Annotated in this window: 35 protein-coding genes and 2 pseudogenes (1 of these 37 only partly in view); 16 read left to right on the top strand and 21 right to left on the bottom strand. The window is 71.6% G+C overall.

The features are described 5' to 3' along the window. Positions 1-150 precede the first annotated feature (150 nt). The gene (locus tag BLR33_RS02245; RefSeq protein WP_093782495.1) at positions 151-1917 is read left to right on the top strand and encodes an ABC transporter ATP-binding protein; all 1767 of its coding nucleotides are present in this window, start codon (positions 151-153) and stop codon (positions 1915-1917) included. Positions 1918-2011: 94 nt separating this feature from the next. Here BLR33_RS02245 and pgm read toward each other — a convergent pair whose 3' ends face one another. After that, positions 2012-3652 carry a phosphoglucomutase (alpha-D-glucose-1,6-bisphosphate-dependent) gene (gene pgm, locus BLR33_RS02250; RefSeq protein WP_093782496.1) on the bottom strand — a complete coding sequence of 547 codons (1641 nt, stop codon included), beginning with the start codon at positions 3650-3652 and terminating at the stop codon, positions 2012-2014. A 156-nt stretch (positions 3653-3808) separates the two neighbouring features. Here pgm and BLR33_RS02255 point away from each other — a divergent pair, with 156 nt between their 5' ends. Further along, complete coding sequence (locus BLR33_RS02255) at positions 3809-5311, top strand: MFS transporter (protein ID WP_093782497.1); 1503 nt, start codon at positions 3809-3811, stop codon at positions 5309-5311. Positions 5312-5452: 141 nt separating this feature from the next. Here the strand turns inward: BLR33_RS02255 and BLR33_RS02260 are convergent, their stop codons facing one another. From BLR33_RS02260 to BLR33_RS02270, 3 genes and pseudogenes are all read right to left on the bottom strand, one after another. Further along, positions 5453-5905, bottom strand: coding sequence for a MarR family winged helix-turn-helix transcriptional regulator (locus tag BLR33_RS02260; protein WP_093782498.1), 453 nt, complete (start codon positions 5903-5905; stop codon positions 5453-5455). Between the two features lie 46 nt (positions 5906-5951). Continuing rightward, positions 5952-7652: pseudogene (locus tag BLR33_RS02265) on the bottom strand (MFS transporter); the annotation flags it as partial. 140 nt (positions 7653-7792) lie between these two features. Then, on the bottom strand, positions 7793-8518 hold the full coding sequence (locus tag BLR33_RS02270) for an SDR family oxidoreductase (RefSeq protein ID WP_093782500.1): 726 nt from the start codon (positions 8516-8518) through the stop codon (positions 7793-7795). Positions 8519-8600: 82 nt separating this feature from the next. On the opposite strand from BLR33_RS02270, the gene BLR33_RS02275 reads away from it, so the two are divergent. Further along, positions 8601-9476: a LysR family transcriptional regulator gene (locus BLR33_RS02275; protein ID WP_093782501.1), complete on the top strand. Its 876-nt coding sequence runs from the start codon at positions 8601-8603 to the stop codon at positions 9474-9476. 94 nt (positions 9477-9570) lie between these two features. Here the strand turns inward: BLR33_RS02275 and BLR33_RS02280 are convergent, their stop codons facing one another. The 4 genes from BLR33_RS02280 to BLR33_RS02295 all read right to left on the bottom strand — a co-directional run bounded on the left by BLR33_RS02280 (position 9571) and on the right by BLR33_RS02295 (position 17874). Then, complete coding sequence (locus BLR33_RS02280; protein ID WP_093782502.1) at positions 9571-10086, bottom strand: mycothiol transferase; 516 nt, start codon at positions 10084-10086, stop codon at positions 9571-9573. Positions 10087-10285: 199 nt separating this feature from the next. Then, entirely contained in the window at positions 10286-11725 is a 1440-nt protein-coding gene (locus BLR33_RS02285) for a chitinase (protein WP_093782503.1), read from the bottom strand. A 231-nt stretch (positions 11726-11956) separates the two neighbouring features. Continuing rightward, positions 11957-16228, bottom strand: coding sequence for a discoidin domain-containing protein (locus tag BLR33_RS02290; protein ID WP_093782504.1), 4272 nt, complete (start codon positions 16226-16228; stop codon positions 11957-11959). Positions 16229-16608: 380 nt separating this feature from the next. After that, entirely contained in the window at positions 16609-17874 is a 1266-nt protein-coding gene (locus BLR33_RS02295; RefSeq protein WP_093782505.1) for an FUSC family protein, read from the bottom strand. 461 nt (positions 17875-18335) lie between these two features. On the opposite strand from BLR33_RS02295, the gene BLR33_RS02300 reads away from it, so the two are divergent. From BLR33_RS02300 to BLR33_RS02315, 4 genes are all read left to right on the top strand, one after another. After that, positions 18336-20444, top strand: coding sequence for a discoidin domain-containing protein (locus tag BLR33_RS02300; RefSeq protein ID WP_456049195.1), 2109 nt, complete (start codon positions 18336-18338; stop codon positions 20442-20444). Between the two features lie 156 nt (positions 20445-20600). After that, positions 20601-23888: a glycoside hydrolase family 3 C-terminal domain-containing protein gene (locus BLR33_RS02305; RefSeq protein WP_093782506.1), complete on the top strand. Its 3288-nt coding sequence runs from the start codon at positions 20601-20603 to the stop codon at positions 23886-23888. A gap of 382 nt (positions 23889-24270) precedes the next feature. Beyond that, on the top strand, positions 24271-24588 hold the full coding sequence (locus tag BLR33_RS02310) for a hypothetical protein (protein ID WP_093782507.1): 318 nt from the start codon (positions 24271-24273) through the stop codon (positions 24586-24588). 53 nt (positions 24589-24641) lie between these two features. Beyond that, positions 24642-24935, top strand: a complete 294-nt coding sequence (locus tag BLR33_RS02315) for a hypothetical protein (protein WP_093782508.1) — start codon at positions 24642-24644, stop codon at positions 24933-24935. A gap of 96 nt (positions 24936-25031) precedes the next feature. On the opposite strand, the gene BLR33_RS02320 is transcribed toward BLR33_RS02315, so the two are convergent. The 3 genes from BLR33_RS02320 to BLR33_RS34100 form a co-directional block, all read right to left on the bottom strand. Continuing rightward, complete coding sequence (locus BLR33_RS02320) at positions 25032-26717, bottom strand: SpoIIE family protein phosphatase (protein ID WP_245771122.1); 1686 nt, start codon at positions 26715-26717, stop codon at positions 25032-25034. A 185-nt stretch (positions 26718-26902) separates the two neighbouring features. Then, positions 26903-27712: an MOSC domain-containing protein gene (locus tag BLR33_RS02325; RefSeq protein WP_093782509.1), complete on the bottom strand. Its 810-nt coding sequence runs from the start codon at positions 27710-27712 to the stop codon at positions 26903-26905. 312 nt (positions 27713-28024) lie between these two features. After that, entirely contained in the window at positions 28025-31870 is a 3846-nt protein-coding gene (locus BLR33_RS34100; RefSeq protein WP_107408827.1) for an nSTAND1 domain-containing NTPase, read from the bottom strand. Between the two features lie 183 nt (positions 31871-32053). Between BLR33_RS34100 and BLR33_RS02355 the strand changes: the two genes are divergently transcribed. Beyond that, on the top strand, positions 32054-38329 hold the full coding sequence (locus BLR33_RS02355; protein ID WP_093782510.1) for an RHS repeat domain-containing protein: 6276 nt from the start codon (positions 32054-32056) through the stop codon (positions 38327-38329). A gap of 45 nt (positions 38330-38374) precedes the next feature. Continuing rightward, positions 38375-40042, top strand: coding sequence for an FG-GAP repeat protein (locus BLR33_RS02360; protein WP_093782511.1), 1668 nt, complete (start codon positions 38375-38377; stop codon positions 40040-40042). A gap of 211 nt (positions 40043-40253) precedes the next feature. On the opposite strand, the gene BLR33_RS02365 is transcribed toward BLR33_RS02360, so the two are convergent. Then, on the bottom strand, positions 40254-41267 hold the full coding sequence (locus tag BLR33_RS02365) for an NADP-dependent oxidoreductase (protein WP_093782512.1): 1014 nt from the start codon (positions 41265-41267) through the stop codon (positions 40254-40256). Between the two features lie 82 nt (positions 41268-41349). On the opposite strand from BLR33_RS02365, the gene BLR33_RS02370 reads away from it, so the two are divergent. The 3 genes from BLR33_RS02370 to BLR33_RS34630 all read left to right on the top strand — a co-directional run bounded on the left by BLR33_RS02370 (position 41350) and on the right by BLR33_RS34630 (position 43411). Continuing rightward, positions 41350-41904 carry a TetR/AcrR family transcriptional regulator gene (locus tag BLR33_RS02370; protein WP_093782735.1) on the top strand — a complete coding sequence of 185 codons (555 nt, stop codon included), beginning with the start codon at positions 41350-41352 and terminating at the stop codon, positions 41902-41904. 100 nt (positions 41905-42004) lie between these two features. Continuing rightward, entirely contained in the window at positions 42005-42649 is a 645-nt protein-coding gene (locus BLR33_RS02375) for a dihydrofolate reductase family protein (protein WP_093782513.1), read from the top strand. A gap of 558 nt (positions 42650-43207) precedes the next feature. After that, the gene (locus tag BLR33_RS34630) at positions 43208-43411 is read left to right on the top strand and encodes a hypothetical protein (protein WP_143031608.1); all 204 of its coding nucleotides are present in this window, start codon (positions 43208-43210) and stop codon (positions 43409-43411) included. Positions 43412-44153: 742 nt separating this feature from the next. On the opposite strand, the gene BLR33_RS02380 is transcribed toward BLR33_RS34630, so the two are convergent. From BLR33_RS02380 to BLR33_RS34960, 6 genes are all read right to left on the bottom strand, one after another. Continuing rightward, on the bottom strand, positions 44154-44903 hold the full coding sequence (locus BLR33_RS02380; protein WP_245771095.1) for a type I-E CRISPR-associated protein Cas6/Cse3/CasE: 750 nt from the start codon (positions 44901-44903) through the stop codon (positions 44154-44156). Then, on the bottom strand, positions 44900-45820 hold the full coding sequence (gene cas5e / locus BLR33_RS02385) for a type I-E CRISPR-associated protein Cas5/CasD (RefSeq protein WP_093782515.1): 921 nt from the start codon (positions 45818-45820) through the stop codon (positions 44900-44902). Before cas5e ends, BLR33_RS02380 begins: the two co-directional genes overlap by 4 nt. Then, a complete protein-coding gene (locus BLR33_RS02390; RefSeq protein ID WP_093782516.1) occupies positions 45817-47169 on the bottom strand; it encodes a type I-E CRISPR-associated protein Cas7/Cse4/CasC in 1353 nt (450 codons plus the stop codon). The genes cas5e and BLR33_RS02390 overlap by 4 nt, the downstream gene beginning before the upstream one ends. Next, the gene (casB, locus tag BLR33_RS02395) at positions 47166-47750 is read right to left on the bottom strand and encodes a type I-E CRISPR-associated protein Cse2/CasB (protein WP_093782517.1); all 585 of its coding nucleotides are present in this window, start codon (positions 47748-47750) and stop codon (positions 47166-47168) included. Before casB ends, BLR33_RS02390 begins: the two co-directional genes overlap by 4 nt. Then, entirely contained in the window at positions 47743-49368 is a 1626-nt protein-coding gene (gene casA / locus BLR33_RS02400) for a type I-E CRISPR-associated protein Cse1/CasA (protein ID WP_245771096.1), read from the bottom strand. The genes casB and casA overlap by 8 nt, the downstream gene beginning before the upstream one ends. Positions 49369-49556: 188 nt before the next feature. Then, entirely contained in the window at positions 49557-49733 is a 177-nt protein-coding gene (locus BLR33_RS34960) for a hypothetical protein (RefSeq protein WP_176930078.1), read from the bottom strand. 182 nt (positions 49734-49915) lie between these two features. On the opposite strand from BLR33_RS34960, the gene BLR33_RS02405 reads away from it, so the two are divergent. Together BLR33_RS02405 and BLR33_RS02410 are read left to right on the top strand one after the other, a co-directional pair. After that, positions 49916-52792, top strand: a complete 2877-nt coding sequence (locus BLR33_RS02405; RefSeq protein ID WP_093782518.1) for a helix-turn-helix domain-containing protein — start codon at positions 49916-49918, stop codon at positions 52790-52792. Positions 52793-52808: 16 nt separating this feature from the next. Continuing rightward, entirely contained in the window at positions 52809-53822 is a 1014-nt protein-coding gene (locus tag BLR33_RS02410; RefSeq protein WP_093782519.1) for a hypothetical protein, read from the top strand. A 576-nt stretch (positions 53823-54398) separates the two neighbouring features. Here BLR33_RS02410 and BLR33_RS02420 read toward each other — a convergent pair. After that, positions 54399-54598, bottom strand: a pseudogene (locus BLR33_RS02420) (transposase); the annotation flags it as partial. 106 nt (positions 54599-54704) lie between these two features. Here BLR33_RS02420 and BLR33_RS35555 point away from each other — a divergent pair. Beyond that, positions 54705-54962: a TetR family transcriptional regulator C-terminal domain-containing protein gene (locus tag BLR33_RS35555; RefSeq protein ID WP_218136589.1), complete on the top strand. Its 258-nt coding sequence runs from the start codon at positions 54705-54707 to the stop codon at positions 54960-54962. 75 nt (positions 54963-55037) lie between these two features. Here the strand turns inward: BLR33_RS35555 and BLR33_RS02430 are convergent, their stop codons facing one another. Beyond that, positions 55038-56201, bottom strand: coding sequence for an epoxide hydrolase family protein (locus tag BLR33_RS02430; protein WP_245771097.1), 1164 nt, complete (start codon positions 56199-56201; stop codon positions 55038-55040). Positions 56202-57174: 973 nt separating this feature from the next. On the opposite strand from BLR33_RS02430, the gene BLR33_RS02440 reads away from it, so the two are divergent. Beyond that, the gene (locus BLR33_RS02440; RefSeq protein ID WP_093782523.1) at positions 57175-57384 is read left to right on the top strand and encodes a hypothetical protein; all 210 of its coding nucleotides are present in this window, start codon (positions 57175-57177) and stop codon (positions 57382-57384) included. Here the strand turns inward: BLR33_RS02440 and BLR33_RS02445 are convergent. After that, positions 57341-57671 carry the 3' portion of a hypothetical protein gene (locus BLR33_RS02445; protein WP_093782524.1) on the bottom strand. 329 nt of this gene lie beyond the right edge of the window, so only the last 331 of its 660 coding nucleotides appear in the window; its start codon lies beyond the right edge, outside the window; its stop codon occupies positions 57341-57343. The two genes, BLR33_RS02440 and BLR33_RS02445, sit on opposite strands and share 44 nt — an antisense overlap.

Raw genomic sequence — 57671 nt, forward strand, 5'->3', positions numbered from 1 at the left:
GGGCCGGGTAGCGCGGGGCACCCGGCCTCTAAGGTGTATGCGCGCACATGAAGGCGCGGGTGCTTCAGCGCCGAAGCACACCGCCCGTGCCGCGCCGCCGGCCCGACCATCGCCGGCCCGCCGCGACAACGCGATACGAGGAGCCCCGCAATGGCGCTGCCGCAAGGCACGCTCAGCCACCGCTACCGTGGCGAGCACCCCCTCCGTACCCTCCTCTACCTCTTCCACCCCGACCGGCGCCGGGTCGCCCTGGCCGTCGTCGCCTTCCTCGGCAAGCACGCCCCGGTGTGGCTGCTCCCGCTGATCACCGCGAACGTGGTGGACGTCGTCGTCCAGCACAAGCCGATCTCCGTCCTGTGGTGGAACTCCGCGGTGCTGCTGGTCATCCTGGTGCTCAACCTGCCGCTGCACGTGCTGTACGTGCGCTGCATGCAGGGCTCGATACGCCGCACGGGGACCCGGCTGCGCACCGCGCTGTGCCACCGCATGCAGCAGCTGTCCATCGGCTACCACTCCCGGGTCAGCGCCGGTGTGCTGCAGGCCAAGGTGATCCGGGACGTGGAGTCCATCGAGACCGCCGCCCAGCAGACCGCCGACAACGGGCTGGCCGCCATCGCCACCCTCTCCGGCGGCCTGGTCGTCATCGGCGTCCAGGCGCCGGCCTTCCTGCCGGTCTACCTCGTCGTCGTCCCCGCCTCCGCCCTCCTGGTGGTGCGGCTGCGCCGCCGGCTGCGCGACCGCAACGAGCTGTTCCGCCAGCAGGTGGAGCAACTCTCCTCGCGGGTCACCGAGATGACGACGCTGATTCCCATCACCCGCGCGCACGGTCTGGAGAACGCCGCCCTGCATCGCATGGACCGCACCCTCGGCGAGGTGCTGGCCGCGGCCCTGCGGCTGGACCGGCTCAACGGCTGGTTCGGCTCCCTCGCCTGGGTGCTGCTCAACGCGATCGGCGTGGCGTGCCTGTCCGGCTCGGCGCTGATCGCCTACTACGGCTGGCTGAGCGTCACCCCCGGCACCGTCGTCATGCTCAGCGCCTACTTCTCCAGCCTCACCAGCTCGGTGACCACCCTGCTGACCCTCACCCCGCAGATCGGCAAGGGACTCGAGTCCGTGCGCTCCATCGGTGAGGTGCTCCAGGCGCCCGACCTGGAGCAGAACGACGGCAAGGCGCACGTCGAAGGGGTCACCGGCCGCTTCGAGTTCCGCGGCGTCGGCCACACCTACCCCGACAACGACCGCCCCTCGCTGACCGGCTTCGACCTCGACGTGCGGCCGGGCGAGACCATCGCGCTGGTCGGCGGCTCCGGCGCCGGCAAGTCCACCGTGCTCAACCTGGTGATCGGCTTCCTGCGGCCCACCGAGGGCAGCATCCTGCTGGACGGGGTGGACATGGAGAGCCTCGACCTGCGGGACTACCGCAGCTGGCTGTCGGTGGTGCCGCAGGAGTCGATCCTCTTCGAGGGCAGCGTGCGCGAGAACGTCACCTACGGCATGACCGATGTGCCCGAGGAGCGGGTGCGGGCGGCGCTGCGCGACGCCAACGCGATGGAGTTCATCGAGCGGATGCCGCAGGGGCTGGACACGGTCGTCGGCGAGCGCGGGGCGCGGCTGTCGGGCGGCCAGAAGCAGCGGCTGGCCATCGCCCGCGCGCTGATCCGCGACCCGCGGGTGCTGGTGCTCGACGAGGCGACCTCCGCGCTGGACTCGCGATCCGAGGCGCTGGTGCAGCAGGCGCTGTCCCGCCTGGTGCGCGGCCGTACCGTCTTCGTCGTCGCGCACCGGCTGTCCACGATCAGGAACGCCGACCGCATCGTCGTCCTGGACGAGGGCCGCATCATGGAGATCGGCTCCCACGCCGAACTGCTGCGCCGCGGCGGCGCGTACGCGGGCCTGCAGGCCGCCCAGCTCGCCTGAGCCACGGGCCAAGGTCAAGGTGGCCAGATGGCCGAGGGAGGGGCCCGGTGGGGGCGGCGCGCCGGAGCCGGGGCGCCCCCACCGGGCCCGCGCCTCACCCGCCGAGGGCCTGCCCCACGATCGCCTGCGCCTCCTGCTGCACCTGCGCCAGGTGCTCCTCGCCCTTGAAGGACTCGGCGTACACCTTGTAGACGTCCTCGGTGCCCGAGGGGCGGGCGGCGAACCAGGCGTTCTCGGTGGTCACCTTGATGCCGCCGATCGCGGCCCCGTTGCCGGGCGCCTCGGTGAGCACGCCGGTGACCGGCTCGCCGGCCAGCTCGCGGGCCGGTACCTGCTCCGGCGACAGGCGCGCGAGGACGGCCTTCTGCTCGCGGTCGGCGGGCGCGTCGATGCGGGCGTAGGCGGGGGCGCCGAAGCGCTCGGTGAGCTCGGCGTAGTGCTGCGAGGGGGTGCGGCCGGTGACCGCGGTGATCTCCGAGGCGAGCAGCGCCAGCAGGATGCCGTCCTTGTCGGTGGTCCACACGCTGCCGTCGCGGCGCAGGAAGGACGCGCCGGCCGACTCCTCGCCGCCGAAGGCCAGCGTGCCGCCGATCAGGCCGTCCACGAACCACTTGAAGCCGACCGGGACCTCGGTCAGGGTGCGGCCCAGGTCGGCGGCGACCTTGTCGATCATCGAGGAGGACACCAGGGTCTTGCCGATGGCCAGGGAGTCGCTCCACTGCTCGCGGTGCCGCACCAGGTAGGCGATGGCGGCGGCCAGGTAGTGGTTGGGGTTCATCAGCCCGCCGTCGGGGGTGACGATGCCGTGCCGGTCGGCGTCCGCGTCGTTGCCGGTGGCGATCGCGTACTCGTCCTTGCGGTCGATCAGCGAGGCCATCGCGTAGGGCGACGAACAGTCCATGCGGATCTTGCCGTCCCAGTCCAGCGTCATGAACCGCCAGGTGGGGTCGGCGAGCGGGTTGACGACGGTGAGGTCCAGGCCGTGGGTCTCGGCGATGCGGCCCCAGTAGCCGACCGAGGCGCCGCCGAGCGGGTCGGCGCCGATCCGCACCCCGGCCGAACGGACGGCCGCCAGGTCCAGCACGGAGGGCAGGTCGTCCACGTAGGCGCCGAGGAAGTCGTAGCGGCCGGTGGTGTCGGCGGCCAGCGCGCGGCTGTACGGGATGCGGCGCACGCCCTTCAGGCCGTCGGCGATCAGGGCGTTGGCGCGGTCCTGGATCCAGCCGGTGGCGTCGGAGGCCGCGGGGCCGCCGGAGGGCGGGTTGTACTTGAACCCGCCGTCGGCCGGCGGGTTGTGCGAGGGGGTGACGACGACGCCGTCGGCCAGGGCGCCGGTGCGGCCCCGGTTGTGGGTGAGGATCGCGTGCGAGACCGCCGGGGTGGGGGTGAAGCCGTCGCCCTGGTCGATCAGGACGGTCACGCCGTTGGCGGCGAAGACCTCCAGCGCGGTGACCCGGGCGGGCTCGGACAGGGCGTGCGTGTCGGCGCCCAGGAACAGCGGTCCGTCGGTGCCCTGCTCGGCCCGGTACTCGCAGATGGCCTGGCTGGTGGCGGCGATGTGGTCCTCGTTGAAAGCGGTCCGCAGCGCCGAGCCGCGGTGCCCGGAGGTGCCGAACGCGACCCGCTGGCCGGGCTCGGCCGGATCGGGGTGCAGCGCGTAGTAGGCGGTGACCAGGCGGGGTACGTCGACGAGGTCCTCCGGCCGTGCGGGGGTTCCGGCGCGCTCGTGCGGCATCCTCGGCTCCTTCTTCGTGTCGGCTTGCGCTTCTCCGCGTGCTGCCCAGCCTGCCCATTCTCCCGCGCGCGAGCCCCGCGCCACGACGGCGCCCCGGGCGGGGGCGCCATCGGGGCCGCGGGCATTAGTGTTGCGCCCGACGGGAGAGGCGGAGTCATGACCACGGCGGAACCTGCGGCGGAAGGCATCCGGCTGGCGTCGCCCGCCGGGCGGTGGGTACTCGCGTGCTCGGTGCTCGGCTCGGGCATGGCGATGCTGGACGGCACGGTGGTCAACATCGCGCTGCCGCACATCGGTCGCGACCTCGGCGCCTCCTTCGGCGCCCTGCAGTGGACCGTCAACGGCTATCTGCTCACCCTCGCCGGGCTGATCCTGCTCGGTGGGGGCCTGGGCGACCGGTACGGGCGGCGCAGGGTGTTCACCACCGGGGTGGTGTGGTTCGCGCTCGCCTCCGCGCTGTGCGGCATCGCGCAGGACAGCGGCACCCTGATCGCGGCCCGCGCCCTGCAGGGCGTGGGCGGCGCGCTCCTGACGCCGGGTTCGCTCGCGCTGGTGCAGTCCACCTTCCGGCAGGAGGACCGGGCCAAGGCGGTGGGCGCGTGGTCGGGCCTGGGCGGGGTGGCCGGCGCGGTCGGCCCGTTCCTCGGCGGCTGGCTCGTCGACGGCCCCGGCTGGCGCTGGATCTTCTACGTCAACGTGCCGCTCGCCGCGGTCACGGTGGCCATCGCGGTGCGCAAGGTGCCCGAGAGCCGGGACCGGACCGCGAGCGGCTCCTTCGACGTGCGCGGCGCCGCGCTCGCGGCCCTGTGCCTGGCCGGTGTCACGTACGCGCTCATCGCCGCCTCCGGGCACCCCTCCTGGCCCGCCATCGCCGTGCCCGCGGTGGCCGGGCTGGCCTGCGGGTGGGCCTTCCTGCGCACCGAGCGGGCCTCGGCGCACCCGATGCTGCCGCTGCGGGTGTTCTCCTCGCGGCTGTTCACCGCGATGAACGTGGTGACGCTGTGCCTGTACGCGGCGATCGGCGGGGTGTTCTTCCTGCTGCCGGTGCAGCTGCAGACCGCCGCCGGCTACAGCGCGCTGCGCGCGGGGCTGGCGACGCTGCCGGTGACGGTGCTGATGCTGGCGCTGTCCGCCCCGGCAGGGGCGCTCGCGCAGCGGATCGGGCCGCGGGTGCCGCTCGCGGTGGGGCCGCTCGTGGCCGGGGCCGGGATGCTGCTGCTGATCCGGGTCTCGCCGGACAGCGCGTCCTACTGGCGGGACGTGCTGCCGGCCGTCGTCGTCCAGGGCCTCGGCATGAGCATGTTCGTGGCCCCGCTGACGGCCACGGTGCTCGCGTCCGTGCCGGTGGACAACGCGGGGGTGGCGAGCGGGGTCAACAACGCGGCCGCGCGGGTGGCCCAGTTGCTCGCGGTGGCCGCGCTGCCGCTGGCGGTGGGGCTGTCCAACCAGGGGTACACCTCGGCGCACGACGTCAACGCGGCGTTCGGGAAGGCGATGGCCATCTGCGGGGGGCTGTGCGCGCTCGGCGCGGGGCTCGCCTTCACGCTGACGCCGTCCGCGGCACTCGAGGAACCCGCGCCGACGGTGCGGCCGGAGTGCGGCACGCACTGCTCCTTCTCGGCGCCGCCGCTCGAACCGGGGGCTCAGCGCCAGCCTTGAGCGTGGGCGGCCGCACGCCGTCCGGGTTCGCCGCCGTAGCCGACTCCCGCGCCGTCCGGGCTGGTCGCGTAGTTCCTCCGCCCGGGAGACAACCCCGGGGGCCATGAGAACCCGGGGGCCATGAGAAACGGCAACCCGCGCTCAGGGCTGCGGCGGGCCCTCGGTGAGGAGCAGTTCCAGGACGGGGAGCGCTTCGTCCAGGGTGGCGCGTTGGGCGTCGGTGAGGCGGGACATGCGGCGGGCGAGGAGCGCGGCCCGCTCGCGGCGGATCCGTTCGAGCACGGCCGCGCCCTCGGGGGTGATGCTGACGAGCCAGGAGCGGCCGTCGGAGGGGTCCGCCTCCTTGCCGATCAGGCCCGCCTCGGCCAGCGGCCGCACCGTACGGGTCAGCGAGGGCGCCGCCACCTGCTCGCGCGCGGCCAGCTCGCCGAGCCGGATCGGCCCGGCCTGCTCGATCCGGGCGAGCGCGGACACCTGCGCGTAGGTGAGGTTGAGGTCGTCCGCCGACGCCTGTGCGAGCTGCCGGTAGAGCCGGGCGACGATCAGTGCGACGGCGGCCGGTGTGGCGCCCCCGCGCCCGTCGGTGTGGGTCATGCGGGGGCGCCTCCTTCGGCCGTACGGTTCAGGCCCGGTCTGCCGGGGCCTTGCGGGCGCGGATCAGCGAGGCGCCCGCCGCGACCAAGGACATCACGATCGCCAGGGCGAACACCACGACGAGTCCGTCGTGGAAGGGCCCGGAGATCAAGTGCGGGAAGAACTCGCGCCCGGTGAGGGTGTGCGCGTCGGTCTTCGGCAGCGTGGACAGCAGGTGCGGGCCGAGCAACTGCTGGATCGGGTTGTAACCCAGGAAGGCCGCGAAGAGCGTGCCGACCGGGGGCAGGTTCGCCACCTGGTGGGCGTTGCCCGCCGGGACGCCCTGGGCCATCAGCCCGGAGCTGAGGGTGTGCGGCAGGGAGCGGGCGAGACCGGCGACCATCAGCGAGAAGAACACGCCGATGGAGAGCACCATGCCCGCGTTCTGGAAGGTGGCCCGCATGCCGGAGGCGGCGCCGCGGGCCTCGGCGGGCACGCTGGCCATGATGATCGAGGTGTTCGGCGCGGCGAACAGGCCGCCGCCCAGGCCGTTGAGGAAGACCACCAGGGCGAAGACCCAGTAGCTGAAGTTCGTCGGGATGAGCAGCAGCCCGGCGAAGGAGCCGGCCATCACCACGAAGCCGGCCGAGGCGAACAGCCGGGCGCCGTAGCGGTCGGACAGGGCGCCGGAGATGGGGCCGGCGGCCAGGAAGCCGATGGTGAGCGGCAGTAGGTAGATGCCGGCCCACAGCGGGGTGTCGGCGTAGTTGTAGCCGTGCAGCGGCAGCCAGATGCCCTGCAGCCAGATGATGAGCATGAACTGCAGGCCGCCGCGGGCGATGGAGCCGAGCAGCGTCGCCGCGTTGCCGCCGGCGAAGGCCGCGTTGCGGAACAGCTTGAGCGGGAACATCGGCTCGGCAACGCGTGCCTCGATCAGGCAGAAGGCGACGAGGATGGCGGCGCCGCCGATCAGGCCTGCCAGCACCCAGGGGTTCGTCCAGCCCATGGTGTGGCCGCCGTAGGGCTGGATGCCGTAGGTGATGCCGGCGAGCAGGGCGGTCAGGCCGACGGCGAAGGTGATGTTGCCCCACCAGTCCATCTTCGCGGGGCGGCGCACGCCGGTGTCGTGCAGGGAGCGGTAGGCCCACACGGTGCCGAGCAGGCCGATGGGCACGTTGACCCAGAAGATGGAGCGCCAGTTCCACTCGGCGAGCAGGCCGCCGAGGACCAGGCCGATGAAGGAGCCGGCGATGCCGGCGACCATGTTGACGCCGAGCGCCATGCCGCGCTGGCGGGCGGGGAAGGCGTCGGTGATGATCGCGGCCGAGTTGGCCATGAGCATGGAGCCGCCGACTGCCTGGGCGACGCGCCAGCCGATCAGCCACAGCGCGCCGCCGCCGCCGTGCATCGGGTCGACGGACAGGATCACCGAGGTGACGGTGAAGATCAGGAAGCCGGCGTTGTAGATCTTGACCCGGCCGAGGATGTCGCCGAGCCGGCCGAGGGTGACCACGAGGACGGCGGTGACGAGCATGTAGCCCATCAGCATCCACAGCAGGTAGCTGACGTTGCCGGGCTGCAGCGGGTCGAGCCGGATGCCGTTGAAGATCGCGGGCAGCGAGATCAGCACGATCGAGGAGTTGATCGTGGCGATGAGCATGCCGAGCGTCGTGTTGGACAGCGCCACCCACTTGTAGTGCGGATGGTCGGCGGCGATACGCGGCGCCCGCCGCTGTATTCGCGTGGTCGAGTCTTCTTCGGTCGCCATACGGCGGTCACACCCCACCCGGAGAGCAGTTACTTAACTTAGGTTAAGTAACTCTATCATCGCCGGTGGACCCCTTGCAGACGCCATCGGGAGCGCGGGGAGCGCGCGGCCGCCCCGCGCACTCCCCCTCTTCGCGCGGGTCACCAGGCGATGGCGCCCTCGTCGTCGAAGAAACCGCCACGCGGCCCGTCGTCGGGCAGGGTGGCGAGCCTGAGCGCGATCGCGGCGCCCTGCTCGGGGGTGCGCGACCCTGCGAAGCCGGTGAAGTCGGTCGCCACATAGCCGGGGCAGGCCGCGTTGACGATGATCTTCGTGTCGGCGAGGCGGCGGGCGTACTGCACGGTGAGGCTGTTGAGCATCGACTTCGAGGGCGCGTACGCGGCCATGACGGGACCCGTCCGCAGCGCCAGCGAGCCCATATTGCTCGACATGTTGACGATGCGCGGGGAGTCCGCGCGGCCGAGCAGCGGGAGCATCGCGTTCGTCACCCGCACGACCCCGAACACATTGGTCTCCAGGACGGTGCGCAGGACGTCGAGGTCGAGCGTGGTGGGGTCCTGAGTACCGGCGTCGGTGCGGCCGGAGATCCCGGCGTTGTTGACCAGCACGTCGAGCCGGCCCGCCCGCTTCCCGATGCTCGCCGCCGCCGCGGCGACGCTGTCGTCGGAGGTGACGTCGAGGGCGACACCGAAGACGTCGGCGCCCTCGGCGCGCAGCTGCTCGACGGCCTTCTCGCGCCTGGCCTCGTCGCGGGCCCCCACCGCGACGGTGAAACCGATGGCCGCCAGGCCCTGCGCGATGGCGCGGCCGATTCCCTTGTTCGCGCCGGTGACCAGCGCAATCCTCGTCTCGTTCACGCGATCCATGCTCGGCGGACCCGTCCGGCGCGGTCCAATATCGCCTCGGTGGGCTGTGATACTCACCAGGTATCAGCCGTAGGCTGGCGGTGTGGACGATCTGGAGACCCGCGAGTTGCGGTACTTCATTGCTGTCGCCGAGGAGCTGCACTTCGGGCGGGCCGCCGAGCGGCTGGGGATCGCCCAGCCGCCGCTCTCGCGCGCGATCCGCCGGCTGGAGCAGCGGCTCGGGGTGCGGCTGCTGGACCGGGACCGCCGCGGGGTCGCGCTCACCGGCGCCGGCCGGGTGCTGCTCCGGGAGGGCGCGGCGGCCCTGGACGGCGTGGCCGCCGCCGTACGCCGGACCCGGCGGGCCGGGGACCCCGGGCGGCCGCTGGTCCTCGCGTCGAAGGCCGGGGCGTCCCACGCGCTGCTGCGCCGGCTGCTGGACGCGGTCGCTGCCGACCCGGGAGCGGCGCCCGTGGAGGTCCTGCTGTGCGAGGTCGGCGAGCAGGCGCGGCTGCTGCGGGACGGCCACGCCGATGTGGCGCTCATGCACCGCCCGGTGGACGACCTCGCCGGTTTCGACACCGAGGACCTGCACACCGAGGGCCAGGTGGCGATCCTGCCCGCGGGTCACCCGCTCGCCGCGCGCGAGCGCCTGACACTGGCGGAGGTCCGCGACGTGCCCGGCCTGCCGATGGCCCGCTGGCCCCGGCTCGACGGCACCTACCCGGACGGCCCGGGGCCCGAGGTGCACACCCAGTCGCAGCTCGCCCAACTGGTCGCGCTCGGCAGGACGCTGCTGGTCATCCCGGCCTCCAGCCGCGCCTGGCAGTGGCCCGAGCACGTGGCGGTGCCCGTCGACGACGCCCCGGACATCACCACGGTGATCGCGTGGCCCGCGGCCAGCCGCTCCCTGCCGGTGGCCGCTCTGGTCCGCGCGGCGGCCGCCCTGCGCGACGAAACCTCCCGGCCGGCCCCCTGACGCCCCACCCGCCCGCGAGGGCGCGCATCCCGGCTCAGGCGCGCACCGTCCGTACGGCGGGCGGACGTCCACGGGTTTCCCGGGGCGGGGCTTCTCAGCGGCGGCGGAGGAGGAGGATGCCGCGAATGAAGGCGGCTTGGCCGGCGTGCTGGAGGTCGTCGGAGATGACGCTGGTGAGGCGGACGCCCAGGGTGACCGGCGGGTCCCAGCGCTCGTCCACGACGCGGTCGAGGTCGTCGTCGGTGAGGTCTTCGAGGTAGTCCAGGGTGGCGGCATGGACGGCGTCGTAGTAGCCGGTGAGCAGGGCGGGGTCGGCGACCTTGACCTTGGCGACGTCGCGGGCGGACTGGCCGTAGCCGATGGTGCGGGCCGCGAAGGGCAGGTCGAAGCGGTCGCGCCAGCCGTCGGTGAGCCAGACCTGCTCGCGGCCGGCGACCTCGGCGACGTGGTCGTCCTGCACGCGGGTGAGGTGCCAGATCAGCCAGGCGACCGTGTTCGCCTCGGGGTCGAGCCGTTCGGCCAGCTCCTCGGCGGTCAGGTCCTCCACGGCCCCGTACACGGCCTCGCGGATCCGGCCGTATCCGTCGGCGAGCAGTTCGGCGGTGTTCATGACGTGGCTCCCAGCAGCGTGTCGGCGGATGGACCTTCGCCGGGCAGTCTCCCCCACGGTGCCGCCGCCACCCCGCCCGACCCACGTGAGCCCGGCCACCTGACGCCGGAAAAGCCGCACCGGTCCCGGGCGGGTGCCATCGTGCCCGACCGGGACCGGTGGTTCGCCCCGCGGCTTCAGGAGGGCCGCGGGGCGGGACTCAGGAGGGCAGGGTCCACTGCTGGTTGGTGCCGCCGGCGCAGTCCCAGATCTGCAGCCGGGTGCCGTTGGCCGAGCTGGGGCCGGTGGCGTCCAGGCAGCGGCCGGAGCCGTCGTTCACCAGGGTGCTGCCGGACTTGTGCCACTTCTGGGCGGCGGTGCCGTTGCAGTCGTACAGCTGCACCTGGGTGCCGTTGGCGGTGCCGGCGGCGGTGACGTCCATGCACTTGCCGAGCGCCTGCAGGGAGCCGTCGGAGGCGACCGTCCAGTTCTGCGCGGTGGTGCCGTTGCAGTCGTAGAGCTGGACGGCGGTGCCGTTGGCGGTGCCGGCCGCGGCCACGTCGACGCACTTGCCCGCGTAGCCGGACTTGATCGGGCCGGTGGCGCCGCTCGGCGGCGGCGTGGTGCCGCCCCCGCCGGTGATGCCGTTGAAGGTGCTGGAGAACTGCCAGGCGGACTGCGAGGTCCCGCTGCAGGAGTCCGACAACTGCCCGTTGCTGGAACAGGCCTTGTCCCGGCCGAGCGACCAGAAGGACAGCTCCTGGATGCCGTTGGACTTCGCGAAGCTCTCCAGGTCGTTGGCGTCGGAGGTGGAGAACACCTCGCTGGTGGTGTCGTTGACGCCGATCATCGGAGTGTTGCCCTCCATCGCCCACAGCTGCGCGGAGGTCTTGGAGGTCCATATCTGGCCGAGCTGGCTGTGCAGGCCCTGGGCGGCGCTGATGGCGGCGTTGCCCATGTCCATGGAGCTGCCGTAGTCCATGGTCATGATGTTGACCAGGTTGACGTTCAGGCCGTGGCTCTTGGCGTTGTTGAGCAGGCTCAGCGAGTTGGACTCCAGGCCGCTGGGGTCGACCGGCAGCGTGTAGTCGATGTCGAGGCGCTTGCCCTGGGCCGCGTACTGCTGCTGCAGGTCCGCCAGGGCCTGGTTGCGGCGGTCGTTGGCCGTGGTGTTGTTCAGCGCGCTGCCTTCGATGTCGAAGTCCAGCCGGGTCAGGTTGAGTCCGTCGATGACCCGCTTGTACTGCGTCTCCAGCGAGGAGACCGAGGTGCAGGCGAGCGCCTCCTCGGTGCCCGAGGCGCCGCCGAAGGAGGCGATGACGTCGCCGCCGGCCGACCGCAGGCTGTTGATCGCCGAGGTCCAACTGGCGTCGGTGATCGAGGTGTCGCCGTTGAAGGTGGCGTTGCAGCCGCCGCCGTCGATGACGAAGGCGAGGGTGAAGTACTTCAGCCCCGTGGCGTTGCGGACGGTGGTGAGGGCGGTGGGCGAGTTCCACACCTCCGCGTAGGGGGCGGCGTACTGGGCGGGGAAGCCCGGGCCCGGGTTGGCGGCGGCGTGCGCGGTGCCGCCGGTGGCGAGCAGCACGCCGGCCGCGAGTGTGGGGGCGGCGAGGACGGCGCCGACCGCCTTCAGGCGCGGTCTCCTCAGCGGTGATCTCATGTGGGGGTAGGGCCTTCCGTGGGGGACAGCCGAATCCGGGTTCAGTGGTGTGAACTCGGGCCGCCGACGTGACTGTCGGCGTATCGGCGAAGGTAGGACTAGACCAATGCCGCGTCAACCCCCCGCGTTCAGCAACTGAATACAGTCCCGCCCCGTCCGTCACGGCACGCACCGGCGGGGTGCGCCCGCGTTCGTCGCTCGAACGCGGGCGCACCCCCTGTGTGCGGCCGGTCAGTTGTTGACGGTGATCGTGAACGTGGTGGTGGTGTTCTGGATGTCCACCGCGTTGTCGCTCTCGTGCAGCCCGTTGATCGTCACCGAGCCCGAGGCCGGGCCCTGCCCCGATTCCGGCTGCGGGTTGGCCCACAGCCCGAAGCCCGACTTGGCGTCGTAGGCGTCACCGCTCTTGTGCGCGCCGGTGACCGACAGGTCGGTGATGACGGTGTCGGTGATCGGGTTCAGCGGGGTGCTGCCGTTCCACTTGGTCTGGAACATCACCCCCGAGTACGTCGGGTCGCTGATGTCGACGTCGCTGATCCTGATCCCCTGGAGCTTGAATTCGGCGGAGTAGATCCACAGCGCCGGGAAGGTCTGCGCCCCCCAGAAGTGGCCGCCGTCGCGGGCCAGGGTGATGTTGGAGAAGGTGGTCTGCGGCGAGGACTCGAAGCCGAGCGCCGGGATGCCGCCGAACTGCAGCGAGCCGATGGTGATGCCCGGGTAGGTGAGGCTGTCGGCGATGTAGAGGTTGGTGAAGGAGTTGCCGCCACCGCCGTAGACCGCCAGGCCCGCGGCCCGCCAGACCGTCTGCACGCTGAGGTTGGAGAAGGTGTTGCCGGTCTCCTGCTCGTTGTGGTTGTCGATCGCCGGGAACAGCGCGAAGCTGTCGTCGCCGGTGGAGCGGGCCTCGTCGTTGGTCACCGTGTTGCCGGTGGAGCCGTTGGTGAGGTTCACGCCGTCGGCGAAGGTGTCGCGGATGCGCAGGTTGCTGATCGTGGAGTTGTCGACGTTGGTCGCCCACACGCCGCAGATCGTGTGCTCGATCCAGAGGTTGTCGATGGTCAGGTTGGCCACCCCGTTGAGGTCGAAGACCTTGCCGGGGCCGTCGATACGGCTGGTGTAGTTGCCGAAGAACCCGAAGCCGGTGAAGGTCGAGCCGTTGGCGGAGGACTGCACCGTGAAGCCGCCGTCGGTGTTCTCCTGGTCCTGCGGGGTGTAGAAGCGGGTGAACCAGGGGCCGGCGCCGATCACCTTGACGGCGCGGCCGTAGACGGTGAACTTGTTCGCCGTCGAGTAGTCGCCCGCGGGCAGGTAGACGCCGAGCTTGGTGGTGTCCTGCCGCGCGGTGTCCAGGGCGTTCTGCACGTCCTGCTGGGTGAAGCCGGCAGGCACGACGTACTTCGTCGGGTCGGGGTTGGCGACCTGGGTGGCCTGCTCCAGGTTGATGTAGTCGATGTTGTAGTAGGCCGCGGTGTTGGCCGCGTCCTTCTGCAGCCGGATGGTGTGGCCGGCCGGCACGGTGGTGCCGAGAAGCACGTTCGCCTCGTCGTAGATGTGCCGCGGGGCGCCGGAGCCGGGCGAGTTGTTCGGGCTCGTCTCGTCGCCGTACAGCCAGGCGTACTTCGAGTTCAGCGTGATCGTCTTCAGCAGGCTGCCGTCGACGTAGATGTCGAGGGTGGCGTTGCTGCCGTCGGGCACGTTGAAGCGGGTCACCAGGGTGTTGGTGGGGTTGCGGGTGGTCCACTCGACGTACTGGCCGTTGCCGGCCAGGTGGACCGCCTTGCGGCCGGACGCCTCACCGGCGGGGTCGCCGACGGTGCGGTTCGGCCCGAGCACGGTGGCGCCGCCGCCGAGCGTGCCGTCCTCGGCCTCGTAGACGTCGTAGGGCATGTTGGCGCCGCGGCCGACGAAGAACGCCTTGTCCGCGGTGTTGTTGCCCTGCTTGATCGACACCTCGTTGCCGTCCACGGCCACCTGCGTGCGGACGGTGTACTTGCCGTCCACCGCGGCCCAACTGCCCAGGCTCACCGGGGCGGTGGTGGCGCCGGAGGCGATCGAGCCGCTGTAGGAGCCGGTCAGCGTCTTCACGGTGGCGCCGCTGGAGGCGTCCAGCACGGTCAGGGTGATCGCGTGCGCGCCGGACGCCGAGGCGACCGTGCCCTGGTTCTTCAGCGCGACGGTGAAGGTGGTGTTCTGGCCCGCCGAGGGGTTGCCGGGCGACCAGGCGGTCACCGGCACCAGGTCGGAGGTGTCGACCGGCTTGACCACCAGGGAGGTGGTCGCGCTGTTGTTGGTCTCGTTCTGCTCGATGACGGTGTTGGCCTCGTCGACCTTCGCCGTCAGCTGGTAGGTCGCCGCGTCCCGGGCGCCGAGGTTCGCCGTCACCGTGGTGCTCGCGCCGGCCGCGAGGGCGCCGACGTTGGCGGTGCCGACCTTGGTGGTGCCCAGGTAGAAGTTGACGTTCGTCGCGGTGGAGGCGTTGGTGCCGATGTTCTTCACCGTGGCGCTGGCGGTCACCGCGTCGGTCTCCACCGGAGCCGCGGGCGAGGTGGTCAGGCTGGAGACCGTGAGGTCCGGGTTGGGCCCGGGCACGCCGATCACCTGGACCTCGGCCGCCTGGCCGCCGCCGGCCCCGGAGTTGTTGCTGAACGTCAGCCGAACATCGGCCACCCGCGCGGTGACCGGGATGGTGACGCTGTTCCCGGTGGCGGGGTCGAAGCTGTACTGCTTGGCGGCCGCGAGGGTGGTGAAGGAACTGGCGCTCTGCTCGCGCCCGTCGACCTGGATGGTCTGGGTGCGCGCGCTCCAGATCGAGGACGGGTTGAGCTTGACCACGATCTGGCTGGTGTCCACATTGGCGCCCAGCTGGATGGTGAGCGAGCTGGTGCCGGTGCCCTCCCAGTAGGTGGTCACATCGTCGTCGTCGGCGTTGGCGGCGACGAAGTTCTGCACCGTGGAGGAGGCGGTGATCGGCTTGCCGACGGCCTGGTTGGTGCCGCCGGTCGGCGGCGTGGTGCCGTTGCGGGTCACCGTGTTGCTGTTGCCCGACTCGTTGCCGGCCGCGTCCTTGGCCCGGACGAAGTACGAGACGGTGGCGCTGTCGGGCTGGCTGTCGGTGTAGGTGAGGGTGCCGGCCGCGGTGGTGCCGATCTGGGAGCCGTTGCGGAAGACCTCGTAGCCGGTGACGGCCACGTTGTCGCTGGACGCGCTCCAGGTCAGCTTGATCTGGCCGGAGGCCGGCTGGCTGTAGGCGAGGTTGGTGGGCGCGGTCGGCGCCTGGGTGTCGCCCGAACTGCCGGTGCGCGTCACGCTGTTGCTCGCCGCCGACTGATTGCCTGCCGCGTCGTGCGCCTTGACGGTGTAGGTGACCGTCGCGGTGTCGGGCTGGCTGTCGGTGTAGGTGAGCACGTTCCCGGCGACCGAGGTGCGCAGGGTGCCGTTGGCGTAGATGTCGTAGCCGGTGACGCCGACGTTGTCCGTGGAGGCGTTCCAGGTCAGCTTGATCTGGCCGGAGGCGGGCTGGGTGTAGGCCAGGCCGCTGGGGGCCGAGGGTGCCTGGGTGTCACCGGTGGCGGGCCCGTAGACCTCGAACTCCGAGATCTGGCCGGCCGGCCAGCCGGTGTTGCCGGTGATGTTCAGCCGCACGTAGCGGGTGGTCGCGGAGTTGAAGGTGATCGTCACCTGGTTGCCGGTGGCCGGGTCGAAGGTGTAGCCGGCCGAGGCGACGAGGTCGGTGAAGGTGCTGCCGTCCGTGCTGCCCTGCACCGCGAGGGTCTGGGTGCGGCTGGCCCACGCCGTGGCCGGCGGCAGCTTCAGCACCACCTTGTCCACCGCCACCGCGCTGCCGAGGTCCACGCGCAGCCACTGCGGGAAGGCGTTGTTGGTGCTCTCCCAGTAGGTGCCGGCGTTGCCGTCGACGGCGTTGCCCGAGGGGTAGACGTCGTTGTGCCCGGACTCGGCGGTGGGCCGGTTCAGGGCGAGGTTCGTCGGGGAGTCGGCGGCGGGCACGGCAGTCAGCTCCGAGAGCTGCGCGCTCTTGCCGGCGGTGTTGGAGGTGACCTCGGCCCGCAGGTAGCGGGCCAGGGTCGGCGCGACCGGGACCGTGACCGTGTTGCCCTTGGCAGGGTCGAAGCGGTACGTGGCGGCGCCGGTCAGCGTGTCGAACAGCGTGCCGTCCTCGCTGCCCTGCAGCGCGATGGTCTCGCTGCGCGCGCTCCAGGAGGCGGGCACCTTCAAGGTGACCTTGCCGACCCGCTCGTCGCGGCCGAGGTCGACCTGCGCCCACTGCGGCAGCTTCTTGCCCGAGCTCTGCCAGTAGGTGTCCTGCTTGCCGTCGCGCAGTTGCGCGGCGGTGTGGCCGCCGTCTGCGCTGCTGGCCGCGGACTTCGCGGCCGTCGCCTTCGATCCCCCCGCGGCAGCGGCCGGCAGGGCCTGGGCGCCCAGCAGCAGCAGGCTCGCCGCGGTCACCCCCGCCAGCAGCCGCGGTATGGAGCGCTGTGGTCTCATAGCGTCCCTCTGTGTCGTGATCATCCGGATGATGAACTGGGAAGAGCCGACTGACGCACAATCCGAAACGTGCGGATCGCGCCTAGTAAAGTTGCGCCGCTCCCTTACGGATCCAGCGAGGATCTGCGAATAATTTGCGTACGTGCTGGCAGAGTGTTACAGACGCGCTACGGCGGCGTCCATCCTTGTGACAGCACGGATTCCGGTACGTACAAGGGATGTTGCGTACCGGAACCGGGGCGGGCAGGGCGCAGAGGCCGGGGGCGCGCCGACCGGGCGCGCCCCCCGGCGGGCTGTGTGCGGGGGGTGTGCGGGCTGTGCGGCCGTACGCGGCTCCGGTGGGCCGTTCGGGCCGTTCGGGTTCCTTCGGGTCCGGGCCTTCAGTCCTCGTCGCCGGACGACCAGCGGAAGGCGGCCTTCACCGACCGCGTCGCCCGCCGGGCCGCCTGCTTGCCGCGCAGCCGGCGCCGCATCATCGCCAGCCGCGGGTGCCGCTCGCTCATCTCGGTGGTGTGCCGGTCCAGCTCCTCCACCAGGCGCTCGGAGCGCTTCTCCACGGCGAGTTCGTCCAGGATGCGATCCACCTCGGCGAGCAGGGCGCCGTGCAGCTGCCACTGCCGCGGGTGCTCGCGCACGGTGTCGAGCAGCAGGTCGGCGGCCCGGTCGCGGACCTCGGCGGCCGCCGCCAGCGCGGTGGCCAGCTTCTCCTCGGCCTGCTCGGCGTTCGCGGTGACCTGAGTGGTGATCAGCACCGCGAAGTTCTCGATCGCCGCGGCCACGTGGTGGAAGAGGCGTTCGAGCTCCACCGCGATCGCCGGGCTGAACAGCGGCTCGCCCAGGCGCTCCTTGGCCAGGTCGGTCAGCGAGCGCGACAGCACCCGCAGCACCACCGCGCAGATCTCCAGGGTGTCCAGGCCGGTGCGCAGCGCGATCCGCGACAGCAGGCCCTCGCGCACCCGGGGGTTGAACCGCAGGCTGTCCTCGGCCTGCCGCAGCGAGGCGTCCACCTCGGCGATGTCGTGGTCCACCCGGCGGGCCTCGTGCAGCCGGGCGGCCGCGCGCTCGACCGGCAGGTGGCCGGCCACCTCGTTGCCGATGTCGCGGAAGAGCCGGCCCATCCGGTGGGCCATTGCCTCGATCGAGCCGCCGGCGGACTGCACCCACACCGGGGGCGCGAACAGCAGGTTGAACAGCAGGCCGACCGCGGCGCCGATCAGCGTCTCGTAGATGCGGTCCCAGGCGGTGCTGGCCACGCGGGTGACGCCGAGCACGAGCATCGCACTGATCGCGACCTCGGCCTCGAACTCCCCCACCCGCACCACGCGGCCGATGAGCAGGGAGGTCAGGATGATCAGGCCGAGGCTCCACCAGCGCAGGCCCACCAGCTCACTGAAGGCGATGGCGATCACCACGCCGACCACCACCGCGTTCACCCGGCGAATGCCGGTGACGAAGGTGGAGTAGAGCGTCACCTGGACCACGAGCAGCGCGGTCAGGGGCGCGGTGAGCGGCACCGGCTGCGGCAGCAGCCAGACCGCGACGACATAGGAGATGACGGCGGCGGCGGTGGAACGTCCGATCTGGGCGGCCCATGGTTCGGCCGACCAGCGGACCAGCTTGACCACTGGTTCTGGTACGTCGGGCATCCAGGGCCCTTTCCCGCTCACGGCGATCTCATGGCTGCCGGATCAGCGTAGGGGCGATCCTCACGTGCGGCGGGGTGGCACGCGGGAGGGCGCGCCGGGTCCCCCCGCACGCCGCCTCGCGTCCCGCCGTACGCTCCACCGCGCCCCCGTCCGGCGGCCCCCTGCGCCCCGTCCGGGCGCCCGCCGCCCGGCCCCTGCGCACCCCGCCCGCGCCCCTCCCGCCCGGCCACCGGCGTCAAGGTCTTGCACTCATCAACAGCCGCCCGGAGCAATCTCGTTCACTTTCTTGACGGGTCGGCAACAACGCCGTAATCATCACAGAAATCAGAGAGCGCTCTCACAGCTCTCGTGACCCTCGCTTGGCGACACCAGGAGCCGCCGTGACCGGCAACCCCCCACCCCTCGCCCCTCCGATCTCCCCCCATACCCCGGCGTTCCGCCGCTTCCCGCGCACCCTCGCCATGGCCTGCGTGGCGGCGCTGGTCGCGGCGCTCGCGCTGATCGCCGCCCAGTCCCCCGCGCGAGCGGCGGGCACCCTGCTCTCCCAGGGCAAGCAGGCGACCGCCTCCTCGACCGAGAACGCGGGCACCCCCGCCTCCGCGGCCGTGGACGGCGACCCCGGCACCCGCTGGTCCTCGGCCGCCTCCGACCCGCAGTGGCTCCGGGTCGACCTCGGCGCCACCGCCCAGCTCGACCACGTGGTCCTGACGTGGGAGACCGCGTACGCCAAGGCGTACCAGATCCAGACCTCGGCGGACGGCACGAACTGGACCACCGCCTACTCCACCGCGAACGGCGCCGGCGGCACGGAGACGGTCACCGTAAACGGTTCCGGGCGCTATGTCCGGCTCTACACGACGCAGCGGGCCACCCAGTGGGGTGTATCCCTGTGGGAGTTCCAGGTCTACGGCACCACCGGCACCGGCACCTCGGCCTGCTCGACGACGAACGCCGCGCTCAACAAGCCGGCCACCGCCTCATCGGTCCAGGACGCCTTCGCCGCGAGCGCGGCGGTGGACGGCAGCACCGGCACCCGGTGGTCCTCGGCCGCCTCGGACCCGCAGTGGCTCCAGGTCGACCTCGGCTCCACGCAGAACATCTGCGGGGTCCAGCTGGACTGGGAGACCGCCTACGGCAAGGCGTACCAGATCCAGACCTCGACCGACGGCACCAACTGGACCACCGCCTACTCCACCGCGAACGGCCCCGGCGGCACCGAACTGATCACCCTGACCGGCACCGGCCGCTACGTGCGGATGTACGGCACCCAGCGGGCCACCCAGTGGGGCTACTCGCTGTGGGAGTTCGAGGTGTTCACCGGCGGCAGCGGGTCCACGGGCGGTACGGGCGGCGGCACCGGGGGGACGGGCGGTACAGGCGGCAGCGGGGGCACGACCCCGCCCGGCTCCGTGCTGCTCTCCTACAACAAGCCCGCCACCGCCTCCACCTCCCAGGACGACGCCAACTGCCCGGGCTGCACCCCGGCCAAGGCGTTCGACCACGACCCGGCCACCCGCTGGGCCACCAGCGACGTCAACGGCTGGGTGGACCCGGGCTGGATCCAGGTGGACCTGGGCGCGACCGCGCACATCACCCAGGTGGTCCTGCAGTGGGACCCGGCGTACGCCACCGCGTACCAGATCCAGACCTCGCCGGACGGCAGCAACTGGACGAGCATCTACTCCACGACCACCGGCAAGGGCTTCAAGGAGACCCTGAACGTCGACGGCACGGGCCGCTACGTGCGGATGTACGGCACCGCCCGCAGCAACGGCTACGGCTACTCCCTGTGGACCTTCGACGTCTACGGCACCGGCGGCAACCCCACCGCCCCGCCGGCCGACCCGCCGAACCCGGGCAACCCCGAGCACATCGTCTTCGACGACGAGTTCAACGGCGCCGCGGGCACCGAGCCGGACAGCTCCAAGTGGAGCCAGGACCCCGGCAACGGGCAGAACGGCGAGTTGGAGACGTACACGAACGGCGACAACACCAAGATGGACGGCAACGGCAACCTGGTGATCGAGGCGGACAAGACGGCCACCGGCTACACCTCGGGCCGGATCAACACCTCCGACCACTTCAACTTCACCTACGGCCATGTCGAGGCGCGGATCAAGGTGTCCGGCACGCAGGGCCTGTGGCCGGCGTTCTGGCTGCTCGGCTCGAACTTCAAGACGGGCACGCCGTGGCCCAACTGCGGTGAGATCGACATCATGGAGCACGTCGGCAAGGTCCCCAACGCGGTGTACTCCACGATCCACGCCCCGGCCTACTACGGCGGCAACGGCTACGGCTCGCCCTACACGATCGGCGGCGACTTCGCCTCGGACTTCCACACCTACGCGCTGGACTGGGACTCCAGCCACATGACGTTCTCGGTGGACGGCAACGCCTTCTTCACCGTGGACCGGGCCAACCTGGAGCAAACCAAGGGCCCGTGGGTGTACGACCACCCGTTCTACATCATCCTCAACAACGCGGTGGGCGGTGACTGGCCCGGGGCTCCGGACGGCACCTCCGTCTTCCCGCAGAAGATGCTCGTCGACTACGTGCGCGTCTCGCAGTAGCGCGGCATCCCGGCGGGGCGGCAGCGCCGGTCACGGCCCTGACCCGCCCCGCCATTGATCGTCAGCGCGATGCCCGGGTCCCCGCCGCGGAGGCCCGGGCATCCGTCCCCCCACCGGCGGCCCGCAGCGGGCCGCCGCCGAACAGAGGCGACCCGTATGTCCCTTGCCCTCTCCGCACCCCCACCCGCTCCCCCGCCCCGGGCCCGCCGGCCGCGGCCCGCCCGCGCCCGCCTGGCCGCGCTCGTCGGCTTCGTCCTGGTGGCCGCCCTCGCCCTGGTGGCCACCCCGCGCACCGCCCGCGCCGCCGACCCCGTCCTGCTCTCGCAGGGCAGGCCCGCCACGGCCTCCTCGACCGAGAACGCCGGCACCCCGGCCTCGGCCGCCGTGGACGGCGACCCCGGCACCCGCTGGTCCAGCGCCTTCTCCGACCCGCAGTGGCTCCAGGTCGACCTCGGCTCCTCGCAGCCGGTCAGCAAGGTCGTGCTCACCTGGGAGACCGCCGCCGCGAAGTCCTTCCGGATCCAGGTCTCCGACAACGGCAGCACCTGGACGGACATCTACTCCACCACGGCCGGCACCGGCGGCACCCAGACCCTCACCGTCTCCGGCACCGGCCGCTACGTGCGGATGTACGGCACCGCCCGCACCAGCGCCTACGGCTACTCGCTGTGGGAGTTCCAGGTCTACGGCGGCTCGGGCGGCACCCCGCCGGCCGGCTGCGGCAACTCCGGCGCGGCGACCGGGCATCCGGCCACCGCCTCCTCCACCGAGAACGCCGGCACGCCCGCCTCGGCCGCCTTCGACGGCAACCTGGGCACCCGCTGGTCCTCGGCCGCCGCCGACCCGCAGTGGGTCCAGGTGGACCTCGGCTCCGCGCAGGACATCTGCGGGGTGCAGTTGAACTGGGAGACCGCCTACGCTACCGCGTACCAGATCCAGGTCTCCGCGAACGGCTCCTCGTGGACGACGGTGTACTCCACCACCACGGGCGCCGGCGGCACCGAGACGCCCACCTTCACCGCCAACGGCCGCTACGTGCGCATGTACGGCACCCAGCGCGCCACCCAATGGGGCTACTCGCTCTGGGAGTTCGCGGTGCTCACCCCCGGCGGCGGCACCACCCCGCCCGGCGGCGGCAACGGCGACTGCCCCTGGGTGGGTTCGACCGCGCCGATCGCCGACCGCGTCGCGCAACTGCTGGCGCAGATGACGCAGGACCAGAAGATCCAGATGCTGCACGGCAACGGCGCCAGCTCGCCGTACATCGGCAACACCGACGCCATCCCGTCGCTGTGCATCCCGGCGATGGGCTTCCACGACGGCCCGAGCGGCGTCGGCGACGGCTTCGGCGGCGTCACCCAGCTGCCCTCCGCGGTCTCCTCGGCCGCGACCTGGGACACCGCGCTGCAGAAGAGCTACGGCACCGTGGCGGGCGCGGAGTTCGCCGGCAAGGGCGTGGACGTGGCGCTGGGCCCGACGATGAACATCGTCCGCGACCCGCGCTGGGGCCGGGCGTTCGAGACGTACAGCGAAGACCCGTACCTGGCCGCGCAGATGGCGACCGCGAGCATCCAGGGGCTGCAGAGCCAGGGCGTGATGGCGCAGGCCAAGCACGTGGCGGTCTACAACCAGGAGACCAACCGCAACGGGCCTGCCGACAACGCGATCGTCGACCAGCGCACCCTGCACGAGATCTACCTGCCGGCCTTCCAGGCGGCGGTGAGCAAGGGCGCCTCGGCGTCGGTGATGTGCGCGTACTCCACCGTCAACGGGGTGTACGCGTGCCAGAACGCCGACCTGCTCAACAAGGGTCTCTACCAGGAGGCGGGCTTCGGCGGCTTCGTCACCAGCGACTGGGGCGGGGCGCACTCCACGGTGGACGCGGCCAACAACGGCATGACCGTGGAGATGCCCGGCGGCTACTTCTTCGCCGACTTCCTGCGCCAGGCGCTCGCCAACGGGCAGGTGAGCCAGCAGCAGTTGAACACGATGGTCTCGCGGGTGATCACCCAGATGTTCGCCTTCGGGCTCTTCGAGAAGCACAAGACCGGTGACCGCAACACAGTGGTGACCACCGCGGCCCACCAGGCGACGGCCCGCCAAGTCGCCGAGCAGGGCAGCGTATTGCTGAAGAACAGCGGCATCCTGCCGCTGTCCACGGCGACCACCAAGTCCATCGCGGTGATCGGCCCGGACGGCGGCGCCGGGGTGCGCAGCGTCGGCGGCGGCAGTGCCACGGCGACGAGTTCGGGCACGGTCGCGCCGATCAACGCGCTGCAGACGCGTGTTGCGGGCACCGGCACCACCGTGACGTACAACGACGGCACGGACGTCAACGCCGCGGTGAACGCGGCCAAGGCGGCCAACGTCGCGGTGGTGTGCGTGGGTTACGGCGAGAACGAGGGCACCGACCTCACCTCGATCGACCTGCCCTCCGCCCAGAACCAGCTCGTCCAGCAGGTGGCCGCGGCCAACCCGAACACGATCGTGGTGCTCAACACCGGCTCCGCGGTGACCATGCCGTGGCTCGGCCAGGTCAAGGGCGTGCTGGAGGAGTGGTACGCCGGGCAGGAGGTCGGCGACTCGCTGGCCGCGCTGCTCTTCGGCGACGTCAACCCGTCGGGCAAGCTGCCGGTCACCTTCCCGGCGAGCCTCAACGACGTGCCGGCCCACACGGCCGCGCAGTGGCCCGGCGACAACAGCGGCGTGCAGTACAGCGAGGGCCTGGACGTGGGGTACCGCTGGTACGACGCGAAGAACATCACCCCGCTCTTCCCGTTCGGCTACGGCCTGTCGTACACGTCCTTCTCCTTCTCCAACCTGCACGTGGGGGCGCTGGACGGCAGCGGGAACGCGACGGTGACCGCCACGGTCACCAACACCGGCAGCCGCGAGGGGGCGGAGGTGGCCCAGCTGTACGTGGGCGACCCGGCGTCCACGGGCGAACCGGCCAGGCAGCTCAAGGGGTTCCAGCGGGTGGACCTGCAGCCGGGGGCGAGCGCGACGGTCTCCTTCCCGCTGACCGCGCACGACCTGGCGTACTGGAACACCTCGTCGGGCGCGTGGACCACGGCGGCCGGCGCCTACCAGATCTCGGTGGGCGACTCCTCGCGCAACCTGCCGCTGAGCGGGACGCTGAACGTGGCGACCGCGATGTCGGCGAAGACGGTCGGGCAGGCGGTGAACGGCTCCGCCCGGGTCACGATCGCCAACCCGCACGGCATGAGCGGCCCTTCGGGCACGGAGGTCCGCCTCGCAGTGACGGCGTCGTCCTCGGCGCCGGTGACGTTCACGGCGAAGGGCCTGCCGGCCGGCCTCACGATGAGCGCGGCCGGGGTCATCTCGGGCACCCCCTCGGTGAGGGGCACAACAACCGTGACCGTGACGGCGTCGGACGGGAAGGGGGCGAGTGATACGGCGAGCTTTGTGTGGACGGTGACGTGAGGCAGGTTCTTTTCGGGGGGTGGAGCGTTGCTCGCGGTTCGGGCGCGTGAACGTGTGCGTGCGTAGGCACGTTCGCGTAGCGGCGTATGAGCACGTGAGCAGGTGAGCACGTGGGTTGTGCGGGTCGGCGAGGGTCGGCCCGCACAGTGCGTTGTGCGGGGGCGGGGTTGGTCGTGAGGCGGGGGCGGCCGTGAGGTAGAGGGCGGTGGTGAAGTGAGGCCGGTTGTCACGCGGGGGCTGATTGCCGGGTTGCGGACTGGTTGTCAGGCGCGCAGCGGACCGTCGGGCGCGGTTGTCAGGGTCCCGTCACGACCGTAGAGTGACGCGCGTAGCTTCCGGCACCACCGCACCGTCCGGCCCACCCTCACCCCCTGGACGTGACATGACGCGACGCCGTCGTACGCTCACCGCCGCCTGCCTGCTCGCCCTGCCGCTGGCCGGCGCACTGCTGCCCTCCGCCGAGGCGGCCGTGCCGCCCGAGCACGCCATCGTGATCTGCCAGAGCGCGAGTTTCTACGCCAACTACGACAGCGCGAGTGGCCCGGTGGGCCTGAAGCGAGTTCTCGGTTACGGCGACAAGATCGGCCACACACCGGGCTCGCACCCGGTCTACAACGGCTGGGCGGCCACCTTCGACTACGGCCCCAACGACTGGGGCTACCTCAGGATCGAGTGCATCGGCGGCTACGACTCGTGGTGAGCCGCGACCTCCCCCGACCGTCCCCGTCCGCCCCGCACCTGGGAGTCCCGCCCATGCCCGCACGGCACCGTACCCTCGCCCTGTCCGCAGCAGCCGCCCTCCTCTCCGCGGCAGCGGCCCTCGCGGTCCCCGCCTCGGCCTCGGCGGCCGACGGCACCGTGGGCACCCGCGAAACCGTCTGCGCCCAGGACCTCTACGTCCGCACGGCCCCCTTGGGCGCCTGGACCGGCACCCTTTACCAGGGCCAGACCTTCCTCGTCGAGCAGCTCGACGGCTCCTGGGTCTACGGCTTCGCCTACGGCGACATCAACCGCCATGGCTGGGTCCAGAACGGCTGGTTCTGCTGAGCCGCCTTTCGGCCCGCCCCAAGGCTGGTCCACCACCCGGCTTCTGCGGCAGGGCCCAGGTCCCCGTCGGGGATACGGTCGTCCCCCGCTGCGGGTTCAGCGGGGTGTACGTACGGCGAGGAGAGCGACGTCGTCGTGGCCTGTGGGGCGGGCTCGCTGCAGGAGTTGGTCGGTGAACGAGGCGAGCGGGCGGTGCGCGAGCGCTGCGGCATGCTGCCGAAGACGCTCCATCCCGTCGTCGAGGGAGGAGCCCGGGGCCTCGATGAGACCGTCGGTGTACAGGACCAGGGTGGAACCCGGCGGGAGCTGCGCGGTGGCGTCGGGACGGGTCGTGTGCCGCTGCAGGCCGGTGCCCAGCAGGAGGCCGTGCCCGTCGGTGAGGTAGCCGGCCAGGCCGTCCCGGGTGACCAGCAGCGGCGGGGGGTGGCCGGCGTTCGTCCAGGTGAGTTCCCACCCGCTGTCGGCGGTCCGGGCCAGCCGGGCGAAGACCAGCGTGGCCATGGTGACGTCGGTGAGGGGCTGGATCGCCTCGTCCAGGTGTTCCACGACCCGGCTCGCGGGGCGCTGCTGCGACCAGGCGTAGGCGCGCAGGATGTTCCGCATCTGGGCCATGCCGGCGGCCGCCTCCAGGTCGTGCCCGACGACGTCCCCGATGGCCAGGGCGATCGCACCGTCCGGCAGGGTGAAGGCGTCGTACCAGTCCCCGCCGACCTGCGAGGCGTCGGGTGCGGGCAGGTAGCGGACGGTCATCTCCAGCTCCCGCACCTGGGGCATCTGCGGCAGGAGGTGCTTCTGCATGGTCTCCGCCACCGCGCGCTGGCGCTGATAGAGGCGGGCGTTGTCCAGCGCCAGCGCGGCACGGCGGGCGATGTCCTCGAACAGCGGAATGTCGGCGTCGGTGTAGTCACCCGGCGTGGTGGAGCGGCCCAGGGTCAGGGCCCCCAGGACGTCACGTGCGCCGCGCAGCGGCACGATGGCCGCCGAATGGATGCCGGTGGCCTTGAACAGTCTGCGCTGTTCCACCGCGATCCCGGAGTCGGGCGCACCGCGGTAGGTCTCGGGCCCGGCCAGCGTGGAGGTGACCCCGCGCAATGCCCGCGACAACGGCATCGGCGACTCCTCCGGGACCGGCGGCATCGGCCCTTCGAGGTCGCTGCGGTGCTTCACCGCCGTACCGTCGGCCCGGACCACTGCCTTGCGCCACACTTCGTCCCGCTCCACGATCAGGTCGACGACCACCCAGTCCGCCAGCCTGGGCAGGAGGAGATCCGTGAGCCGCCGCACCGCCTCGTCGGCGTCGAGGGTGGTGGTCAGCCGTGTGGTGGTCTCGGCCAGCAGGGCCAGGCGCTCCACCTCCGTCAGCGGCACAGCGGGGCGGCCGGCGGTGCGTACCGCCGGCGCCGAGGGATCAGGGGAGTGAAAGATGACGAGCGTGCCGGCCTCCCGGCCGCCGAGCTCGTACGGAGTGATGAGCCACGACACGGGAATGACGGAGCCGTCGCCGTGAGCGAAGAACTCCCGGTCGCCCTGGGCGGCTCGTCCGCCGTGGAACGCCTGGCGCATCCCGCACTGCGCCGCGGCCAGCGGCTGACCGTGTGCCCCACGGTGCAGCAATTCGTGCGCGTCCTCCCCGATCAGGTCCTCCGCGCTCCTGCCCAGCAGACGAAGCGCGGCCCCGTTCACCGCCAGTATCCGGCCCGCCTTGTCCACCACATAAGCGCCACTGCCGATGAACTCCAGCGCACTCGCCGCAGGCCCCAACGACGCGTCCCCGGCCTGCACGGAGTCCGCTCTGTGTCCCTGCTCCGGCACTGGCGCCGCCTCCTCTAGCCGTACGTTCCCCCTCCGATCCTCCCTCAGCCCGACATGTGGCGCGCTCACGCCTGCCCCGCAGGGTCGGTCAATGTCGCCGGTCCACGGCCGCGGGGCCGGTTCCGCATCTGCCGGTCCGGGGTGACGTCACGGTGTCACAGCAGGGCGGCGTGGTCGCCGACGGCGACCCTCCCGCCCTGGACGACCTGGGCGTACGCGCCCAGGCACGGGCGGGGCCCCAGCCCGGGCACGGCGACCCGGTTGCCGTCCAGCAGAGCGCGGACGGCGTGGGGGCTGCGCGGCAAGGAACCGTGAGCAAGCGTGGGCACCGCGCAGCGAGGGGTCGGGAATACGACGCGCAGGACGGCCGTCCCGATGGAGATCTCCCGGCCCACCCATGCGTTCTCCGCGAAGGGCGAGGTCCCCGGAAGGTCCAGCACCACGTTCGGCCGGTACCGGACGGCCTCGACACCGATGTGCCCGAGCGTGGCGGTGGTGATCAGGTGCACCGGGGAATGGTCGACAAACGTGGCGCCGCGGCTTCCCAGACCTATGTCGACGCTCTCGTAGGGCACTTCGGCATCCTCGCCGGCTTCGAGGACGGCCTCGGGATCGGGACGGTCGACCGTGGCGCGCTCCGGACGGACGGTGGTGACCTTGACGTCCTGTTCGAGCCAGGCCGACAGCATCCCGTCCAGCCCGGGATCACCGACGCGCACGCCCTCCCCGCCGGGGAAGGTGACGGTGGGCGCCCCGTCGTTCCAGCGCGCGCCGAGGGCCAGGAGCCCCCGCCACAGCTTGGGGTGCTTCGCCGATGCGACATGGTGCGTCGAGGTGCTGACGACCGCCACCGTGCGGTCGCCCTCCACCCCGTCCACGGTCAGCAGCGCGCTGCCGGTGTCCTCGCCGAGCATCGACTTCACCGGATAGCGGCGCAGCGTCGTGAGGGTTCCTGTCGCGGTCATCGATACCTCGTCGGGGAGAAGAAGTGGATGGTGCCGTCATGGCCGAAGTCCGTCACGCCTCATCGCTCCGCATCGCCCAGGTCCCGGGCTCGGCAACCAGCAGGCGGCCGGCGATTCCCGCCTTGTCGAAGGCGGTCCGCAGATCCTCGACGCGCTCACTGTAGTGGGCCCGACCGCGCCAGTGCGCCGGGTTCACCGCACCGGCACCAGGACGCGGCGCGGCATTTCGCCGCGAGCGGATCAGACAGTTCGCGCGACTTGGTCCAGCTCATGGCCGGCCTGGCCGCCGCAGCCACGACCCTCCGGGACCCGTCAGCACAAGGGACGGTAAGCGGCCTCGGGGATGTAGGCGTGCCACTGCTGCGGGGTGAGGTTGTTGCGGGTGGTGACGCAGACGCGTTGTACCGCCCGGTCCAGTCTCAGCGCCGACAACTGCACGGCGCGGTCGGTTCCGGCGCTGGCGAGCACGCTGCCGTCGGGGCTGTACGCGAGGGCCTTCAGGGAGCCGGTGTGCCCGGCGGTGGCCGGCGTCCGCACCGGTGTGGCACTGTTTTCGCCGGTCAGGTTCCAGAACCTGACCGTGCCGTCGTCGCTCGCCGCGGCCAGGGTGCCTCCATCGGGGCTGAACGCCACCGAGGTGACCGCCTCGGTGTGGCCAGTGAGCGGCTGGCCGAGTGCTGCCGGACGGGCGGGGTCGCGTACGTCCCACAGCCGTACCGCGTGGCCGACGCCCGCGGTGGCCAGCACGTGCCCGGTGGGTGAGAACGCGGCGCCGAGCAGGCCGCCGGTGTCTCCGGTGGCGATCAGTGGCAGGGGCCTGGGGTGGGCCGGATCGCGCACGTCCCACCGGCGCACCTTGTCGTCGAAGCTGGTAGCGGCCAGGGTGTGGCCGTCCGGGTCGAAGGCCGCCCAGGTCACCGTGCTGATGCCAGCGTCGAGCGGCGGTCCGGTCGGTACGGGGGCAGCCGGATCCCGCAGGTCCCACAACTGCAGCCGGTAGCCCGCGCCGCCCGCCGCGAGCAGCGCGCCATGCGGCGAGAAGGCCAGCGCGTCGGCCGTATCGGGGCGGCCGGCACGGATCGGCGGACAGGGCCGTGGGTGCGCGGGGTCGCGGACGTCCCAGAGCCGGATCACGCCGTCCTCGCCGAGCGCGGCGAGCAGGCGGCCGCCCGCGCCGAAGGCGGTCCGGGTCGCGCCGGCGGGGACCGTGAGGGCGGGTCCGGCGGGACCCGGGGGCCCGGGGCCACCGAGGTTCCACAGCCGGACCGTCCCGTCGTCGCTCGCGCTGGCCAGGAGCCGGCCGTCGGGCCGGTAGGCCAGGGCTGTCACGGTGCCGGTGTGGCCGGTCAGCGCGGTGTCCGGGAGGTTCCACAGCCGGACGGTGTGGTCGTCGCTGGCGCTGGCCAGGGACCGGCCGTCCGGGCTGAACGCGACCCAGTTGACGAATCCGGTGTGCCCGACCAGCGGTGGTCCCAGCGGCGCCGCGTGGGCGGGGTCGGACACGTCCCACAGCCGGACGGTGTGGTCGGCGCCGCCGGTGGCCAGCACCCGGCCGTCCGGGCTGAAGGCGACCGCGAGCAGCGTGCTGGTGTGACCCGGCAGCGGCTTCCCGATGGACCGCGGGTGCGCCGGGTCGCCGACGTTCCACAGCCTTACGGTGTGGTCGTCGCCGACGCTGGCGAGCGTCCGGCTGTCGGGGCTGAACGCGACCGCGTAGACGGCGGAGGCGAAGCCGGTCAGAGGCGGCGCCCACAGGGTCGGCCGGAGGGCATCGGCCTTCCACAGCCGGACGGTGTGGTCGTGGCCGGCGCTGGCCACTGTCCGCCCGTCCGGGCTGATCGCGGCCGAGGCGACCGAGTCGCGGTGGCCCGTGAGCGGTTGCCCGAAGGGGCGGGGCCGCGCCGGGCCGCTGACATCCCAGCGCCGCACGGTGTGGTCGTAACTGGCGGTCACCAGCATGCGGCCGTCACCGCTGAACGCCACCGAGAACACGTACCCGCCGTGGCCGGTGAGCGGCGGCCCCCATGCGCGCGGACGGGCCGGGTCACTGACGTCCCACAGCCGTGCGGTGCGGTCCCGGCCGGCGCTGGCCAACGTTCGGCCGTCCGGGCTGAACTGCAACCAGTACACCCAGCCGGTGTGACCGCGCAGTGGCGGACCGAGCTGCCGGGGGTGGGCCGGATCGGCCAGGCTCCACAGCCGGATGGTGTCATCCCCCGCACCTGTGGCCAGGGTTCGGCCGTCGGGGCTGAAAGCGACCGCGTAGACCGCTTGGGTGTGTCCGGTGAGCGGCATGGACAGCGGGACGTTCTGGGTGTCGAGGAGGCCGGTGGCGGCATCCGGGCTCGGCCGGGTCCGGTACGAGGCCAGATCGAGGTCGGCGGCCAGCGACGGATCGGTCTCCCGGGTCTGCCCCGCCTCGGCCAGCGCCTGCTCGGCCACCGCGCGGTCCCGTTCCCCGCGGGCGGTCGAGCGTTGCTGGACGGCGAGGACGGCGGTTCCCGTGGCGAGCAGCGCGAGCACCGCGAGGAGGGCCACCGCGGCCCGCCGCAGCCGGTTGACGCGGCGCCGGTGCCGCAGCGACGCGGCAAGGAACGCGTGGACGCGATCACTGACCGGGACGGCGTGCCGGCGCCCGGCCCATGCCGCGGCCGCTGCCAGCCGGCTGCCCCGGTACAGGGTGCCGGAGTCGTGACGCTCCCGCTCCCAGGCGGCCGCGGCCTCGTTCAGCTGCTGGTGCAGCAGCAGCCCGGCCCGGTCCTCGGCGATCCAGTCGTGCAGCCGGGGCCAGGCCGTCAGCAGCGCCTCGTGCGTGATCTCCACCGTCTCGGTGTCCAGGGTCAGCAGGCGGGCGGCGGCCAGCGCGTCCAGCACCGCCCGGGTGTCCCCGTCCTCGGTGTCGAATTCGGCGAGCGGCACCCGGCGTTTGGTCGGTTCGGCGCCCTCCTCCAACGCGATCAGCCGCAGGAAGACTCCTTGGGCAAGGAAGGCCTGGTGCGCGGTCAGCCCCGTGTAGAGCGCTTCCGCGGTCTGGGCCAGGGCCTGCCGGATCCCGCCTGTCGCCAGGTAGCCGGCCGCGGTCAGCGCGTTGCCGCGACGGCGCTGCCAGGTCTCGCGCAGAGCGTGGGACACCAGGGGCAGGACGTTCGCCCGCCCGGCGGCGTCGCCGACCACGCCGGCCAGCAGCGCGCCCTCCACCGTGCATCCGGCCCGGACCGCGGGGCCGGTGATGGCCAACCGCAACTCGTCCGTGGTCATCGGTCCGACGAGCACTTGGGCGTCGCGCAGGGCCCGGACGAGTTCGGGGTGCTCCGAGCAGCGGGCGTAGAAGTCGGCCCGGACCCCGATCACCACCCTCGTACGGCTGTTGGGCGCTGCGGCAGCCGTCAGCAGTGCGGTGACGAAGCGGTCGCGCTCCTTGCGGTCCGCACAGAGGGTGAAGATCTCCTCGAACTGGTCCACGACCAGCAGCAGATCGGTGGCCGCCGGCTCCTCGGCCAGCAGTTGCAGGACGGTCAGGTGAAGGGCACGCGGCGTGCGTTCCAGCTCCTCCCGCAAGGCCGCGGCCGATCCGGCGCCGAGCGCGGCCAGCCGGCCCGCGCACTCCTCCACCGGATGCGGTCCCGGGGTCAGGAACACGGACGGCCACGCCGTGCCCGGGCCACCGCTCGTCCGCGGCAGCAGGCCCGCCCTCAGCAGGGACGACTTCCCCGCGCCGGAGGCACCGAACACGGCAACGAACCGACGCTCCCGGACCCGCTGCTCCAGATCGTTCGTGAGCTGCTCCCGCCCGAAGAACCACTCCGCGTCGTCGGGTCCGAAAGCGGCGAGTCCGACGTACGGGCAGCGCTCGTCCGCCGTCGGCCTGCCGGCGGCGCCCTCCGTCTCGCGATGCGCCTCCGCGGCAGCCGTGTGCCACCGCTCCTCCCACTCCGCCGGGTCGCCTCCGCACGCCCGGACGTAGGCCAGGGTGACCGCCAGGGTCGGGAACCTGCGGCCGGCTGCGGCGTCGGCCAGCGTGGTGGCCGAATAATGCGCCTCCCGGGCGAGCTGGCGGTACGGCGGGCTGGACGCGCTCATCCGCAACCGGCGCAGGTCCGCGGCGAAGCGCGTCACCGCGCTGTCGTCGTCGCCCAGGGGTGCTTCGGGACGTGGCACGCGTCCCCCCTTCCGTCTGCGACCAAGTGGCCCATTGTCCGGGGGTTGTTGTCCGACCGGCCATCCCCGAAACCGGACAACCGCTGCGCTTGTAGAACGGCTGTCTGACGCGCCTACCACCAGGGCCGGCTTGCTGCCGCGCCACTGGGGACAGACCTTCCTCGTCGGACGGACACCACGCTCATGGCCTTTCATCAAGCTTCCGCCGTGCGGCCGCGCCGCTCCGTCGCGCTGCTCTCCGGGGCGCTGCTGGTCGCCGGGTTGCTCCAGGTGGTGCCGGCTGCCGCGGCGCCATCCGGCCGGCATGGGCCGGCCGCGGCAGCCCGAAGCGAGCGGTCCGTCCCCGGACACCCGCTGCCGGCGGCGGCGCGACCGCCCGACCCCGAGGCCCGGCGCGCACCGGCCCTCAGCCGTCCGATCTGGCCCGACGCGCACAGCGCCACTCTCACCGTGGGCGACGGGAGCGGTGGCCCGGCGGAACTGCCCGGCACCGGGCTGTCGCTGACCGGCCCGCGCCCCACGCGGGTCGCGGTGCGGACCCTGGGGCAGGACACCGTGCGGGCGCTGGGCGGGGTCGGGTACGCCTTCACCGTGTCGGCGGCGGACTCGGCGGTCGCTGCATCCGGAGCCGGCTCGGCGCGCGACGCGGCCTCCGGGGCTTCCGGGGCGGCGGAGACCGGCCCGGGGACCGTCACGGTGCGGCTCGACTACACGGGCTTCCGCCATGCGGCCGGCGGCGGGTTCGCCGGCCGGTTGCGGCTGGAGCAGTTGCCGGACTGCGTGCTGGCCACACCGGCCTGCGCCGCACGGCCGGTCACCCTCCCCGCACACAACGACCCCGCCACCGCGACCATCACCGCCACCGGAGTGCGCCCGGACGGCACCTCGGTCTATCTGCTGGCGAGTTCGGCGTCGGGCAGCAGCGGCGACTATCGGGCGACGGATCTGAAGCCGTCGGGGAAGTGGTCGGTGGGCCTGGAATCCGGCGACTTCACCTACTCGTACCCGCTGCCGTTGCCGCCGTCGCCGTACGGAAAAGCGCCTGATCTCTCCCTGGACTACTCCGCGCAGTCGGTGGACGGCCGCACCTCGGCCACCAACAACCAGGCGTCGTGGGCCGGGCTCGGCTGGGACCTCGATCCCGGTTTCATCGAACGCAAGTACCGGGCATGCGTCGACGACGGCAGCACCACCCTGTCCGACCTGTGCTGGCACTCTCCCTACTCCAGCGACGAGGAGGGCGCCGAGTACGTCATCTCGCTGAACGGCACGTCCACCGAACTGATCAAGGACGGCGACGGCGTCTACCATGCCGAGGACGACCCGGGCTGGAAGATCCAGCACACCTACGACGGCGCGAACTCCGACAACACCCATGAGGCGTGGGTGGTGTCCACCCCGGACGGCACCCGCTACTGGTTCGGCTACCACGAGGACTCCAACCTGACCGTCCCCGTGATCGGGAACGACGCGGGCGAGCCCTGCCACGACTCCGGCCAGTCGCTGTGCCGGCAGACCTACCGCTGGAACCTGGACCAGATCCGCGACCCCGACGAGAACGACACCCGGCTGTACTGGACCAAGGAGACCAACTCCTACAAGCGGTTCTCCACCGGGGACCTGGAGTCCTACGACCGCGGCAGCTATCTCGACAAGGTCGAGTACGGCATGCAGGCCGGCCAGCAGCCCGCCGTGCGGGTCGACTTCACCTCCGTCTACCGCTGCCTGTCCGACATCGACCAGGCCGCCCCGGACTGCGCGGCCCCGACCACGTCCAGCGCCGACGACTACCCGGACGTCCCGGTGGACCTGATCTGCTCCAGCGGGCAGAGCTGCACCAAGAACTCACCCTCGTTCTTCGTGACCCGGCGCCTCGCGTCGATCTCCACCCAGGTCTGGGACCCCGCCAGCGCCTCCTTCATGGTCGTCGACCGCATCCAGCCCACGTTCGCGCTTCCCAACCCGGTCGGCGCGACCGACGCCATGCTGTGGCTGAACTACCTCCAGGTGTACGGGCAGTGGGGTGACAACGTCACTCTGCCCGCGATCGACTTCGACGGCCAGTGGCTGAACAACCGGGTCGACTACCCGAGCGGCGAGCCCACCGACGCGATGCCCATGCGCCGGATCACCAGCATCCAGAACGGACTCGGCGGCGAGACCGACGTCACCTACGGCCACGCCTCGGCGGCCGCCACCTGCCCGAGCGACGGTTCCACGTCGACATGGGAGTCCGGCAAGCACTGGGACACCAACACCCAGGAGTGCTTCCGGGTCGACTACAAGCCCGAAGGCGCGACCTCCACCACGCACGGCGTTTTCCAGAAGTACGTGGTGACCGAGCTTGACCAGGTGGACCTGGTGGGCGGTTCACCGAAGCAGACCACCACGTACGACTATCTCGGCGACCCGGCCTGGCACTACGACGACGAGCCGACGGTCCCCTCCGACCAGCAGATGTGGTCGGACTGGCGCGGCTACCGGGAGGTCCGGCAGACCCAGGGCACAGGACCGAACAGCCAGCGCACGGTCACCGAGACCACGCACTTCCGCGGCATGGACGGCGACAGGCTCAAGGACGGCGGCACCAAGACCGCCACCCTGACCGACTGGGCCGGCAACCAGTTCGCCGACAACCACGCCAAGGCCGGGGAGGTGCTCCAGGCCCAGCACTTCCGGCTCAACGCGGACGGCTCGCGGACCGAACTGGCCGATGAGCGCTACACCTACTGGGACTCGGGCATCACCGCCAACGGCGCCGGCCTGCACAACGCGCACATGATCCGCCCCTACCAGACCAGATCACGGCAGCTCAAGGCCGACGGCACGTGGCGGGAGACCGGAAGCGACCAGGACGGCTACACCACCGCCAACGGCGGTCTGCCCACCCGCAAGGTCCAGTGGGGCGAGATCGGCACCGGCGCCGACAACACCTGCACCGAGATCACCTACGCCCGCAACACCGACGACTGGCGGTGGATGCTGGACTACACCGAGAGCACAGAACTCCACACCGGCGACCCCGACCCGACCAGCAACCAGTGCCCGGGGCCCGCGGCCTCCCGCACCGTGACGCTCTACGACAACGCCACGGCCCCGGGAGCGGCGAACAAGCCCATCGACGGCAACCCCACCGAGGTCCGTACGTACTGGAACGACACGACCTACGCCTCGGAGAAGAAGGTCTACGACGCCTACGGCCGGGTCACCTCCGACACCAACGGCCGCAACTTCACCACGACGACCTCGTACAGCCCGGCGAGCGGCTGGCCCATGAACGGCACGAAGACCACCGACCCGCTCGGCCACAGCACCACGACCTACACCAGCCGCGCCTTCGGCACCACCACCCGCACCATCGACCCCAACGGCCTGGTCACCACCACGGACTACGACGGCGCCGGGCGGATCGAGCGCGTCTGGCTGCCCACGGAGCCCAAACCCAACGGCGTGGACGTCCCGCCGCCGGCGGGCGCGATCCCCTCGTACCAGTACACCTACCACCTCACCGTCGGCGGCACCGCGCCCAACTCCCAGCCCAGCAAGCCGACCGTGGTCACCGCCCGGCAGTTGCAGTCCATCGACAGCGGAACCCCGCACTGGCTGGCGACCTACACCTATCTCGACGGCTTCGGCCGCACCCGCGAAGTACAGACGCCGTCACCGTCCAGCGGAGGGGGCCGGACGGTGACGGACACCACCTACGACGAACGCGGCCTGACCAAGGGCACCTCCGCCCCGTACTGGAACTCCACCGCCCCCGGCGACGACCCCGCGCTGTTCGTCAACCCGCAGCGGGCCGACGTGCCGTCCTGGACCGAGAAGACCTACGACGCGCTGCAGCGCGAGACGGCCTCCACGCTCTACGCCTTCGGCACGGTGCAGAAGACCACCGCGACCGCCAACTACGGCGACGGCAAGGTGGTCACCCCGCCCAGCGGCGGACGCACCGCCTACTGGAACGACGGTTTCGACCGGCTCGCCGAGGTCCAGGAGAACGTCCCGGCCGGCAGCGACGTGCCGCCCCCTGCCGTGCCCACCACCACGTATGCCTACACGGCACGGGGCGAACTGGCGACGGTCACCGACGCGGCCGGCGACGTCACCTCCTACGGCTACGACTGGCTGGGCCGCCGCACCAGCGCCAAGGACCCGGACTCCGGGGCATCCACCACCACCTACGACCCGGTCGGCAACATCGAGAGCACCACAGACGCCCTCGGGAAGACGCTCGCCTACACCTACGACGCAACGAACCGCAAACGCGTCGAGTGGTCCGGATCGATCGGCAACGTCAAGCTCGCCGAGTGGACCTATGACACCGTCCCCTTCCCCGGCCAGACGGGAACGCCGACCAAGTTCGTCCTCGGGCAGCCGGCCACCACCACCCGCTACGTCAACGGCCAGGCGTACCGCGCCGACGTCACCGGATACGACCTGCGCTATCAGGTCACCGCCCGCACCTGGACCATCCCGTCCGGGCAGGGCGCGCTCGCGGGCAGCTACACCTTCGGCTACTCCTACGACCGCGCCGGCCACCAAACGTCAGTCTCCTATCCAGCCGCCGGCGAGCTGCCCGCCGAAACCACCACCACCGGCTACACCGCCACCGGACAGCCGAACACGCTGACCAGTACGACGGCCACCTACGTGGGAGCGACCTCGTACAGCGGCAGCGGCCAGCTCATGGCCAGGAACTACGGCGCCGGCAACGCCGTGCAGCGCCAGTACGCCTACGAATCCGGGGGCACCCAGCACCTGACCTCCATCAGGACCCTGACGTCCGGTCAGGTCGCGCAGAACGACCTCTACGGTTACGACCCTTCGGACAACCTCACCTCGGTCACCGACCTCACCCAGGCCCAACCGCAGAACCAGTGCTACCGCTACGACTCCCTGCAACGGCTCACCGCGGCATGGACCACGGCATCCGCCTGCTCCGCCGGCCCCTCCGCCGCCGACAGCACCGGGCCCGACCCCTACCAACTCGCCTACTCCTACGACGCGATCGGCAACACGACGTCCGTGACGAACGGCGCCACCCCCACCTCCTACGCCTACCCCGCACCGGGCCCGGCCTCGGTACGCCCGCACGCGGTCACCGCCGCCGGCCAGGACACCTACGGCTACGACGCCGACGGCCGCCTCACCACCCGGACCGTAGCGGGCACACCGTCCACACTCGCATGGGACGACAGCGGCGACCTCGCCTCGGTCACGACGGCAGGAGCGGCCACGTCGTTCGTCTCCACCGCTGACGGCGACCGCCTCGTCCGCCACGATCCCGACGCCACGACCGTCTACCTCGACGGAACCGAACTCCGCCTGTCCGGCGGCACGGTGAGCGCGACGCGCTACTACACCTCCGGTGCGTCGGTGGTCGCGATGCGCACCGCGAGCGGCGTGCAGTGGCTCGCCTCCGACCAGCAGAACTCCACGCAGGTCGCCGTCGACGCAGCCACCGGGGCGGTGTCGCGCCAGCGGTATCTGCCGTACGGCGCCCACCGCGGCGCCACCGACGCCCTCCCCACGACGGACCGCGGCTTCCTCGGCAAAACGGAGGACCCGACCACGGACCTCGACCAAGTCGGAGCGCGCTACTACGACCCGTCGCTCGGAAGGTTCATCTCCCCGGACCCGCTGTACGACACGTCCAAACCGCAGTCGCTCAACCCGTACGCCTACGCCGAGGACAACCCGACGACGTTCAGCGACCCGAGCGGGCTGAATTCGTGCAGACAAGGATGCGACGACAACGCCTCCTCGACCGGCGGCTACTACTCGGAGAGCAGCAGCGATAACAGCAGTTCCATCAGTCGCTCCTACTGGGGAGGCCACACCGAGGAAGAGGTGGCCGTCACAGCGACCACGTGTGGGAACTGCAGTGCTGCCGCGCGGGCGCGACTGCGCCGGGCCGCCGACTGGTCGACGCAGTACGAGAACGGGATGGCCGACGAGGCGCCTCCGGCCAGCGGCAACTGCGTACCCCTGCCGTTGTTCCACATATGCCCTCCTGGCTCCCCCGGTCTCGGCACCCCCGGAGGCGGTCCGGGTGCTTGTGGCATCATCTGCCAGCCCACGCACTGCCCCTTGGCGGGCCTGTGCCCGGTGAAACCGACCGTCCCCAGTCTCAAGCTCCCGAAGTTCTCGGCTCACTGCTCCTTCCTGGTGTTCTGCCAGGTCAACGCCCCGAAGAACATATCGGACCCTGTGTCGCGATTTGTTGGCCGCCACAACGACCTGATCACCGCCACGGGAGCCGGTGCCGCTGGCATCGGCTGTGCGGCGCTGACCAAGAATGCTGTGGCCGCGGCAGCGTGCGCAGCGGCCGGTGGGGAGGTGACCGGTTACCTGGCGGACGAGTGGGCTGCGGCGAGCGGCGAGGGCAAATGCGTCGGCCTGGGAACCGTCCTGGCCCCACCGGGCTCCACCGTCATCCCCACCACCCGCAGATGCTGACCTCTCGACGGACTGACATGACCGAGTCCGAGCAAAGGAGAGAACATGCTCACAAGCAGACCAGTACTCACCGCGAGCGCCGTCGTCCTCGTCGTCGCAGCCGCACTGACCCCCGCCGCGGCCGGAACGGCGATGGCCGGGACACTCGGCATCGCGGGGCGGGCCGCCCCCGCCCTTACCCCGCCCGGCGGCGCAGCCACCCGCGCTGATGTCAACGGCGACGGCATCGCCGACATCGTCGTGTCCACCGGTGCGCGGCTGACGTACGCCGGGGACCCGAACGCGCTCGGCGTGGACCGGGGCGGCTCGGTCGACGTCATTCCCGGCGGGGGGAACCTGCCCGCCGCCCCGGCCGTCGTCATCAGCCAGGACAGCCACGACTTCATCCCCGGCAGCGGGGAGGACACCGACAAATTCGGCCAGGCCCTGGCCACCGGGGACTTCAACGGCGACGGTCTCGCGGACGTCGCGGTCGGGAACCCGACCGAGAGCTTCGGCACGGCGCAGAACGTCGGGATGGTGACGGTCCTGTACGGGAAGACCACCTCGCCGTACCTCGGCCTGATCCCCAATACCCTGACGCAGATCGACCAGGGCCAGCCCGGCATCCCGGGCGACAACGAGGCCGGCGACCTGTTCGGCGCGAGCCTGACCGTCGGCGACTTCAACACCGACGGCTACGCGGACCTGGCGATCGGCCAGCCCGGAGAGGCGGTCGGCAGCACGCAGCGGGCCGGCGCCGTCACCGTCGTCTACGGCGGCACGCACGGCCTCACCGCGACCGGGTCCGTCGGATTCACACAGGACACCGACGGCGTCAACGGAACTCCGGAGACCGACGACAAGTTCGGGTGGTCGCTGGCCGCGGGGGATGTGAACGGCGACGCCAAGGACGACATGGTGGTTGGGGCGTCGGGCGAAGCGGTGAGCGGAACGGCGAACGCCTGGGGAGGGGTCTGGGTGATGCCCGGTTCGTCGAGCGGGGTGAACGCGGCCGCGAGCAGCGACTTCAGCGTGGCGAGCACCGGTACGCAGGACCACCTCCGCTCGGTCGCGGTGGGCCGCTTCCACGGCGGCGCGTACGCCGACGTGCTGGTCAGCGCCGACCGCAGGAACGGCGCGCCGCAGTACGCCGGCGCCCTGGTCGTCGCCCGCGGTGGTAGCGACGGTGTCAGCGCGAGCCGGCTGCAGACCATCGACCAGTCCAGCCCGGGGATCGCGGGCACTCCCGAGGAGAACGACTTCTTCGGCGGTTCACTCGCGGTGGGCGACCTCGATGGGGACGGCTACGACGACCTGGCAGCGGGCACGCTGCGCGAGGACAACGTGGGCACGGTAACCCTGCTGCGCGGCGGTACCGCGGGGCTGCTCTCGGCGGCCGGGACCACGTTCAACGAGGACAACGCGGCCATCGGCGCGAGCGCCCAGGCGGGCGAGGGCTTCGGCTACGGCCTGCGCATCCTCGACGTCACGGGCGACGGGACGCCCGAACTGCTGGTCACCGCCCCCTGGGAGGACGGTTCCTTGCAGTCCGGCGCTCTGTTCCGGCTCTCCGTGGGCATCAACGGTGGGAGCCTGACCGTCACCGGCTCCACGTCCGCCACCCGCGGCGCGCTCGGCGGCCAGTCGAACTTCGGCCCCGCGACACCGTTCGCCGGTGGCGCCGTGGTCACCCTGGACACCAACCAGCAACCTCAGCGCAGGACAGGCTGACCCCAGCAGTCGAAAGCACTCGGTGCCGAAGTCATCGCGTCCGTGGCGCCGTTGCCGTCGCCTTGTGGTGGATCTCGATGGTGCCGTGGTCGAAGCCGGACTGATCGTAGGGGCCGAGACCGGGTCGGGCTTGTTCGCCCGACCCCGGCGGTGGGCGACCGGCGCCGCCACGGCGTGCCCGCTCGCCCCGCACGAGACGAAGGACCGGGGATCAGTTCTCGTGCCGCCCCCTTGCGTCGGGCAGCAGCATGACCTTGCCGTGCGGGTTGCCGTCGAGACTCAGGCGGACGGCGTCGCGCCACTGCTCGAGCGGATACGTCTTCGCGATCGGGAGACGGAACGCTCCTTGGGCGGCGAGGGACGCGTACTGCGGCAGCAGGACGGACAGCGGGGTGAGGCCGGGCCGCAGTTCGTCGATGTTGACGCGGGCGCCGAGGTTCCTGGCCTCCTCATGGTTGCTGATCGTCACCACGCGGCGGGGGTCACCGCCGGCCAGGGCGATGAGGTCGGGCAGTGTCCCCGGACTCGGGCGGGGTGTGTCGAGCACGAGGTCGATGTCGCGACCACCGGTCAGCGCGCGCACGCGGGCGGGCATGCCCTCACCGTACGGGGTGACGCGCGCGCCGAAGCCCTCGAGGTCGGCGGTGAACGTGGGACCGGCGGTGGCGATCACCCGTGCCCCCCGGCGCAGCGCGATCTGCACGGCGGCGTACCCGACCATCGCGCCGGCGCCGTGGACCAGGAGTGTTGCGCCCGGGTGCAGGTCCATGAGCTCGAGCGTCCACGCTGCCGTCTGCACGGCCATCGGCAAGGTGGCCGCCTGCACCGGGTCGAGCCCGTCGGGTATCCGGAACCACCTGTTCAGGATGGCGACGTCGGCCGCGCCGGCGCTCGGCTGCCCGACGAAGTCGGCCGTCCCGAAGACGACGTCGCCGGCCCGGACGGTCCCGCTGCCGCCCTTGCGGTCGACACCGGCGACACCGACGACGTCCGGGCCGACTGCGTCGACGACGCCGGCCACGTCGCAGCCGATCCCACGGGGCAGCGTTCCCGGCATGAAACCTCGGCACAGGCTCCAGTCCGCGGGGTTGAGCCCCGTGGCCAGCACCCGTACGCGCACGCTGTCGCCCGGCGGGTCCGGGATCTCGATGCGCTCCTCACGGAGCACGTCGAAGGGCTCCCCGATCTCGTGGAAGCGGATGACGCGGGACGAAACGCTGGGCATGCTCTCTCCTCCAGTACGTAGCGACAGTCACTGACACTACCAAAGGAAGTGACAGTGACTGACACCAACTACGATGTGGGTCATGCCGAGAAGCGGCGCCCAGGCGCGTATGAGACTGCGGGAGGCGGCCCTGGAGCTCTATGCCGAGCGGGGCTACGACGCCACGACCACCTCGGAGATCGCCGCCAGGGCCGGAGTGACCGAGAGGACCTACTTCCGGCACTTCGCCGACAAGCGCGAGGTGCTCTTCGATGGCGAGGCAGAACTGCGAGAGGTCATGACCGCCGCGATCGCGTCGGCAGAGGACTCGCTCCCGCCGCTCTCCCTCGTCCTGCGCGCCTACACCGCGGCGACCCCGCTGTTCGTCGCGGGCCGCCCCGTAGCCGAACGCCGGGCCCGGATCATCGCGGCCACTCCCGCCCTGCAGGAGAGGGCCCACGCCAAGTCGGCTGCCCTGACCGAGGCGCTGATCAGCGCACTCACGCAACGGGGAGTCCCCGAGCCCACAGCACGGCTGGCCGCACGCGCGGGCGCCGCCATCTTCGAACGCGCGAGTCGCGCATGGACCGGCACCTCGGCCCAGGACCTCACGTCGCTCGTCGTCCAGGCTTCGCACGAGCTGCGCGCCTTGACCTGAGAGGCCAGTGATTGCACGCTGCCATCGCCGGGCCTACGCTCGCTCACGTTCAGTGATTGCAGTTCGCCATGACATCACTTCGAGGGCAGGAGCCCGTGCAATGTCCCGCGTGAGGGTCCACAACTTCTCCGTCTCCATCGACGGATTCGCCACCGGCGAAGGGCAGAGTCTCGACGCCCCGTTCGGCCATGCCGGCACGCGGCTCCATGAGTGGTTCTTCCCGACCCGGACCTTCCAGCAGATGCTGGGCAAGCCGGACGGGAGCCATGGCGTCGATGACGCCATCGCCGGCACCTGGGAGGCCGGCATCGGAGCGGAGATCATGGGCCGCAACAAGTTCGGCCCCCAGCGCGGGCCATGGGAGAACGACGACTGGAACGGCTGGTGGGGGCCCAACCCGCCCTTCCACACCCCGGTGTTCGTCCTGACCCACCACCCCCGCCCGTCGGTGGAGATGGAGGGCGGCACCACATTCCACTTCATCGACGCCACGCCGCAGGAGGCACTCCGTCAGGCGCGCGAGGCCGCCGGCGACCTCGACGTGAGGATCGGTGGCGGGCCCACCACGGTCCGCGAGTTCCTCGCCGAAGACCTCGTCGATCATCTGCACATCGCCGTTGTGCCGATCGTCCTGGGCCGTGGCGAGCGCCTGTGGGACGGACTCGAAGGACTCGAGAGCCGCTTCCAGGTCGAGTCCGTGACCACCCCCGGCGGCATCACCCACATGACCTTCACCCGGCCGTAACGACCCCCCGCACAAGGGGCAATCGGCCGCGGTCTCCCACCCCGCGCCTTCCGAAGGCCGACAGGACGTCCATCACTTCCGGGCACGGCACCACGTTCGCCCGCCGACACGGTCGACGCGACGGGCCAGGGCGCGCCACTGGGATCCTGATCGGCAGCGCCGCCAACGACCGCACGACCGTGGCCGGGGCTCGCCGCCGGTCGGGTGACGGTGCGGGCTCGGCAGGACCTCGGGGCAGGATGCCGCGGAGATCCCGGGGGCTGAGGCAGGTACGGGTCCGCTCGTTGCCGCCGTGGTCCACCGTGGGTGCGGGCGCCTGGCTCTCCCTATGCCCTGGAGACGAAGCGCCGCCGCGGGCCGTCGTCCGAGTACCCCGGGGTGCCGGACGGTGGTGGACCGACTGGTGGCGCGGCGGCGGGTCCGAGCGGCGCGGGACGCCCGGCCTGGCGCCCGACGCCTGGGCAGCCTGTTCGGGCCGACCTGATCGCATCCCCAGTGGTGAGCGCACTGATGGTTTGAGATGTTGGAGACATGGCCTCGATCTGAGGAGGGTGCGACATGGCCCACGACGCCATAGAAGAGATGACCGGCCGTCTGTCACCGGAAAATCGAAGGTGGGTCGAGCAGCTCCCGAACGAAAAGAAGCGGGAACTCGTGCAGAAGTGGCAGAACGAAGGCGGAGCCACCGGCCTCGGCAATGTCGGAACGGACGTCAACGAGGCCGACGCGGACGCAGTGGTCGAGAAGTTCCGCAAGAGCTGAAACTGGCCGCGAAGCGGGTGCTCGGGCCCTCGTGGCCACTGGTTCCGAAGGCTCACCACCCGCACATCACGCTCGCCTACGCCGACCATGCAGCCCGCACCGTGGCTCGCGCGATCCCCAAGGGCCGAACTCTCCGACCCGCCGCACGAGCCGGCGACGCTGACGCTGCTGGAGCAGTGGCAGATCCACGGAAGCGCGGGGCGGCGCCTTGCCGCCGCCCCGCTGGGAACCCGCCTGCCCGCCTCCGAGGAGCCCACCACCGCACCCGGAAATCGACGCGGGACCCGCCCCGCGGACGCGGGGAGCACATGGACCGATGGACCGCGCAAGACGGCATCGTGGGGCCATCCCCGCGGGCGCGGGGAGCACTCGGCGCCGGAGTCGACCTCGACGTACACGCCTGGGACCAACCCCGCGGGCGCGGGGAGCACAGGAGCTGACCTGGTGGTTTAGCGAGGCCGACAGCGGTTTTTACTCACTTTACTCAAGGGGACGCTGTTGGCAGCGCCCGTGCGGAGCCGTATCAGGGTCATCCGAAGCATCCCAGCCAGAGCTCTCCATGGACTCGGGCGGAGCAGCCCGCACCTGGCCTACCGGGGCGAACCGTTGCCGAGGCCCATGTCCAGGGCCTCGTCCGCGCCACCAGCCATCCGGCACTCAGCGGCCGAACTTCCTGCGCCTTGCGGCCTTGCTCCACCCCTGCCGCGGCCGCCGGCCAGCGGTTGCCCCGGACGAGACCTGTTCAGCGCACAAGGATCAGCCCGCAGCTGTACGCGCGCGCGTGGCCGATCCCTTGGGCGAGCGCCGCGACGAAGGTCTTGGGGTCGGTGACCGTGAGGGTGCCCTTGATTTCCGCGCGGGCGATCCGCAGGCCCTTGTGCGGGGCCGGGCTGGAGACCTTCGGGAGCATGCGCACCGCGAGCCGCTCGAGGTCGGCGTCCGCTCCGATACGGGTGACGCCGTCGGGGGCGACGGGGGGCTCGCCGAGCGGTTGCAGGCGGCGGGCGAACCATCCCTTCACGTGCTCGGGGCGGGTGTGGGCCACACGGTCGCCGCGTTTCGTCGGCTGCGAGCCACGCGGCGGCGGAGTGCTGCGGACCGGGTTGACGACGGTACGGAAGTCGACCCGGTCGCCGGTGCGGAAGGTGCGGTCGACCGTGAGGACGTTCGGCGGCTCGGCGAGTGCCGCGCGGGGGATGCGGCTCCAGTCGGCGGGGACGGAGGACTGGACCACCAGGTTGAGCTGCGCCTTCCGCAGGTCGACGGTCCAGGTGGACAGCACGCCCATCCGGGAGCGCGCGTCGGGACTCCCATCGTCGAGCCAGCCCGCGAAGCCGCTCATGACGGTGCGGTGCATGTCCTGCGCGTCGATCAGGGACTTGCCGGCGAACGGATGCCGGGCGTCCAGCGTCATCAGGGTCTGCGAGGCGACGAACCTTGCGGCTCCGCCGCGGTCCGACGGCGCGTGCGACGCGGAGGTCGTCGTGTTCACGGAATGATGTCCCATCCACGGGCGTTCGGGGCGATGGTGATGCGGTGGCGGGTCTCCCACCGGAGACTGTGCACGCCGCCGTCGGCGTCGAACCGGACGGGCTGGTCCGACAGCGGGCCGACGCTGCGTACGCCCCCGTCCGCGTTGAAGCGCACGGGCTGGTCCGGCACGCCGGGCAGAGGCTGCGGGCTCTCGATCCACGCCCAGGGCCGTACCTTCGCAACCGCGACCGGCTCGGCTCCGTACGTGGCGGAGGCATCCGGGAGGAGAGCGTGCGCCTCGAACACGTCCCGCAGGCTTCCCGGAACGACACCGAGGGCGAGGTCGCCGGAGGGCGGGCAGGCCTTGCGGCCGAGCCAGAGCAGGCGCTTCGGGTGCTCCAGGGCGAAGGCGATCCGCTCCAGAAAAACGGCATCCGAATGTTCCAGGCCGACGAGGAAGACGGCGTCGGCCAGGTACCAGCGCTCGGTGATCAGGGCGTGCCGCCGGACCTCGCCGGAGACGAGGGCGCCCGAGACCGGATCTGCGGCCACGTACTTGGGCGACCCGTACCAGGCGTCCAACTCGGCACGTCCGAAAGGTCCTTGGCCCTCGCCGTCCGGCACCTCGGCCGTGGCCTTCGCGGCCCGCTGGTGGTCGGTGAGGAGATCGCGGGGCCGGAGCGGGAACCTTCCCCCGCCGACCGTGTGGTAGTCGCGAAGCGGCGTTCCCGGCCGGTCGGCGCGGACCCCGAAGAGCACCTCGGTGAGTGCGCCGAGCGACTCCCCCCGGGAGAGGCCGAGGGCCGCGGCGCACAGCCCGATCACCCCGGACTTCGTGGGGCGGCTGTGGGTGTCGCGGCGGGCGAACCTGCCGGTCAGGCCCCAGGACTGCAGGGGTCCGGCGAGCCGGATGAGCAGGACGTGCGGCTCGTTCACGGGGTGAGGTCCTCGGTGTGCTCCACCACGGACAGCGACTCCGGCAGGTCCAGCTCCGCCAGGAGGGCGTCGACTTCGGGGTCGTACGTGAGCACCCGCGCGGTGCGCAGGTCGTCCCGGCGGCGGCTGACGAAAGCGTGGTGGCGCAGCAGCCTGCGCACGGCGGCGGGACCGGCCGGCCCCTCCCCTCCTGCCGCCACCGGCCCTTCGTCCACCGGCCGTTGGAAGGCGGACGCGTAGTTGTAGGGGCGCTCGCCCTCGAAGGCGAGGACGAGTACGGGGAGCGAGCCGGTGGAGGCGGTGGAGTTCTTCTTCGCCTCGGGGAACGCCTCCACGAAGGCGTTCACGAACTCCTTCTCGGCCTCGGACGCGGCCTGTTCGGCTTCGTCGACGTCCATGCCGGCCGCCCGCAGGTTGGTGCGCAGTTGGACTCGGTCGAGCACGGCGTGCCGGTAGAACGTGCCGGAGATCAGGGACTGGTAGCCGGTCATGCCGGCGCCCGCGTCGTCGGCGGCGTCGAGGAAGCTGACGGCGTTGCGCTTGCGGTCGAGCTTCGCGTCGTCGGCCGCCGCGTAGAAGTCCTCGATCTGCTCGGACTCGTGGACGGTGAAGGCGTGCCCGGTCTGGACGGCGCCGTCCACGTTCGGGGAGTCCGGGATCTCGGCGAGGAAGCGGCCGTAGAGGGCGATGTCCACGGCGTCGCGGGGAGCGAGCGCCAGCAATACGGCGTCGCGGGTGGCCTTGGGCAGCGGCGGCAGGGCGGCCGCGGCAGGTTCCGACGCGACCGGCTCCTCGGCTTCCGGCGGTGTCTCGGCCTTCTTCCTCGCGCCCCGGCGGGACTTCTTCGCCGCCTCGGCGTGTGCCTGGGCGTCGAGGTAGGCGTCCCGCCATGCCTCGACCTCCTCGGCACCGCCGGCGATATGGTCGGCGATCCTCGCCGCCGCGTCGGACGGCGCGAAGATCAGCACCTTGGTCAGGTTGGCGACCGTCTTCTTGCCCGGGTCGCCGAACTTGAGGCCGCTGGCCTCCATTACGGCGCGGGCCGTGGCCAACGCCCGCTCCTTGTCCCAGCCGTGGGCAGTTTCGAGTTCGCGCCCGGTCAGGATCGCCCATTCCCGCGTGCGGACGCCCGTGCTCCGCCCCTTCAGCGCTCCGCGGCCCGCGTTCGCGCGGTTGCGGGCGTGGACCCGCTCGGCTCGGCGCCGGGCCTGGCTGGTGATCATGTGGCGTTCCACGCCGCCGAAGACGAGGGACTTGGGCTGGCCGTTCTCGTCCCGTACCGGCAGGACGGCCGCCAGCGTCTCGATCAGGTGCAGGGAGAGGAACTGGCTTCGGGCCGGTTCGGTCACGAGGTGGTGTCCCTTCGCGTTCTGGGTTCGTTCGAGGTGTCCCGGTTCCGTACCGGCGGGGTGTGGAACTCGACCGACCACCGGTAGGCGATACGCGCCTTGCGGTCGTTCCACCTGATCAGGTCCTCGGTCAGCCCGGTCCACGACGGCGGCGGCTGGTCGCAGGACCGCAGCCGGGTCACCGCGTGCTGGAGGTGGCGCCAGGGGACGCGCCGGCTGGCGACGATGCGGTCCAGCAGGCGCTGGGCGCCGGGGTTGTCGGGGCCGCGTCCGGTCCCGTCGCCGATCCGGCGGGCGGCGGCGCCGAGGCTGCCGATGCCGTAGGACGGTAGGGGACGCCCCTGGTGGTAGATCGCGAAGAGGAACGCCACCTGCTCGAACAGGTCGCGGTGGTCGTCACCCCCGTACCAGCCCGCGCGGATGTGCGCGTTGGTGCGGACTCTGGCCCGTCGCAGCTCGGCGAGGGTGCCGTTGTCGCGATTGCGGACCAGGGTGGTCAGCCAGGCGGTGAGCGCCGCGGCGTCGTGCCGGAGCCGCTGCGGCTCCGGGGCGGGCGCGAGCGCCGGATGGTCCTCAGTCACGTGCGATCTCCCCTCGCAGTTCGGCCGGGGCCCGCTCGCCGGTCACGGCATCCTCGAAGAGGCGTACGGCCCGGGCCCGCGCGCGGTGGTTGCGGTCGCCGGGCGGCAGGGTGTCGAGCCGCTGGAGCAGCTGGGTGCGGGCGGTCGCTGTCAGGCCGGCCCCGTACTCGATCAGCGGCTCGGAGACGGGGTCGTCGTCCTCCGGTCCGCGGTCGATCACCTCGTCCAGCAGTTCCTGGAAGGGGTCCTCGGCCGACGGCCAGAACGCCCATCGGGCGTCGAGCCGCGCCACCTGCCCCGCCTCGTCGGCGGCGCGCATGGCGGGGAAGGCGGTCTCGGCGGCGACGACGGCGGCCTTCTTCAGCGTCCAGGCGAGGTATTCGGCGATGTCGGAGCCCCGTCGCGAAGCCCGGTACAGGTGCGCGGCCATGCCCGGGGCGTAGGGGTAGGTGCCGTGCGTCCAGGCGACCGGCAGGGTCTTGTTGGCCAGCAGCCCCACGGCCCACAGCTGGTACGGGGCCCCGGTCCCCATCCGCGTGTACGGAAGGGATTGCAGCCGCGCGTACATCCCCTCCCGGCGGTCCCTGACCGCACTGTAGAGCGCGTGGGCCTCCAGCCAGAGGGCTCTGCTGGGCGACGGCCACAGCGGCTTCTCCACACCGCCGGTCGTCCTGCTGAACACCGCGTCCTGAAGGTGGTGCGACGGATCGAGCGCGAGGAGTTCCCCGGCGCCGATCAGCACCCGGTCGACCATGGCCTGCCCGTGCGGCCCCCGCTTGGGGCGCAGCAGGACGGAACGGCCGAGGGCGCTGTGCAGGTCGGCGGGGCCGCGCGGAACGCGCGGCTCGGTCTGGCCCTTGAAGGTACGGCGCTCGATGTCGTTCGTGGTCCAGGAGGTGTTGAGCGCGTCGGGTGAGCCGTCGGCGTGGCTGTACGGCGGGTAGAGGTTCAGCCGGATGGTCTCGCCGAGGGTCCGGCCCAGGGCAACGACGCGAATCCTGCCGGTCAGGCGGCCCGCTGCAAGGTTGGTGACCTTGGCGCCGAGCCGCGTCCCCGACATCCGGGCCCGCCCGTAGGGGGCGTAGACGTGCTGGGTGAGCGTGGCACGGAAGGCGTCCGCCGCGGAGAGGGGGTCGTCGCGCTCCAGGTGGTGGTGGTCGAAGTGCTGGTTGTAGTCGCCGGCGTGCTCTATGACCAACTGTGCGGTCCCCGTGGCACTCTCCGTGAAGTCCTCGGCCAGCCGGGAGTTCTGCATCAGCGGCACGGTGGGATGGAACAGGTCCCAGGACTCCTCGGGCTGACGCTCCAGCCACTCACCCGCCGCCGAGAGGTCCTGCCCGCCCGTGATCCACTCGCGCCACTCCTCGTCCGAGGACGGGCAGGTACGCGATGCGAAGCAAATGGCCAGCAGGTACTCGAGGACGGCGACGCTCTCGCCCGGCGAGGCGCAGTCGAGAGCGGCCAGCTCGTCGGCCCGGTCGAAGAGCGCGCGAAGCGAGTAGTAAGCGGTGCAGCCGTCCAGGGCGACGACGGGTATGCAGGGCTGGTGCCGGGGGTCCCAGGTAGGGCGAGGCGCCGAAGGCGCCGGTCCAGCGGGTGAAGAGGAAACTCCGAGCAATGCTCCGCTACCGCTCCTTGAGACATCAACGGCCGGGGCTCCTCGTGAGCGCCGCCCGCCTCGGAACCCTGGGTGTGGATCAGGAGTGCAGGGCACCGCAACGGTCCACCGACAACCGGCAGTACGCGAGATTTCTACATCAACTCGGCTACGCCGCGCAGCCGTTCGGTTACATGATCTTGGTCGGCTCACCGTGGGCGCCTGCCGAGCAGGATGATCAGGGTGGTGCGGGCGTCCCGGCGGCGCTGGGGGGTCGTGGCGAGGACGGAGATCAGGGCCACGACGAAGAGGGCGCCGGTGTAGAGGATGCCGACGCAGCCGCTCAACACTGCGGTGTAATAGAGCAGATGAGGGAACTCGGACATCGATCGTCCTTCGGTCGGGAGCCGGATACCGGCTGCTGCGGTGATGGCTCCACCGTCGCGGTTGAGGTCCCCGGGCCACGAGATCCGCCGACCGTCGCCGACGCGATTTCCGCAGCTCAGGGCAGGTCAATTCGCCGGCGTCCGCCAGGATTCCGGCGCCGAGTCGGCCGAGGACGGCGCCCGTGACCGACCCGCAGGGCCCCGCCCGCCACAAGCTCGGCGAGATGCTGACGAACCTGCGGGAAGCCGCAGGAATCTCCCAGCGGCGGATCTTCGAAGAACTCGGCGTACCCCGGACGACGATCCGCAACTGGCTGGGGGGTACCACTGCCCCGGACCGGGCGCGAGAACCCGACTTCTGGGCCCTCGTACGGATGCTGCAGCAGGCCGCCGACCACGCCCCGTACTCCGAGGGCGAGTGGGCGGACGCCCTGCGCGCGGCTCAGGAGGAGGGGAAGGCCGCCCAAGGGCGGCAGGACCTGCCCACCCGGCCGTACGATCCCGACCCTCGCCTCGTCCGGGAACGGACGGACGAGCGTGCGGACATGAACGCGTTCCTCCGCGACGACAGCCCCGGCGCACCTTCGTATCTGTGCTGGATCGCCGACGCCCCTGTCGGCAAGACCGCGCTGCTCACCGACTACATCCGGCGGCAGCGAGGGACCGACCTCGACGTCCTGTCCTTCTTCGTCTCGGAGGCCGAAGGCACCAATACACGTGCGAAGTTCGCGGCGGAGACGGTCCGTCAGGTCGGCGAACTCCTCGGCAAGCGCCAGAAACGGGACCCGAAGGGCGTTCGGGAGTGGAAGCGTCTGTTCGCCGAAGTGGCCGAGAGGAGCGGGGCTCGGGGACGGAAGCTGCTGCTCGTGGTGGACGCCCTTGACGACGATGTGGCCTGGTCAGGCCTCACGGCGAACCACAGGCCCAATCCTGGCGGCCAAGAGAGCCCCGTGACACGGCAACGCTCCGTACGTGGGAGCATCGCCGCGCTCCTGCCCGCTCCCCCACCCCCTGGCATGCGGGTCATCGTCTCCCTCCGACGCTGCATGCGCTTCCCGGACGACCTCTCCCCGAGCCATCCGCTGCGTCGAAGCAGGCATCAGCGCACGCTCACGCCCCTTGCCGGAGTGCCGCTGCTGCGGCACCCACCGCCGGACGTCCACGCCCTCGGCGAGCCGGTGGCCGGGCTGCTTGCGGTCGCAGGTGGCGGGCTGCGTACGGCGGACCTGGCGGAGTTGACCGGCCTTCCGAAGGAGCGCCTCGATCGCCTCGTAGCCGGGCCGGCGGGCCGCGCGCTCATCGACGACGACCCGATCTCCGAGATGTATGCGCTGGCCCAGCCGCAACTCGCCCGAACGGTGCGCGAAGCCCTCGGGGAAGCCGGAGTCCAACTCCTCACCGCTCAACTGCTGGAGTGGTCGCTTCGGTGGCACGCGAGGGGCTGGCCGGAAGGAACTCCGCCCTTCCCGCTGCACCATGAGCTGCGGCTGCTGACCGGCGCCGACGAACGTGCCGCGTACGTCCTGGACATGGCGCGGTTGCGCCGACTCGCCAGCGTGTCGGGGCCTGTGACCGCGCTGGCTCAACTGGACGCCTTCGAGGAGGAGATCAGCGCAGCGGGCGAGGGCGGCCCCGATGTCCTGGCCCTCCTCGTACAGATCTCCGCTGTACGCGCCCTGCTCCGCGGCGAGTTGCGCGACGTGCCCGCCGGCGCTCCCTCGCTCCTCCTCCGCCTCGGCGACGTGCGGCGTGCGCTCGGCCTCGCCCGCTCCGCGCCCACGGCGTCCGAGAAGGCGCTCCATCTCGCCGACGTCGCTGTGGAGTTGGCGTACGCGGGACACTCCGACGCCGAGACCGTGGCGCTGGAGGCGGCCGAGTGGCTGACTCGCGACCGCACGGACCAGGGCTTTCCCGGGACATACCGGGCCCCTGAGTCGTACGCCCGCATCCTGACGGCCGCCCGTACGCTCGCGCAGCTGAAGGGCCCCGCTGCCGCGCGCCCCCTCGTTCGTGCCGTGGTGCGGGACGAGAGGGCCGGGACCGAAGCGCTGATCGAGGCGGCCGGAATGCTGGACGTGGTCCCGGCGGACGACGTCGTAGCGGAGTTGCAGGACCGGGCGGACACACTGAGCGGGGGCGATTCGCGCGCGAAGGCTGCTGCGGTGGACCTCTGGGGCGCCCTGGGCCGGTCCATGCCGTCCATCGGTCCGCATGCCGGTGACCGCATCCAGGAGATCGGCGATGACCTCGGTCCCGCCGACGGGCTCGGCGCGGTCGACGTCCTGGCCGCGGCCGCGTCCGCCCTCGCGCGCCTGCCCGCGAGGCGGCGCTCGGCCGCCCACACACTGATGCTCCGGGCACGGGGCCGCATGGCGGACGCCATCGCGGCGCTGAAGGCCGCCGAGCCGCTGCCCGAGGACGTCGAAGGGCACCTGCGCCGCGAGTCTGCCGGGACGTTCGCGCGTCTCGCCCAAGCCGTGGACGTTGCAGGGGTCGGGGTGGGGAGGGATGCCCTGGACGACATCAGACGCTTGATGAACGCCCTGCCGGAGGACCGGCGCATCGGGGTGCTGGGCGACCCGTTGCTGGAGCGGGCGGAGTGGGTGGTCGCGGCAGCCGGCGAACGCCGAGAACGGGAGGAAAACGCGGCTGCGGCGGCTGCCGACGAGAAGAGGAGGGCGGAACGCAGGGTCAAGGACGCCCAGGCCGCTTCGCTCAACGAGGCCCGCACGAAGTACACGAGGGCCGGGTCCTCGACAGAGGCTCCCCAAGATCGGGGGCTGGACGTCCGGCGCGCCGGCAGCCCGACGCGCTGCGACCCACCGCAGATCCGCGGGTCTGCCCGAACACGTCGACGGTCAGCGGTCCGAGCACCCTCACCTCGCGCTGCTCGACGAAGCAGAGGGCCAATTGGCCGCGGGCAACCTGCTGCGCAGCCGGGAACTGCTGGAGGAGGCGCTGCGGCGCTCCTCCCTCCTCGAAACGGCGCGGCCAAGGCCCGAGGCCGACCCGCGATCCTGGATAACGGACCTGTGCCAAGCTCTCGGCACGGTAGGTGAGTTCGATGAGGCCGTAGTGCTCGCTTCGAACCTGCCGGACCCGCAGGAGCGCGCGCGGGGCCTGGCCGCTCTTTCCCTCGGCTGTTCTCTCGGCGGGTTCGGCGAAGCGGGCAGCGGCTATGCGTACGAGGCGGCGTCTCTCCTGTCCGCCGATGAAGGGCCGGATTCAGCGGGCGTCGTGGCTCAGGCTCTCGCTCACGCCGGAGACGCGCCCGCGGCTACGGCCCTGGCAGTGCGAGGAAACGCCGCACAGCGGCGGCAGGCGATGACGGCTGTCGCTGCCGGACTCGTACGCCACCGCCCCGAAGAAGCGGCCCGCATTGCCGAGCCCTCCATCGAAGCGCTGGCAGAGCGTCTGATCCACCTCGACAAGGGCAACCAGTTCCGGCACCTTCCCGAATTGGCGGCCCTGCTCCTCGCTTTTCCGGACGTCCGGCATCCCGACTCCCGCCTGCGCGAAGCAATGCACCTCGCCGTGCAGCGGCTTGGTGACGCCACCACGTCGTGGCACGGGCCGTCGATGGTGGTCGTCACCCTGCTGGAACGGCTCGGCTGCCTCTCTGACGAGGACGCCGAGGTCGCCGCGAGCGCTACGGACAGGTGGCAGCGCTCGCTCCAACCGGGCGAGGCCCCCTGTGCGGAACTCGCCCTCCTGGCGGCCATCGACGGGGACGCACCTGGCGTTCGACGTCACGCCGAGGCTGCACGGACGCCGCAGGACCGCGCGACAGCGCTCTTCGCAGCCGCCGCATATGTGGCGGGCGCCCACATACCCCTGAGCACCGACAGCCGAGCCGGCGACCGGGTGATCCGCACCTGCCTCGCTCTCACCCGAGCCCGCGGTGACGGCACTCCCCCATCACCGACGGCAGCCCGACAGCTCCTCCGAAGCCTCTTGCGTTCCGACGCCTGGACCTCCACGATTCCCCTGCTCCCCGCACTTGCCCCCGGAGCCCTGGAGCGCCTGAGCACCGTACTGAAATCGAACCAAGCGGGCGCCGTCCTGACCTGCGGCGAAGCCCGCCATTAGGCGCTGAGCTCACCGAGGGGTAAGACGCCGTTTCTTATGGTGGGCTGCGGTCCGGGTTCCTCCTGGCAAAGGTGTGTGGGACCATTTGTGCCGTGGATACCAACCGAAGGGCTCGTGCCGCGTAGGCGGCCTGGGCGCCTACGTGCCGAGCAACGACTTCGGCACCAGCCCCCACTCCCACGACCCGTCTTCCCGGGCCTGTCCTCGACGGCCACGGCCGAGGTCGTCAGGATCGAACTCAGCCGTAACTACCTGTGGCCAGGTGCCACATACTCGGCAGCGCTCGTCTGGAGCCGGTTCGTACGCAATCCGAACCGACGACTGTGGGTTCAGGACGACGAGTCCAACTGCGGCATCTGGGAGTGCTGCGGCAGTCCGTTCGAGGCTCGCTACTTCTTGGAAGCCGTGATCCGTGGCATGTCTCGGCAACGACGCTCCGAACTGCGCCGCATCGTCGACGAGCTGGACGATCTCTCCTATTGACAGCCCCGGGCGGCGCTGCTCAGCGAGCCGGGCGCCGGTAGTTGATGAGTGACGCCACGATCCCGACGAAGGCAAGGTAGGGCTCGGCCGGCAGTCCAGCTCACCGCGGGCACCGAGTTCGTCGAGGACGACACGATGCAGCCCGGCCCACACCCGGCCCCGGCTCCACTGCGCGAAGCGCCGGTAGACGTGGGCCATGCAGGGCCGAACACCGGCGGGAGCTGCCGCCACGTACAACCCGACGTCGCCACGAAGATGATCGCCGCCAACGCCACACGGTCGCACGGCCGCCGTGACCGCGGCACCGGCCAGGAGCGAGATACGGCGGCCGAGCCCCACCCCCAGCTCGGGGCCTGGCTGATCGCCAGGAGCGCGGCCACCAGCCAGGACGCCCTGGCGGTGGGCCCGCGCGGCCTGCCCGCCCGACGGGCCCTCGCCCGACTCGACACGAGCCGGGCCCACGCGCTGGTCGACCGACTCCAGCACCTCCGCGACCTCGGCCAACTGCCCCCGGACTGCGACCCCGCAGACCTGGCCCGCCTGCTCGTGGTGATCATCAAGGGCCTCGCCGTGCAGGCCGCCTCGGGGACATCACAGGCCGAACTGCGGGTCGTCGCCGAACCGATGATGTCCTACCTGCCCGTACGGGTGACGTGACGGGACGACGGGCACGGGTCGGTGACGGCCGGCAGGCTGGGCCGCGCCAGATCCGTGGCGCGACCCGACGAGCCGTCAGGAAGACTTCTTCCGGATTGGGCGGAAGAAGGCGCGGATCTCCTCGGCGAGTGTCCCGGCGGCTTCCATCGGCCCGAAGTGCCCGCCTCGTGGCATGTCGGTCCAGCGCGCGACATCGTCGAAGACTCGCTCCACCCAGGACCGGGGCGGCATGTTGTCCTTCGGGAAGGCGGCCACACCCAGCGGGGGCATGACGCGCTCGCCGGGCGCGAACCGGGTCGGATTCAGCCTGTCCTCGCGGTAGAAGCGCATGGACGAGCCGATGGTGCCGGTGAACCAGTAGATGGAGACGAGTGTGAGTATCTGGTCGAGCGAGAAGACCTGCTCCACGTCGCCGTCGCAGTCGCTCCAGCCGCGCAGCTTTTCGACGATCCACGCGGCCAGGCCCGTAGGGGAGTCGGTCAGGGCGTAGGCGGGCGTCTGGGGCTTCGTCGAGTGCAGGTGGTGGTAACCCCCTTCCGCGGCGAACCAGGTGGCGGAGGAGTCGATGAACGCCTTCTCCTCCTCCGTCAGGGGCGGTTCTCCCTCGCCCAGGGGCGGCCGGAAGGCACCGGGGACGAAGTTGAGGTGCAGGCCGGTGACGCGCCCGGGATGGCGGTGGGCGAGCCAGGTGGAGACGGCCGCGCCCCAGTCGCCGGCCTGGGCGCCGAACCGCTCGTAGCCGAGGCCCGTCATCAAGTGGGCCCACAATCCGGCCACCTGTTCCGGTCCGAGGCCCGGGCGCTCCGGGCGCTGTGAGAAGCCGTACCCGGGGATGGAGGGGACGACGACGTCGAAGGCGTCGGCCGGGTCCCCGCCGTGGGCTCCCGGGTCGGTGAGCAGGGGGATGATCCGTTCCATGTCGAAGCCGGTGCCGGGCCAGCCGTGCGTGAGCACGAGCGGGTACGGCGCGGGACCGGTTCCGTGCCGGTGGATGAAGTGGATCCCGATTCCGTCCACGTCCGCGGTGAACTGCGGCAGGGCGTTCAGCCTGGCCTCCTGGGCGCGCCAGTCGAAGCGGTTCTGCCAGTGGTCCGTCAGCCGTCGCAGGAAGGCCAGGTCGGTGCCGTCCTCCCAGTCCATGCCGTCGACGGCGTCGGGCCAGCGGGTGTTCCGCAGCCGGCGGGTCAGGTCCTCCAGCTGTTCGTCGCTGATGGCGATGGTGAAGGGCGTCGTTTTCACGGAACCGCTCCGTTTCCTGCACCTGTCCCTGGTCCCCGTGAACGTTGTCGTCCCCGCGGCTCGGCTCCCGCATGCCCAACATGCGGTGGGACCAACCCTGCGGGTTTGTCGTAGTCGTAGCGGCGGTCGCCGAGCACGACGCCCGGGCGAACCGGACCGTGTGGGCCGCATCCATGCAATTGCTCAGGGCCCTGCGGGGCGTGCAGAAGTCGGGAGCCCAGCGGGCGAACGAGCGGCCTGTCGGCAAGGTGACGGCCTGGCTGGACGGCTACCAGTACATCGACGGCTACCCCGAGCCATGGCATATGTTCACCAGTCTCGCCGTTGAGAGACCGAAGTGGTCCTGTCCGGGACGTCCCCGCTCGTCCCAGTGCAGGTAGGCCACGACGTGCCCGCGTTGTCGCGCAGCCACAGCGTTTACGAGCCGTCGTCGTACCACTCGACCCACGAGACAAGTTCGATTTACGAACTTGAGAGTGTTAACGTGTCCGTGCGTCGGCAAAACGAACCCACTGGGTTGCCGGGATGGGGCGCCATACGTGGTGGCGCCCGGCCCGAAGGGGTGCCGACGCCCAGCGCTGTCCGTGTTCCGCCACCCCCTACCTGCACCCCGCGTGAACTCTGCGGCCGCGCGCCCGGGCACTGGGGCGGCGTCACCCGAGTCGGCCCCCGCTCCGCAAGACCGCCCGCGCCGGGCCGATCCCCACCCTCCCCGCGTGGCGCAGCTGCCCTCCGCGGTCGGCGTCTCCCACGCTGTGCTGCTCACCGCGCCGGTCGCAGTCGCGACCCTCAGCGCGATTCCGCGCACACCTCATGAGTTCCGCTGTGCCTGAGCAACCGCCCTTCGCACCCCTGGCCAGTAGCGCTTCTCAGAGGAAGTCTCCACAGGTCAGCCCCAAGGCCCGTTGCCTCGGAGCACCTTTCCCAACCATCCGCCGCGCCGCGGCAACATCACCCCTCGGAGGACCCTGACATGGCCTGGATCGCCAGTACCCACACCGAACGCCAGAAGGAGCTCGGCAGCTTCCAGCTCGGCACGGGCGGAATCGGCGGAATCGCCTTCGCCACCGGACCCGGGATCGGGCTGCCCGAGGAGGAAGGCCACAAGCTGATCGACCGAGCGGTGAACGAGGAGGGCTTCAAGGTTCTGGACACCGCCGATGGAAGAAGGGAATCGCGGTGAGCACCTTGTCGCCCTGCCGGTAGGCCCACGGCAGCGCCTTGCCGTCCTCGCTGCTGATCAGGGCCTGCGGCAGCCCCGGTCCGAAGGGGGCACTGCCCCAGGTGGAGGTGCCGCGCGTGCCCGCGTCACGGGCGAGCGGTGCCATTGTCTGGGAGGTGAGGTGCGTCCAGTCGTCGCTGATGCCGATGTCGGTGTACGCGCTCCACGTCACGCCCGGTGTGTAGTACTCGGTGCGGGTCTGCGGGAAGACGAGCTCGTGGTCGGTGGAGCCGCTGAGGCCGGTGACG

It is taken from the genome of Actinacidiphila guanduensis, assembly GCF_900103985.1.
In the GTDB taxonomy this organism is placed as follows: Bacteria; Actinomycetota; Actinomycetes; order Streptomycetales; family Streptomycetaceae; genus Actinacidiphila; species Actinacidiphila guanduensis.

What these genes read in the sequence shown, in the direction of transcription:
- BLR33_RS02300 (WP_456049195.1), top strand. Translation starts at nt 18,336, where the DNA reads ATGGCCTGCGTGGCGGCGCTGGTCGCGGCGCTCGCGCTGATCGCCGCC.
- BLR33_RS02440 (WP_093782523.1), top strand. Translation starts at nt 57,175, where the DNA reads ATGGCCTGGATCGCCAGTACCCACACCGAACGCCAGAAGGAGCTCGGC.
- BLR33_RS02290 (WP_093782504.1), bottom strand. Translation starts at nt 16,228, where the DNA reads ATGAGACCACAGCGCTCCATACCGCGGCTGCTGGCGGGGGTGACCGCG.
- BLR33_RS02355 (WP_093782510.1), top strand. Translation starts at nt 32,054, where the DNA reads ATGGCCTTTCATCAAGCTTCCGCCGTGCGGCCGCGCCGCTCCGTCGCG.
- BLR33_RS02325 (WP_093782509.1), bottom strand. Translation starts at nt 27,712, where the DNA reads ATGACCGCGACAGGAACCCTCACGACGCTGCGCCGCTATCCGGTGAAG.
- BLR33_RS02295 (WP_093782505.1), bottom strand. Translation starts at nt 17,874, where the DNA reads ATGCCCGACGTACCAGAACCAGTGGTCAAGCTGGTCCGCTGGTCGGCC.
- BLR33_RS34630 (WP_143031608.1), top strand. Translation starts at nt 43,208, where the DNA reads ATGGCCCACGACGCCATAGAAGAGATGACCGGCCGTCTGTCACCGGAA.
- BLR33_RS02310 (WP_093782507.1), top strand. Translation starts at nt 24,271, where the DNA reads ATGACGCGACGCCGTCGTACGCTCACCGCCGCCTGCCTGCTCGCCCTG.
- BLR33_RS34960 (WP_176930078.1), bottom strand. Translation starts at nt 49,733, where the DNA reads ATGTCCGAGTTCCCTCATCTGCTCTATTACACCGCAGTGTTGAGCGGC.
- BLR33_RS02360 (WP_093782511.1), top strand. Translation starts at nt 38,375, where the DNA reads ATGCTCACAAGCAGACCAGTACTCACCGCGAGCGCCGTCGTCCTCGTC.
- pgm (WP_093782496.1), bottom strand. Translation starts at nt 3,652, where the DNA reads ATGCCGCACGAGCGCGCCGGAACCCCCGCACGGCCGGAGGACCTCGTC.
- BLR33_RS02270 (WP_093782500.1), bottom strand. Translation starts at nt 8,518, where the DNA reads ATGGATCGCGTGAACGAGACGAGGATTGCGCTGGTCACCGGCGCGAAC.
- BLR33_RS02255 (WP_093782497.1), top strand. Translation starts at nt 3,809, where the DNA reads ATGACCACGGCGGAACCTGCGGCGGAAGGCATCCGGCTGGCGTCGCCC.
- BLR33_RS02260 (WP_093782498.1), bottom strand. Translation starts at nt 5,905, where the DNA reads ATGACCCACACCGACGGGCGCGGGGGCGCCACACCGGCCGCCGTCGCA.
- BLR33_RS02375 (WP_093782513.1), top strand. Translation starts at nt 42,005, where the DNA reads ATGTCCCGCGTGAGGGTCCACAACTTCTCCGTCTCCATCGACGGATTC.
- BLR33_RS02285 (WP_093782503.1), bottom strand. Translation starts at nt 11,725, where the DNA reads ATGAGATCACCGCTGAGGAGACCGCGCCTGAAGGCGGTCGGCGCCGTC.
- BLR33_RS02370 (WP_093782735.1), top strand. Translation starts at nt 41,350, where the DNA reads ATGCCGAGAAGCGGCGCCCAGGCGCGTATGAGACTGCGGGAGGCGGCC.
- BLR33_RS02305 (WP_093782506.1), top strand. Translation starts at nt 20,601, where the DNA reads ATGTCCCTTGCCCTCTCCGCACCCCCACCCGCTCCCCCGCCCCGGGCC.
- BLR33_RS02315 (WP_093782508.1), top strand. Translation starts at nt 24,642, where the DNA reads ATGCCCGCACGGCACCGTACCCTCGCCCTGTCCGCAGCAGCCGCCCTC.
- BLR33_RS02365 (WP_093782512.1), bottom strand. Translation starts at nt 41,267, where the DNA reads ATGCCCAGCGTTTCGTCCCGCGTCATCCGCTTCCACGAGATCGGGGAG.
- BLR33_RS02280 (WP_093782502.1), bottom strand. Translation starts at nt 10,086, where the DNA reads ATGAACACCGCCGAACTGCTCGCCGACGGATACGGCCGGATCCGCGAG.
- BLR33_RS02245 (WP_093782495.1), top strand. Translation starts at nt 151, where the DNA reads ATGGCGCTGCCGCAAGGCACGCTCAGCCACCGCTACCGTGGCGAGCAC.